29 protein-coding genes, 5 tRNA genes and 1 pseudogene (1 of these 35 running past the window's edge) are annotated in these 41,481 nt (G+C 60.9%); 22 read left to right on the top strand and 13 right to left on the bottom strand.

Features of this window, described 5'->3' with window-relative positions:
• Positions 1-292: 292 nt before the first annotated feature.
• The 5 genes from VNV36_RS17820 to pvdM form a co-directional block, all read right to left on the bottom strand.
• Positions 293-2,776, bottom strand: coding sequence for a TonB-dependent siderophore receptor (locus VNV36_RS17820; RefSeq protein WP_325718952.1), 2,484 nt, complete (start codon positions 2,774-2,776; stop codon positions 293-295).
• Between the two features lie 115 nt (positions 2,777-2,891).
• Positions 2,892-4,541, bottom strand: a complete 1,650-nt coding sequence (locus VNV36_RS17815; protein WP_325718949.1) for a cyclic peptide export ABC transporter — start codon at positions 4,539-4,541, stop codon at positions 2,892-2,894.
• 108 nt (positions 4,542-4,649) lie between these two features.
• Positions 4,650-5,537, bottom strand: coding sequence for a dihydropyoverdine dehydrogenase (pvdO, locus tag VNV36_RS17810; RefSeq protein ID WP_325718947.1), 888 nt, complete (start codon positions 5,535-5,537; stop codon positions 4,650-4,652).
• Between the two features lie 36 nt (positions 5,538-5,573).
• Positions 5,574-6,860 (bottom strand): pyoverdine-tailoring periplasmic protein PvdN, encoded by a 1,287-nt coding sequence (gene pvdN, locus VNV36_RS17805; protein WP_325718945.1) that lies wholly within the window; start codon positions 6,858-6,860, stop codon positions 5,574-5,576.
• On the bottom strand, positions 6,857-8,221 hold the full coding sequence (gene pvdM / locus VNV36_RS17800) for a pyoverdine-tailoring dipeptidase-like protein PvdM (protein WP_325718943.1): 1,365 nt from the start codon (positions 8,219-8,221) through the stop codon (positions 6,857-6,859). The genes pvdN and pvdM overlap by 4 nt, the downstream gene beginning before the upstream one ends.
• 205 nt (positions 8,222-8,426) lie before the next feature.
• Between pvdM and pvdP the strand changes: the two genes are divergently transcribed.
• A complete protein-coding gene (gene pvdP, locus VNV36_RS17795; protein WP_325718941.1) occupies positions 8,427-10,052 on the top strand; it encodes a pyoverdine maturation tyrosinase PvdP in 1,626 nt (541 codons plus the stop codon).
• A gap of 274 nt (positions 10,053-10,326) precedes the next feature.
• Here pvdP and VNV36_RS17790 read toward each other — a convergent pair whose 3' ends face one another.
• From VNV36_RS17790 to VNV36_RS17780, 3 genes are read right to left on the bottom strand one after another with little or no spacing between them, the layout of a single operon-like run.
• Entirely contained in the window at positions 10,327-11,724 is a 1,398-nt protein-coding gene (locus VNV36_RS17790) for an efflux transporter outer membrane subunit (protein WP_325718940.1), read from the bottom strand.
• A gap of 7 nt (positions 11,725-11,731) precedes the next feature.
• Positions 11,732-13,705, bottom strand: a complete 1,974-nt coding sequence (locus VNV36_RS17785; RefSeq protein WP_325718939.1) for a MacB family efflux pump subunit — start codon at positions 13,703-13,705, stop codon at positions 11,732-11,734.
• Entirely contained in the window at positions 13,706-14,869 is a 1,164-nt protein-coding gene (locus VNV36_RS17780) for an efflux RND transporter periplasmic adaptor subunit (protein ID WP_325718937.1), read from the bottom strand.
• Between the two features lie 278 nt (positions 14,870-15,147).
• On the opposite strand from VNV36_RS17780, the gene VNV36_RS17775 reads away from it, so the two are divergent.
• The 6 genes from VNV36_RS17775 to VNV36_RS17750 all read left to right on the top strand — a co-directional run bounded on the left by VNV36_RS17775 (position 15,148) and on the right by VNV36_RS17750 (position 25,022).
• The gene (locus VNV36_RS17775) at positions 15,148-15,630 is read left to right on the top strand and encodes a sigma-70 family RNA polymerase sigma factor (protein WP_325718935.1); all 483 of its coding nucleotides are present in this window, start codon (positions 15,148-15,150) and stop codon (positions 15,628-15,630) included.
• Positions 15,631-15,761: 131 nt separating this feature from the next.
• Positions 15,762-17,099, top strand: a complete 1,338-nt coding sequence (locus VNV36_RS17770; protein ID WP_325718933.1) for a lysine N(6)-hydroxylase/L-ornithine N(5)-oxygenase family protein — start codon at positions 15,762-15,764, stop codon at positions 17,097-17,099.
• A gap of 561 nt (positions 17,100-17,660) precedes the next feature.
• Entirely contained in the window at positions 17,661-20,360 is a 2,700-nt protein-coding gene (gene mgtA / locus VNV36_RS17765) for a magnesium-translocating P-type ATPase (protein WP_325718931.1), read from the top strand.
• Positions 20,361-20,595: 235 nt separating this feature from the next.
• Positions 20,596-21,039, top strand: coding sequence for a chemotaxis protein CheY (locus tag VNV36_RS17760; protein ID WP_325718929.1), 444 nt, complete (start codon positions 20,596-20,598; stop codon positions 21,037-21,039).
• Positions 21,040-21,167: 128 nt separating this feature from the next.
• Entirely contained in the window at positions 21,168-21,800 is a 633-nt protein-coding gene (locus tag VNV36_RS17755; protein ID WP_325718927.1) for a response regulator, read from the top strand.
• Between the two features lie 9 nt (positions 21,801-21,809).
• Complete coding sequence (locus tag VNV36_RS17750) at positions 21,810-25,022, top strand: transporter substrate-binding domain-containing protein (RefSeq protein WP_325718925.1); 3,213 nt, start codon at positions 21,810-21,812, stop codon at positions 25,020-25,022.
• A 6-nt stretch (positions 25,023-25,028) separates the two neighbouring features.
• On the opposite strand, the gene dkgB is transcribed toward VNV36_RS17750, so the two are convergent.
• Positions 25,029-25,832 carry a 2,5-didehydrogluconate reductase DkgB gene (dkgB, locus tag VNV36_RS17745; RefSeq protein WP_325718923.1) on the bottom strand — a complete coding sequence of 268 codons (804 nt, stop codon included), beginning with the start codon at positions 25,830-25,832 and terminating at the stop codon, positions 25,029-25,031.
• A gap of 249 nt (positions 25,833-26,081) precedes the next feature.
• Here dkgB and VNV36_RS17740 point away from each other — a divergent pair, with 249 nt between their 5' ends.
• The 4 genes from VNV36_RS17740 to VNV36_RS17725 all read left to right on the top strand — a co-directional run bounded on the left by VNV36_RS17740 (position 26,082) and on the right by VNV36_RS17725 (position 30,405).
• Complete coding sequence (locus tag VNV36_RS17740; RefSeq protein ID WP_325718921.1) at positions 26,082-26,948, top strand: pirin family protein; 867 nt, start codon at positions 26,082-26,084, stop codon at positions 26,946-26,948.
• Positions 26,949-27,149: 201 nt separating this feature from the next.
• Positions 27,150-28,592, top strand: a complete 1,443-nt coding sequence (locus tag VNV36_RS17735; RefSeq protein WP_325718919.1) for a mechanosensitive ion channel domain-containing protein — start codon at positions 27,150-27,152, stop codon at positions 28,590-28,592.
• 83 nt (positions 28,593-28,675) lie between these two features.
• Entirely contained in the window at positions 28,676-29,470 is a 795-nt protein-coding gene (gene xth / locus VNV36_RS17730) for an exodeoxyribonuclease III (RefSeq protein ID WP_325718918.1), read from the top strand.
• 101 nt (positions 29,471-29,571) lie between these two features.
• A complete protein-coding gene (locus tag VNV36_RS17725; RefSeq protein WP_325718916.1) occupies positions 29,572-30,405 on the top strand; it encodes an arylamine N-acetyltransferase family protein in 834 nt (277 codons plus the stop codon).
• Here the strand turns inward: VNV36_RS17725 and VNV36_RS25930 are convergent.
• Positions 30,402-30,515, bottom strand: a pseudogene (locus tag VNV36_RS25930) (BrnA antitoxin family protein); the annotation flags it as partial. The gene VNV36_RS17725 and the pseudogene VNV36_RS25930 overlap by 4 nt on opposite strands.
• Before the next feature lie 240 nt (positions 30,516-30,755).
• Between VNV36_RS25930 and VNV36_RS17720 the strand changes: the two are divergent.
• Positions 30,756-32,279, top strand: coding sequence for a nucleobase:cation symporter-2 family protein (locus VNV36_RS17720; protein WP_325718914.1), 1,524 nt, complete (start codon positions 30,756-30,758; stop codon positions 32,277-32,279).
• Positions 32,280-32,478: 199 nt separating this feature from the next.
• Here the strand turns inward: VNV36_RS17720 and VNV36_RS17715 are convergent.
• Positions 32,479-32,554 (bottom strand) — tRNA-Asn (locus tag VNV36_RS17715).
• Between the two features lie 219 nt (positions 32,555-32,773).
• Here VNV36_RS17715 and VNV36_RS17710 point away from each other — a divergent pair.
• Entirely contained in the window at positions 32,774-33,004 is a 231-nt protein-coding gene (locus VNV36_RS17710) for a hypothetical protein (protein WP_325718912.1), read from the top strand.
• Here the strand turns inward: VNV36_RS17710 and VNV36_RS17705 are convergent.
• Both VNV36_RS17705 and VNV36_RS17700 read right to left on the bottom strand, forming a co-directional pair.
• The gene (locus tag VNV36_RS17705; protein ID WP_325718910.1) at positions 33,001-33,201 is read right to left on the bottom strand and encodes a hypothetical protein; all 201 of its coding nucleotides are present in this window, start codon (positions 33,199-33,201) and stop codon (positions 33,001-33,003) included. The two genes, VNV36_RS17710 and VNV36_RS17705, sit on opposite strands and share 4 nt — an antisense overlap.
• Positions 33,202-33,441: 240 nt before the next feature.
• Entirely contained in the window at positions 33,442-34,638 is a 1,197-nt protein-coding gene (locus tag VNV36_RS17700) for an amino acid aminotransferase (protein ID WP_325718908.1), read from the bottom strand.
• A 337-nt stretch (positions 34,639-34,975) separates the two neighbouring features.
• Here VNV36_RS17700 and uvrB point away from each other — a divergent pair, with 337 nt between their 5' ends.
• The 9 genes from uvrB to VNV36_RS17655 form a co-directional block, all read left to right on the top strand.
• Positions 34,976-36,991, top strand: a complete 2,016-nt coding sequence (gene uvrB, locus VNV36_RS17695; RefSeq protein WP_325718906.1) for an excinuclease ABC subunit UvrB — start codon at positions 34,976-34,978, stop codon at positions 36,989-36,991.
• A gap of 222 nt (positions 36,992-37,213) precedes the next feature.
• Complete coding sequence (gene gltX / locus VNV36_RS17690) at positions 37,214-38,695, top strand: glutamate--tRNA ligase (protein ID WP_325718904.1); 1,482 nt, start codon at positions 37,214-37,216, stop codon at positions 38,693-38,695.
• Positions 38,696-38,940: 245 nt separating this feature from the next.
• Positions 38,941-39,016 (top strand) — tRNA-Ala (locus VNV36_RS17685).
• Positions 39,017-39,095: 79 nt separating this feature from the next.
• Positions 39,096-39,171, top strand: a tRNA-Glu gene (locus VNV36_RS17680).
• A gap of 53 nt (positions 39,172-39,224) precedes the next feature.
• Positions 39,225-39,300 (top strand) — tRNA-Ala (locus VNV36_RS17675).
• Positions 39,301-39,379: 79 nt separating this feature from the next.
• Positions 39,380-39,455: transfer RNA gene (locus VNV36_RS17670), tRNA-Glu, on the top strand.
• Positions 39,456-39,636: 181 nt separating this feature from the next.
• The gene (locus tag VNV36_RS17665; protein ID WP_016773921.1) at positions 39,637-40,176 is read left to right on the top strand and encodes a TetR/AcrR family transcriptional regulator; all 540 of its coding nucleotides are present in this window, start codon (positions 39,637-39,639) and stop codon (positions 40,174-40,176) included.
• Between the two features lie 30 nt (positions 40,177-40,206).
• The gene (locus VNV36_RS17660; protein WP_325718900.1) at positions 40,207-41,040 is read left to right on the top strand and encodes an alpha/beta fold hydrolase; all 834 of its coding nucleotides are present in this window, start codon (positions 40,207-40,209) and stop codon (positions 41,038-41,040) included.
• Positions 41,041-41,086: 46 nt separating this feature from the next.
• On the top strand, positions 41,087-41,481 hold the 5' portion of the coding sequence (locus VNV36_RS17655; RefSeq protein ID WP_122610307.1) for an acyl-CoA thioesterase. 43 nt of this gene lie beyond the right edge of the window; the window shows 395 of its 438 coding nt (coding positions 1-395); its start codon is at positions 41,087-41,089; its stop codon lies off the right edge, out of view.

Here is a 41,481-nt window from a genome sequence, read left to right as displayed (position 1 = left end):
AGCGACCGTACGACGCAGTCGTACACAGCGAGTGTAGGTGCAGCGAAGCCAACCGGAGCCGCTGCGCCCGGATCGGTCCCGTAACGAAGGTACCCCGAGCCCCAGCGAGCGGGCCGTACGCCGGGGCAAAGCCTTTTTGGTTACTTTTTTGGCGTTTGGAAAAAGTGACCCGCCGTAAGGGCGGAACCCTAAGTAGCCTTCACCGCAGCAACGGATATGCCCCCCCAATCCCAAAAACCAAAAAGCCCCGCATCTCACAATGCGGGGCTCTCTCACAGCTCAAATAAAAAAATCAGAAATCAGCCTTCACCGACATCACAAAATTACGCGGCTCACCGTAGAAGTTACCGAACCCCTCGGTTCCGATGGTCGCGTAATAACGCTTGTCAAACAGGTTATTTCCGTTGAGCGCCACCGACCAGGTGTCATCAATCCGATAACCAATGCGACCATTCCAGACCGCATAACCCGCGCCATCGACATTGTCCCCGCCCAGAGGCGAAACCCGGTAGGTGCCCGTCTGCGCATTGACACCCGCACCAATGGTCACACGATCCAGCGGCCCGCTCAGGCTGTAGTCGCCCCACACGCGCAACAGGTGACGCGGCACGTAAGAGTTGTAGACCGCGCCATCCTGAGTGGCGTCGGCATCTTCCAGCACCTTGGTCTGGGTGTAGGTATAACCGGCCAGCAATTGCAGACGATCAATCACTTCACCACTGACTTCAGCTTCGAAGCCCTGAGCGCGGACCTTGCCCGAGTTGATCTGGCAGGAACTGTCTTCGCAACGCAGGTCATCCTGCGCCGCATCCTTCTGAATGGTGCGGAACAGGTTGAAGGTGCTGTTCAGGCGACCGTCGAACCACTCACCCTTGATCCCCAATTCGTAGCTCTGGCCGATCAGCGGCTTGAGCGTGCTGCCGTCGATGGTTTTATACGAGCCCTGCGGGGTGAAGATGTCGGTGTAGCTGGCGTAGGCGGTCAGGTTGTCGTTGAGGTCGAACAGCAGGCCGGCGAACGGCGTGACCTGGCCGGTTTCGGTGGACTTGGTGTTGACCTCGCTGCCTTCGCCGCGAAAGTACTGCACCGAATCGGTGTCGGATTTGTACCAGCTCACCCGGCTGCCGAGCACCAGGGTCAGCGGGTCGGCCAGTTTCAGGCGGGCGATCGAATAAGCGCCGTATTGCTTGATGTGCATGTCCACCGGGCCGCCACGGGAGGCGTTGGCCAGGTAGTAGCTTTCGTCCGGCTGCGCAATGTGGTGGTTCGGATCGAACACGTTCTGGCGCTGGGGCAGTGCCGCCACCGCGTAGAAGTCGTCCTTGTGCGAACGACTGGCGTTGGCGCCGACGATCAGCTCGTGCTGCTGGCCGAAGGCATCGAATTTGCCATCGACGTAGGCGTCGAAACCGTAGTCGCGCTGGTCGTAGTCATAGGTACTGCCGAGCATCAGCGTATTGGTGGCAGTGGCGCCTAAGGGCACTGTGCCGCTCGGGAAGGAGTATTCCATGTCCTGAGTGTTGCGCGAGTAGACACCGGCGACCTTCAGCGACCAGTCGTCGTTGAACTGGTGTTTGACGTCGGCGAAGTAGGTGGCGCGTTTGCTGCGCTGGTTGTTCCATGCAGTGTTCAGGCAGGTCGAGCGTTTGAGGTGCAGGTCGGAGCCGTCGGCGTAGCGCGGCAGGCCGCCCCAGCATGGTGTGGCGTCGACGTCTTCATAGGCCATGCCCAGGCCCAGAGTGGTGTCGGGGCTGAGGTCGAAGTCGAGCGCGCCGTAGTAGATCTGATCGCGGCGTTCACCCACGTCGTAGAAATACTGCCGGGTCTGCTGGGTGACCACGGCGCGACCACGTACGGTGCCGGCGTCGTTCAGCGGGCCGCCGGTGTCGACCTGGCCACGGTAGTTGTCCCAGGTACCGGCCGACAGCGACAGCTGCGTGTGCGGGGTGTCCTGGCCACGCTTGCGCACGAAGTTGACGCCGCCGGCGGTGCCGCCCGCACCCTTCATCATGCCGGCGGCGCCACGGAGGATTTCCACGCGGTCGTAGATGGCCATGTCGCTGTTGAAGCTGTCGGCCTGGACGTAGCTGCTGCCGATGTCCAGCGGCACGCCGTCGTACTGGTACTGGCCGGTCATGCGGAAACCGCGCGAGTAGAAATATTTGCCGCCCATGGGCGAGTCGTAGACGGTGATGCCCGGGGTCTTCTCCATCACCTGCTCGATGGTGTTGAGGTTCTGGTCATCGAGCATCTTGCGGGTCATCACCGTGACCGACTGCGGCGTTTCCTTCAGCGAGTGCACGCCCTTGCCGATGGTCACGCCGCCGGTGGTGTAGGAGTTGCTGCCTTCGGTGGTGGCGCCGAGGCGGTTGGCGTTGACGTTGGTCGGGGCCAGTTCCATCGCACTGCCGCCGGTGGCCGGGCCGAGCACGGTGACGGTGTTGCCGTCACGCTGATAGCGGATACCGGTGCCGCTCAGCATCGCCTTGAGCGACTCGTCGTCCTGATAGCGCCCGTTGAGTGCGCTGGAGCGCAGGCCTTGCAGGCTTTCCGGGCTGTAGACGATCTGCAGGCTGGTCTGCTGACCGAGGGTCTGCAGGGCCTGGGCCAGTGGTTGGGCAGGAATGTTCAGCGTCCATTCCTGAGCCTGGACATAAGGCGCTGCCGCGAGGGTCAGTGCCAGCCCCAGGCCGCTACCGGCCAGGCGAGTGCGGGTCGCGCCGTGCATCAGCAAGGCTCGAGTCAATGGGCGAAGCATGAAACGGGATGCGGACATGAGGGTAAGACCTTGGCAGGTATAGTTGTTAATGGTTCTTATTCATCTCATTAAGACGAGGAAGCCGCGGCAAACCGGAAAAGTTTTTTCTCCGGCCCGGTCGCGGCTTCTTCGATCAAGCGGTTTGCAGTTCGCTTTTGACCTTGCCGGCCTCCATGCGCACGAGTTGATCGGCAACGTCGAAGTAACGGTCGTCGTGGGAGATCACGATGATGGTCTTGCCCAGGCGCTTGAGGTCGGGCAATAGCTCGGTGTAGAAAATCCGCCGGAACGTCGGATCCTGATCCGCTGCCCACTCGTCGAACACCAGCACCGGCCGTTCTTCGAGCCAGGCGTTGACCAGCGCCAGGCGTTTGCGCTGGCCGGTGGACAGGTCGGTGGTGCTGAAAGCGCCGTCGCGCACGCTGACCTTGTGCGCGATCTCCAGACGTTCGAGGTAGCGGGTGGCGTCCTGCGGGACCTGGCGATCGCCCTGAATCAAGTCATCGAACAGGTAGTAGTCGGCGAAGATGGTGGTGAAGTTCTGCCGGTAATCGTCACGGTTGACGGCGCTGATCGGCTTGTCGTTGACGCGGATTTCGCCCTCGGTCGGCGCGTACAGGCCCAGCAGCAATTTGATCAGGGTGGTTTTGCCGCAGCCGTTCTCACCAACGATGAACACGATGTCGCCCTGTTCGATGCGCAGGTTCACCGGTCCGAGGCGGAACGGTTCGCTGCCTTCCACGGCCGGGAAAGCGTAGCGCACGTTGCGCAGTTCCAGGCTTTCGACGGCGGCGGGCTTGTTGCCCTGATCCTCCAGCAACAGGTGCGGTTCCGGCGAGGAGAACTGTTCGCTCAGTTCGGCAATACGGCGGAAGGCAATCTGCGCGCGGCTGATGATCGGCAGGGTGCTGATCAAATGTTCCAGCGGCCCCTTCATGTACAGCAGCACCAGTACGAAACCGCTCATCACCGCTTTGTCGGCACTCGGCCACAGCGATTGCAGGGCCAGGGCCATGCCGATGACCACGAAGAACAGCATCGAGCCAAACGACTTGGCGATGACGAAGGTGTTGATCGATTTGATCTGGGTGTCGCAGATTTTCTCGGCGGTTTGCTGAATGCCGGCAACGAACATGCGCTGGCGGCGCGGGCGGTGGATGCGCAGTTCCTTGGCGCCTTCGGCGATCGCGTTGTAGTGCTTTTGCAGTTCGTCCTCGCAGTCGCGGGCGGCATAGAAACCGCGCATGCCCTTGGCCCGGGCGATGGCCTGGATGGTGGTGCCGATGGCGATGGCCACCAGCATCATCAGGAACATCGGCCACGACAGCATGGCCAGATAGCCGAGGCAGCCGAGGGTCACGGTCATCGAAATTGCGAGCGGCGCGAAGGCGAAGGCGAAGTCGCTGATGGTGTCGACGTCGTGGGTCAGTACGGGAATCAGTCGATGGCTGCGATAGCGTTCGATCTGGTCGATCGGCGCCGACAGGACTTTCTCCCCCAGCTCTTTGCGCAGCCTGGCGATGATGTGCTGGCCGACGTAGTTGGTGCCGATGTCCGACAGAATCGTGGTCAGCAACGCCAGGGCACACAGGCCGGCGAAGATCATCACCACCGTGCCAGTCAGACCGTCATCGGAATGCAGGGCGTTGTTGATGGTCGCCAGCAGCACGGTGACACTCAGGCCGCCGAGCATGCCGAGCACGATAGAGGCCGAAACGATCAGGCGGAAGGGCTTGAGCAGGGCGAACAATTCGTTGATCGCCCCACGCGTAGGCTTGGTCATGGAGGATTCCTGCTTCGATGCGGTGGGAGTGCCGGTACTTAAGGAAAACGAATGGTCGCGGAGTTTCTTTAAACGAGCGCAGTCGGGCTGCGCTCGTGCGGAGCAGGATCAGAGGTCGCGTACTACGCGAAAGCCCAGCCAGTCACCTTTGCTGGTCGGCCAGCTGCTGTTGCGGTTGCCGGAGCGCGAGAAGATCGGTGCCTCGCCCCAGTCGTTGCCACGCATGACCTGGCGTTCGCAGTTTTCCTGAGTCCATGGGCGCCCGTCGGCAGGTACGCCAGAGTAGTCCGGGTGATAGCAGTCGGCGGTCCACTCGTAGACGTTGCCGTGGGCGTCGAACACACCAAATGCGTTGGCCGGGAAGGTGCCGGCCGGCGAGGTGAAGTTGTAGCCGTCGGCCGCGCCGTAGGTGTTGGCGTGTCTGGAAATCTGGTAATCCTTGCCCTCATCGAAGGGGAACGGGAAAGGCCCGGTGCTGCCGCCCCGGGCAGCGTATTCGCGAATCGATTCGCTTTGCAGGCGATAGGCATGGCCGGTCTTTTTCGACAGCCAGTCGATGTAGCCCTGGGCTTCGGCGACGTTCATGCACACGGCCGGGTCGCGTGGCGTCTGTTTGAATTCGGGCTTGCCGGCGGTGCAGCGCCGGCCGGGGCGGTCATCGAAGTCGTAGGGCTTATTGCCGGTCTCGCGCACATACGCATCCCACTCGCGCACCAGCACCTGAAAGCGGCTGATGGCAAACGGTTTGCTGAAGGTCACCGTGTGCAGCGGGCCTTCATCGGGCTGGCGGCCGACTTCATCGTCCGGCGTGCCCATGGTGAAACTGCCGGTCGGCAGCACCACCATTTCCGGGCAATCCTTGCAGTCCTTGAACCCCTTGCCCGCAGCGGGCGCCGTGGCTGCCAGTGCGTTGCCGGGCAACAGCGCGGCGCACAGGGCGGTCAGCGCCAGCGCGGGCAGGGCTTTGAAGGTGAGTGACGCGTGAGGCATTTTCATGGGTCGTCTCTTTGAAAGGAAAACGGCAGTCGAGGATCAGGCGCGCAGCTTTTTGCCGAGGATGGCCATGAAGCGATCCACTTCGGCTTCGCTGTTGAGCAAGCCCGGCGCGGTACGAATCACCGGCCCGACATCGCGGCTGACCGCATCGCAGATCACCCGGTTTTGCATCAGCCAGGCAGCTACCGCATCGCTGTCCTGGCCCTTGATCCGGAAGAAGGTGAAACCGGCGGAAAACTGCGGATCGAGCGGGGTGACCAGTTCGATATTGCGGTGCTCCTGCAAGCGTTGCTTGAGGTAGCTGTTGAGCTGATGAATGCGCGTCTGCACCTCGGCCTTGCCCAGTTGCAGGTGCAACTTGAAGGCTTCGTCCAGCGCCCAGCGATGTTCGAAGGCGTGGTAGCCGCCCGGGGTCATGATGGTGGAGAAAGCGCTGGCCTCGGAGAACGTCGGCACGCTAGGGCTGACGTATTTCAGTTCTTCAGTGCGGCTGCAGACGATGCCGGTGCCGCGCGGGCCGAACATCCACTTGTGCGTGCCGGCGATGAAGAAGTCGCAGTTCATCTGCGCGAAACTCAGGTCGTCGACGCCGAAACCGTGCACGCCATCGACCACGTAGATCAGCCGATCCTCGTCGCTGCGCTGGCGATTGTGCGCCTCGATCAGTCGCGAAATTTCACTGATCGGCAGCTTCACGCCGCTGCCCGAATGCACCCAGGTCATGCCCAGTACGCGAGTCTCGGGGCGGATATTGCGATTGATAGTGTCGAGCACCTCATCCAGAGAAATGCTCTGCGGGTTTTCGAACAGTGTGAGTTTGCGCACTCGCGTTCCATCGCGACGGCTGCGGAAGTCGAGAATGTTGCGTGTCGAATAGTGCTCGTGAACCGTGGTGAGGATTTCCTGATCCGCGCGCACCTGCACGCTGCCGTAGATCATCGCCAGGCCTTCGGTGGTGCTGCCGGTCAGGGCGATCTGCGTCGGTTTGGCTTGCAGGTACTGGCCGGCCCAGTGGCGCACGTTTTCTTCGCGCTTCTCGGTGACGCCAAGATCCCAATCCATCGCCAGACCCGGATTCAGATCCAGCGCCGCGCGATGGCGCTCGATGGCTTCGCGCACCGGTCTGGGATGCGAGGTGACCAGAAAATTGGCGAAGTGAATCGCCTGGGGATCCTGATCGAACAACTGACGCAACTGCGCCCATTTGTCCCGCGACGCAGTGGGCGGGGCGGCGGTTGCCGCCGGCGCATTCAGGCTGGCGCCCAGGGGCAGGGCGGCGGCGAGCAGGCCGGCCTGTTTCAGAAAGGTGCGACGATCGGTCATGGCCGGGCCAGCTCCTGGCGCGACGCCAGCGCCGGTTTGGCGGCTTTCTGCACCTGATCCCAGACGCGCATGAAGTTGCCACCCCAGAGCTTGGCGATGTCCGCTTCGGAGTAGCCGCGCTGCAGCAGTTCGGCGGTGACGTTGCGGGTCTCGCCGACGTTTTCCCAGCCTTCGATACCGCCGCCATCGTTGAAGTCCGAGGCAATGCCGACGTGGTCGATACCGATTTTGCGCACCGTGTAATCGATGGCATCGCCGAAGTCCTTGAGGGTGGCTTTCGGTTCTTCTTCGAGGATCGTGTAGAGGCCGCTGGCGTACTGGCCGAGCTTCTGTTCCGACCAGGCAGTGATGATCGGGTCGCCCGGCATCAGCGCCATGGCCAGGTTGGGCAGCGGCGGCAGATCGAAGCGCGCACGCAGCGCATTGAGTTTGTCCTGTGTGCCTTGGCTCAACGGTTTCAGGTACTGCGAGAAGGCGACTACCTGAACCACGCCGCCACTGTTCTTGATCAGTTGCAGCTCTTTGTCGCTGAGGTTGCGCGGAATATCCACCGCCGCCCTCGGTGCCGAGTGTGAGGCCACCAGCGGTGTGCGGCTCAGTTCGGCAACCTGCTCGAGGGCCTTGGTCGACATCTGCGAAACGTCGATGATCACCCCCAGATCATTCAAGCGCTGCACCGCTTGTTTGCCGATATCCGAGAGGCCGTCGAGGGCGTCGGGCGAGTCATTGAAAAACGGCAGCGGCCGCGATGAGTCGGCCCAGCTGTTGTTGCCGATATAACTGAAACCGAACATGCGCATGCCGCGCCCGGCCCACAGGTCGAGCTTGCTCAGGTCGTTGCCCAGTGGGTAGGCGTTGAGCATGCTGATGAAAATCGCGAACTTGCCTTCGCCGTGCAGACGGCGCAAATCATCCGGCGTGTAGGCGATACCGGCCTGATTGGGGAAGTCGCGGACGATCCCGGAAATGATCTTGTAGCGCACTTCCTGCTGGTTGCGCGCCTCTTCGACAAAGCCCTCGGTCGGGCGGTGCGGGGCGTTCGGGCCGTTCCACATTTCCGGCCAGCCGAACACTGTCAGCGCCGCGCCGGACAGACGTCCGCGATTGGCCTTGACCAGGTCGAACTGGCCCGAGCCATCCTTGTCGGCTTCGTGGTCGTGGCTGCCGAAACTCAGCGGCACGGTGATATGGCTGTCGAACGACAGCAGGCGATCCTGCAACTCGCTCGCCTGTTTCATCACCTTCACCGGATACCCGGGGTTGTTCCAGTAATCCCAGGCCAGAAATCCTGCGCCGGCGCTGATCGCCAAGGCCAGCGGCAGGCCGATGAATAGAGCCTTTTTCCAACGCGGTTTTGTCATTGTCATCTCATTCTGTTCGCCGTCGAGGTGCAGGCGCAGGGCCTTTGCTATCTGGGAAGAACGAGCGGCAGAACGGGGAATTTAGGCGTGCGTTACAAATGCTCGGCAACGGCGCCGCGATCTTTTGCCGGCGGCGTAAATTTCCCCACCGAGCAAACGTTCTAGCTTGGATAAAGCCTGCTTCATGGCTGACACAGGTAGGGCAATGACGATTTCTCGACGCTGGTTCATGGCGGGCATGGCACTCACGGGCGCCGCGCTGCCTGCCGCTTTTTATGCACATCGTGAGCTGACCCGCGAGGAGTTTCCGATCACCCCGGGCGAGGCCACGGTCGATCTGGCGGATACTGCCGGGCAGCAGTTGGCGGACAACCTGCGCGGCGTCTGGGAGATTCGCTTTACCGGTGCGGCGGCCGGGCTCGATGGCCTGCCGGCGCAAGGCCTGGAGCTGTTTCTCGATATCGCCCACCGTGGTCGTGGCCTGCGCGGTTATCTCGACACCGGGGCGAATTTGCGCGCCGAGGGGCCTGCGCGTTACCAGGTGGTCGGCGATCTGGCGCCGGGCAACGGCGCTGAGATGTATTGGCGTCTGCTGCGCACCGACGCGCCGGCTGAACCGCCGGTTTATGAGTTCAAAGTCAAACTGGATGAAGTCTGGGCGGCGTTCGGCAATGCCGGCAGCGCCACGTTCACCGGGCAGGTCTTGCGTCTGGATCGGCCGTTGGCGTTGCCCGAGCTGGACAATCAGTTCATCGCGATCAAACGGCGTTTTCCGGAAGCCCGCGAACGCACTGGTTTGAATTCGCAACTGTTGGCCTGGCTGGTGGCGCCCGAGCATCGATTGTTCCATCAGCTCTGGCACGCCACCCGCGACAAGTGGCACAAGCTCTCGGAGAAAAAACGCGAGGCGCTGCGCGCAATCGGCTGGCAGCCCGGGCCGCGTGACAAGGAGCGCGATGCCCGTGGGCCAAGCAAGGATCGCAACGGCTCGGGCGTGGATTTTTTCTTTATGCACCGACACATGCTCGGCATCGCCCGCTCGATGCAGGATTTGCCTTCGTGGCCGGCGTTCCCGCAGCCGCAGCCTGAGCTGGAACGTGACCGCCAGGGCTTCGCCCGCTACTTCGACAATCACGACGGCAATTCACTGCCGCCGACCTGGCTGGCCGAGGGCGATGACGAGTACACCAAATGGGTCAGCGACATCAAAGCGGCGGAGACCTTTCAGAGCAATTTTCTGGTCTGGGAATCGCAGTATCGCGATCCGCGCTATTTGTCGAAGCTGACCCTTGGCCAGTTCGGTTCAGAGGTCGAGCTGGGTCTGCACGACTGGCTGCACATGCGCTGGGCCTCGGTGGCGCGCGATCCGTCCAACGACATTCCAGTGCCGATGGCGCGGGATCAGGCGGACTTCGCTGCACGTTGGTATGCGCCGGAAAACGACTTTCTCGGCGACCCGTTTTCCTCCCATGTGAATCCGGTATTCTGGCGTTTCCACGGCTGGATCGACGATCGCCTGGAAGACTGGTTCCGCGCCCACGAGCGCTTTCATCCGGGCGAAGTCAGTCGTCTGCAGGTCAACGGCGTGCCATGGTTTGCACCGGGGCGCTGGGTGGAAGTCGACGATCCATGGCTCGGCCCGGACACCCACGGCTGCAGCACCGTACCCGGCCTGCAAGTCGGGCGCTCGGTGGAGATGGATCCGGAAACCATGAAACTGGCGCTACGCATCACCTTCGGCGCCGAAGACAACATGGCCGACCTGTTCCGCAAGGTGCCGCAGCGCCCATGGTATGCGCGGCATCTGAAGGTCAAAGGGCGACAGCTTTAGGCACACAACGCAATATCCCTGTAGGAGCTGCCGAAGGCTGCGATCTTCTGATCTTGATTCGAAAGCAAGATCAAAAGATCGCAGCCTCGTTGCACTCGTCAGCTCCTACCAGCCACCCCAGCGCTTTGTACAGCGCGAGCGCCGTATTCAATTTGCCCTGGGTTTGCACAGGGTGGACACGATATCCGTGTAGGAGCTGCCGAAGGCTGCGATCTTCTGATCTCGATTCGAAAGCAAGATCAAAAGATCGCAGCCTCGTTGCACTCGTCAGCTCCTACAAGATCACCTGCCAACCACCCCCCAACGCTTTGTACAAGGCAATGCTCGCCTGCAGCCGCGACAGGCGCAGTTGCACGTTCAGGTCCTGCGCGGCGTAGAGGGTGCGCTGGGTTTGCAGTACGGTGAGCAAGTCTTCGGCGCCGGCCTGATAGCGGCTCTGGGCGATGTCGAAGGCGGTTTGTGCCTGGTGCAATTCTTCGCTTTGCCACTGCCGTTGTTCGTCGAGACCGCGAATGCTGTTCAGGGCTTTTTCGACGTCGGCGAACCCGTTGATGATCGCCCCGCGATAGGCCTCCAGCAATTCGTCCTGACGGGCCTTGGCCTTGTCACGTTCGGCGCTGAGGCGGCCGTTGTTGAAGATCGGCGCAGTTAGGCCTGAAGACAGGTTGTAGAACGTGGTGCGCAGCAGGTCGGCGGCCAGATCGGCGCCACTGCCCAGACTGGCCGTCAGGGTGATTTTCGGCAGCATCGCGGCGCGGGCGACGGTGACATCAGCCTGGGCCGCCGCCAGTCTGGCCTCGGCGCTGGCAATGTCCGGACGGCGGCTGAGCAATTCACTGGGCACGCCGCTGGCGATGTCCGGCCAGTGCAATTGGGCGAAGGATTGTTTGGGCAGTGGCAATGCTTGCACCGGTTGGCCGAGCAGGGCGGCGAGGCTGATCAGCGCTTCGCGGGCCTGTTGTTGCACCAGTGGCAGGCGGCGCTGCTGTTCGGCCACCAGGCTTTTTTGCTGAGCCAGTTCCAGCGCGGTGGCGCTGCCGGCATCAAAACGGGTCTGCACCAGATGCAGCACGTTCTGCGCATTGGCCAGATTGAGTTCAGCAATGCGCGCCTGTTCTCGCAGCGCCAAAGCCTGGGTGTAACTGTTGGCGACGCCACTGAGCAATGTCAGTTCGACGGTGGCGCGATCAAACTCGCTGGCCTGTACGCCAAACACGGCACTGTCACGTGCGGCACGATTGCCACCCCAGAAATCGATCTCGTAGCTGGCGCTGAGCTCGGCATCGTAATAGTCCAGCGAGCGATTTTCAGGGCTGACATCCAGTTGGCTGTAACCCTTGCCGTGGATGAGTTTTTGCCGGTTGGCGTTGAGCCCGGTCTTGAGCTCCGGCAGCAGCGGGGCGCCAGCAATTGTCGCACTGGCCTGGGCCTGTCTGACCCGCGCGACTGCCGCAGCGAGGTCGTAGCTGCCCAGCCTGGCCTGTTCCACCAGCTGATCCAGTTCAGGACTGCCGAACTGCGTCCACCATTGTCGATTGCTTTGCAGCGCACCGGGGTGGTCGGCTGATTGCCACGCGCTCGGAGGCTGCACGCCGCTGTCCAGACGCGGCGCCGGGCTACTGCAGGCCGTCAGCAACAGGCTGGCGGCGAGGAACGTCAGTCGCACTTTCATAGGTCGGTCATTCACTGGTAAGGGCCGTGACCGGGTCAAGCCGGGCAGCTTTGCGGGCCGGCATAAAGCCGAAAATGACACCGGTGACCAGCGCACAGGCAAACGCGCCAATCACCGCCAGCGCTTGAAAGGCAATCGCCACGCCGCTGAGCAACAGCACGCCGCCCACCAGCAGCGCCAGGCCGATCCCGGCAATACCGCCGACCACCGAGAGCATCAGCGCTTCGGTGAGAAACTGGCGCAGAATGTCGCGCTGGCGCGCACCGGTGGCCATGCGAATACCGATCTCGCGGGTACGCTCGCGCACGGTCATCAACATGATGTTCATCACGCCGATGCCGCCGACCAGCAGCGAGATCGCCGCAATCGCCCCCAGCATCAACGACAGCGTGCCTTGTGTGCGCGCTTCGGCCTGAATCATTGCGGCGTTGTTGGTCAACTCGAAATCCTTCTTGCCGTGGTGGCGACGCAGCATCGCCTGCTCGATGGCTTGCTCGGCGTCCTTGACCTTGCGCGCATCCTTGGCGGCGATCACCACGTATTGCGGGTTGCGACTGCCGAACAGGCGCATGCTCGCCGCCGAATAAGGCACGGCGATGCGGTTGTCGCTATCGGAGTCGCCAGAGCTGGCGCCTTTTTCGGCGAGCACGCCGAGGATCTGGAACGGCACGTTTTCGATGAGGATGTATTGGCCGATCGGGTCGGCGACATCCTTGAGCAACCTGTCACGAACCTTGGTGCCGATCACCGCGACAGCGGCTGCGCTGTCCTCGTCGGCTTGGGTGAAATAGCTGCCCTGGATCACCGGCCAATTGAAAATCACCGGGAAATTGGTGTCATTGCCGCCGACGTAACTGCTGTGATCGGCATTGCCAAAGCGCACGCCGGCGGTCGAGCCGTTGACCGGCATGATCCGCTCCACCTGAGGCAGGGCGGACAGCTCGGCGACGTCGTCGAGGGTGATGATGCCCTCCGGCGTGCGCGGGTTGGGCGCCGCGCCGCTAAGGTAAATGATGTTGGAGCCGAACGCGCCCATCTGCGCCATGACCTGACGCTTGCTGCCTTCGCCAACGGCAAGCATCACCACCACCGAAGCCACGCCAATGACGATGCCAAGCAACGTCAGCGCGGTGCGAAAGCGGTTGATCCACATCACCCGCCACGCGGCTTGCACGGCGTCGACCAGTTCACCTTTCCAGGCGCCGGTCTTGCTGCTGCCGCTGCTCAGCCGCTGGCGCAGGTCGACCGCTTGCAAGGTGCCGGGATTGGCCGTACGCGGCGATGGGGGCGCGTGCCCGGCGCTGTCACTGATGATCAGGCCGTCGCGGATTTCGATGATGCGCCTGGCTCGTTGCGCCACTTCGCGGTCGTGGGTGATCAGGATCACCACATGGCCTTGATCGGCCAGTTCGTCGAGCAGGGTCATGACCTCGGCACCGCTGTGGCTGTCGAGGGCGCCGGTCGGCTCGTCGGCGAGGATGATGTGGCCGCCGTTCATCAGCGCACGGGCAATCGACACCCGCTGTTGCTGACCGCCGGAGAGTTGATGCGGGCGGTTGCCGGTGCGGCTGCCCAGGCCGAGGCGTTGCAGCAGTGCGAGGGCGCGGGCATGGCGCTCAGCGGCCGGGGTGCCGGCATAGATGGCCGGCATCTCGACGTTTTCCTGCGCCGAGCCGGACGGGATCAGGTGATAGCCCTGAAAGACAAAACCGAATGCTTCGCGGCGCAGCCAGGCCAGTTCATCGCTGTTCAATTGCGCGACGTCTTCGCCGGCGAAGCGGTATTCGCCGCTGGTCGGGCGGTCGAGACAGCCGAGGATGTTCATCAGCGTCGATTTGCCTGAGCCGGAGGCGCCGACGATGGCCACGAACTCACCAGCGTGAATCGACAGATCGATCCCGCGCAGCACTTCCACCAGCGGGCTGTCATCGCCGCCGTAGGCTTTGCGGATCTGCCGCAGGTCGATCAGGGGCGTGTGCATTCAGCCTCCGTGACCGCTGGCCGGCGCGCTGAGAATATGTTCGCCCTCGGCCAGACCTTCCAGCACCTGGGTGCGCAGGCGATCGCTGATGCCGGTGCGTACTTCCCGCGCCTGAATGTCGCCGTTGGCGGCGACGATCTGCGCCCATTGCCACTGCGGGCGCGAACCCGGCTGCAGGGCGGCGCTGGGCACCGTCAGGGTGTCCTGGGCCTGTTGCGCGACGAAGAACACTTGGGCGGTCATGTCGGTCATCAGGCTGTGATCGGCGTTGTCGACATCCAGCAGCACGGTGTACAGCACCACTCGCTCGCTGCCGCTGCGACCGCTGGTGGGGCTGCCGCCCTGATTCTGTTCCAGTGGACGCGGCGGTACCGGGAGGATTTGCCGTACGGTGCTGCTCCAGCGTCGGCTGCCGCCGCTGAGGGTGGTGAAGTAGGCACTCATGCCGGGTTTGACATGGCCGATGTCGGCTTCCGATACCTCGGCCCACACGGTCATCGGCGATAGCCGCGCGATGCGCAGGATCAGTGGGGTTTGTTGTTGCGCGTTGAGCGTCTGGCCTTCTCGCGCACCGACGGCGACCACGGTTCCGCTCATGGGGGCGTAGATGCGCGTGTAACCGAGTTCCGCCTCGTCGCTGCGCAGGCTGGCCTGGGCCTGACGGATCTGCGCCAGGAACATGTCGATGCGCGCCTGCGTCGCGCGGACTTCGGCGCGGGCGGTCTGCACGTCTTCTTCGCGGGTGGCGCCACCGGCGGCAAGTTTCTGCTGGCGCTGGTATTTCTGCTGTGCCAAGTCGTGCTGGGCGCGTTGTTCCTGCAGTTGCGCCTTGAGGTTTTCGATGGAAAAGCGCCCGGCATCGAGCCTGGCTTTTTGCGTCGACGGGTCAATCTCCACCAGTAACTGGCCTTCCTTGACCGTGTCACCAGCCTCGACGTGGATCTTCTGAATCTGCCCGGAGGCTTGCGCGCCGACATCCACGTACCGGCGCGGTTGCAAGGTGCCGAGCGCCGTCACGCTGTTTTCGATATTGCCGCGGCTGACCTGCACGGTTGCTAATGCGTCGCGGCCGGGTGGCAGGACCTGCCAGGCGGCAACGGCGATCACGGGAATCAGGCAGAGGGCGGCGAACAGGGCGCGTCGAGCAGGGCGGGGACGTTTCATGCAGGGTTCCGGCCAGTGGTTGCGGCCCGTCGCAAGGCACGACAGACACGGGGGCTGTCCTGTAGACGAGGCATGTGCCGGGTAATTTAGCCGCAGACACATCGAGTGACCGGTCACTGACGCAGGACTATTTGTCCAGATATGGAATCAGTTCTTTAAATCTATATGAGAATTACTATAAATTACGCTCTTCAAGCTGCCACTATCTTGCTACCGCCTATTGCGCAGCCGGATCAGTGTGCGCAAGGACAGAAACAGCATCGATGTGGTCGGGAGTCATGTTGGAAAACTACTATCGTGAGCTGGTGTGTTTCCTCAACGCCAGATTGGGCAACCGTCAGGTCGCCGAAGATGTGGTGCATGACGCCTATGTACGGGTGCTGGAGCGTTCCAGCGAAGTACCGATCGAACAACCCCGGGCCTTCCTCTATCGCACCGCATTGAACCTGGTCATCGACGATCACCGTCGCAACGCGCTGCGCCAGGTCGAATCGCTGGATGTGCTGGATAACGAAGAGCGCTTCTTCACTCCGTCGCCCCACGGTACTCTCGATCACGGCCAACGCCTGGAGATGCTGCAGCGCGCACTGGCGGAACTGCCGCCGCTGTGCCGTGACAGTTTTCTGCTGCGCAAGATCGAAGGCCTGTCCCATCCGGAAATCGCCCAGACCCTCGGCATTTCCCGGGCGCTGGTGGAAAAACACATCGTCAACGCCATGAAACATTGCCGCTTGCGCATGCAGCAATGGGATGGCCAATGATCCGCGCCGGTTAAATTTCCGTTCATCGTCCTCGTTCCTACTCAACAGACGACCTGCTGACCTGATTCAGGCCGGTCAGGCCACCGAGGCTTTTTCCCCGCGTTGAGGGGTTCATCCAGAGGACACTGGAAATGACACAGGCAATTGCATCGCCCATCGTTCACGACCTGATCGGCGTCGGTTTCGGCCCTTCGAACCTGGCACTGGCGATCGCCCTGCAGGAACGCGGGCAGACCCAGGGCGAACTGGATGTGCTGTTCCTCGACAAGCAGGCCACCTACAGCTGGCACGGCAACACCCTGTCGACCCAAAGCGAATTGCAGATTTCATTTCTCAAGGATCTGGTGACCCTGCGCAACCCGACCAGTGCGTACTCGTTCGTCAATTACCTCAAGCACCATGGGCGGCTGGTCGACTTCATCAACCTCGGCACCTTTTATCCATGCCGCATGGAATACAACGACTACCTGCGCTGGGTCGCCGGGCAGTTCACCGCGCAGAGCCGCTACGGCGAAGAGGTGCAGTTCATCGAACCGGTGCTGCACAACCAGCAGGTTGAAGCGCTGCGGGTGATCTCTCGCGGCAGCGACGGTCAGCAATTTGTGCGCACCACCCGCTCAGTGGTGGTCAGCGCCGGTGGCACGCCGCGTATTCCCGAGGCGTTCAAGACACTGAAGGGCGATCACCGGGTGTTTCACCATTCGCAGTACCTCTCGCAGATGGCCAAACAGCCGTGTGTGAACAATCAACCGATGAGCATCGCGATCATCGGTGGCGGGCAGAGTGCGGCGGAAGCCTTCATCGACCTCAACGATTCGTTCCCTTCGGTGCAGGTCGACATGATCCTGCGCGGCTCGGCCTTGAAACCTGCGGACGATAGCCCGTTCGTCAACGAAGTGTTCTCGCCGGAGTTCACCGACCTGGTGTTCCAGCAGAACAGCGTCGAGCGCGAGCGCCTGGTCAACGAGTACCACAACACCAACTATTCGGTGGTCGACATTGACCTGATCGAACGCATCTACGGCATCTTCTATCGCCAGAAGGTGTCCGGGATTGCCCGTCATGCTTTCCGCACCCTGACCACCGTCGAGAGCGCCACTGCCACGGCAAACGGCATCGAACTGGCAGTGCGCAACAACGCCACCGGCGAGGTCACTGTGCGAATCTATGACGCCGTGGTGCTGGCCACCGGTTACGAGCGGCAAATGCACCGTAAGTTGCTGGCGCCCCTGGAGGAATACCTCGGTGAGTTCGAGGTCGATCGCCACTACAAACTGATCACCGACGAGCGCTGCAAGGCCGGCATTTACATGCAGGGCTTCTGCCAGGCCAGTCATGGTCTGAGCGATACGTTGCTGTCGGTGCTGCCGATTCGCGCTGACGAAATTGCCGGCTCGCTGTATGAGCATGGCAAACAGCGCGGGCACAGCCGCTCGGTGGCGGAGCTGTTGTTGGCCACTGCCAGCTGAATTCTGTTGCGCCGGCCACACCGCCTTCGCGAGCAGGCTCGCTCCCACAATGGTTCTGTGTACGCAGGGCAAAATGTGGGAGCGAGCCTGCTCGCGAAGGCGCCCTTGCCAACACTGAAATGCTGAATTCTGAACCCTTCCTGAACACCCGCCACATTCCCCGCAAACTGCTCTTCCAGCCGTTTTGCTCCCGGCGTAAGCTTCGCGCGTTTTCATCAATTGCGGAGACCCACAGTGGGTACTTGTTCGAGTGACAGTTGTCGGCCGGTCTCGGTAACCGGCAGATTCTCGGCAAGATAACGCGCAGCTTTTCTCTGCCGTTGTCTCGCCGTAACAGCGAGCAGCGGCATCCCGTGCACGGCCATTTCCGGATCGTGTCTCGACGTCCTTCTCATCGACGCTGACCCAGCGTGATTGCGACCTCACCGTCGTCATCGCAGCCTGTCTACACGCCTGTCATTCGTGACCGGCGCGCCACGCCTTGCCGTGCCGGTTGTCCGGGTGTCGAGGCGCGGCGGTACCTGCTTGACGGTTTCCCGGCTGACCACAGGGGACACAGCCATGAAACTCACGCTCAAGGAATTTTTCGCAGGCTTTCTGCGCAGTCGCCACATCGCCCGGCACTTCCGTCGCCTGGCGCTGCTGGATTCGATCAACGACACCACGGTCAGCCGTGAAGTCCCGCCGGCTCTGGCCAACACGCTGGTCACGGCTGCGCATGACGACAGCGCGGCGTTGCTGGCTTCACTGGGCACGCATGGCGAGGGTCTGAATGACGCCGAAGCCGATGCACTGCGCGCCCGGCACGGACTCAATGAAGTCGAGCACGAGCAACCGCTGTCGTGGTCGACCCATCTCTGGCACTGCTACAAAAACCCGTTCAACCTGCTGCTGACATTGCTCGCGGTCATCTCCTGGCTGACCGAAGACCTCAAGGCTGCCACGGTGATTTTCGCCATGGTGGTGCTGTCGACGCTGCTGCGCTTCTGGCAGGAAAGCAAATCCAACCAGGCTGCCGACGCGCTCAAGGCCATGGTCAGCAATACCGCTACGGTGCTGCGCCGGGATGCGCCGCGCCGGGAGATGCCGATCAAGCAACTGGTGCCCGGCGATCTGATCGTGCTCTCGGCCGGTGACATGATTCCCGCCGATTGCCGCGTGCTCAGCGCCAAGGATCTGTTCGTCAGTCAAGCGGCGATGACCGGCGAATCGATGCCGGTAGAGAAGTTTGCCCAGCAGGCCGATCGCGACGCCCGTAGCCCGCTGGAGCTGGACAACATCCTGTTCATGGGCACCAACGTGGTGTCCGGCACCGCGATTGCGCTGATTCTCACCACCGGCAACAGCACCTTGTTCGGTGCGCTGGCGCAACGGGTCGGCGCGACGGATCGGGCGGTGACGTCATTCCAGCAGGGCGTCAACAAGGTCAGTTGGCTGCTGATCCGCTTCATGTTCGTCATGGCCCCGCTGGTGCTGTTCATCAATGGTTTCACCAAGGGCGACTGGACCGAAGCGCTGCTGTTCGCGCTGTCGATTGCCGTCGGCCTGACCCCGGAAATGCTGCCGATGATTGTCACCTCGACGCTGGCCAAAGGTGCGGTGTTTCTGTCGCGCAAGAAGGTCATCGTCAAACGTCTCGATGCGATCCAGAACTTCGGCGCCATGGACGTGCTGTGCACCGACAAGACCGGCACCCTGACCCAGGACAGGATTTTTCTCGCGCGCAATGTCGATGTCTGGGGCGAAGACTGCGATGACGTGCTGGAACTGGCCTACCTGAACAGCTACTACCAGACCGGCCTGAAAAACCTGCTGGATGTCGCGGTGCTCGAACACGTGGAAATTCATCGCGAACTGAAAGTCGGCAGCGCCTATCGCAAGGTCGATGAGATCCCGTTTGACTTCACTCGCCGGCGTATGTCGGTGGTGGTCGAGGGGCGTGGCCAGGCGCATCAACTGATCTGCAAAGGTGCGGTAGAGGAGGTGCTGGCGGTGTGCAGCCGTGTGCGTCACGGCGATGTCGATGAGGCGCTGAGCGACGGACTGCTGGCGCGGATTCGTCAGGTCACCGCCGCTTTCAACGCCGAGGGTTTGCGGGTAGTCGCAGTCGCCGCACGTTCGATGCCAGAGGGTCGTGAAATCTACAGCTTGGCGGATGAGCAAGAGCTGACGCTGATCGGTTACGTGGCATTCCTCGATCCACCGAAGGAAAGCACGGCGCCGGCACTCAGGGCCTTGGCCGAGCACGGTGTGGCGGTGAAAGTACTGACCGGTGACAACGAGCGGGTGACAGCGAAGATCTGCCGCGAAGTGGGCCTCGCCCAACAGGGCTCACTGCTGGGCCATGACATTGAACGCATAAGCGATGCCGAACTGGCCGTTGCCGTGGAAAACAACAATGTTTTCGCCAGACTGACGCCCTCGCACAAGGAGCGCATCGTGCGTCTGCTCAAGGGCAACGGCCATGTGGTCGGCTTCATGGGTGACGGCATCAACGACGCGCCGGCGCTGCGCACGGCTGACATCGGTATTTCCGTGGACAGCGCGGTGGACATCGCCAAGGAGGCGGCGGACATCATTCTTCTGGAAAAAAGCCTGATGGTGCTGGAGGAGGGTGTACTCGAAGGTCGGCGCACGTTTGCCAACATGCTCAAGTACATCAAGATGACCGCCAGTTCCAACTTCGGCAACGTGTTCTCGGTGCTGGTCGCCAGTGCGTTCATTCCATTTCTGCCGATGCTGCCGATGCACCTGCTGGTGCAGAATCTGCTCTACGACATTTCGCAGATCGCCATCCCGTTCGATAACGTCGATGAGCAGCTGCTGAAACAACCGCAACGCTGGCAACCGAGCGATGTCGGACGCTTCATGCTGTTCTTCGGCCCGATCAGTTCGATTTTCGACATCACCACCTTTGCCCTGATGTGGTACGTGTTCGACGCCTGCACCCCGGATCACCAGACACTGTTTCAGTCCGGCTGGTTCGTGGTGGGGCTGCTCACCCAGACGCTGATCGTGCATATGATCCGCACGCCGAAAATCCCGTTCCTGCAAAGCCGTGCAGCCCTGCCGCTGCTGCTGATGACCGGGATCATCATGGCGGTGGGCATCTTCCTGCCGATGGGGCCGCTGGCGCACTACTTCAAATTGCAGGCATTGCCATCGCTGTACTTCGTGTTCCTGCCGCTGATTCTTTTGGCGTACATGGCGCTGACTCAAGCGGTGAAAGGGTTCTACATTCGCCGATTTGGCTGGCAATAACGGCCCTGGAAGGCTTTCCCCGGTGGGAGCGAGCCTGCTCGCGAAAGCATCGTGTCAGTCAATACAACCTTTGACTGGAGCACCGCCCTCGCGAGCAGGCTCGCTCCCACAGGGGATATTGATGCGTAGCGCAGCCGGATGAATAACCGGTTTTTTAGGAAAAGTCCTACAGAGTCATCCCTGGCGCATGCGTAGTCTTGCGCCACCCAGACACCTCACTACCGGGAGCCAGACCATGATCAACAAAACATTGCGCATCCTGATCGCCGACCCGCAACATTTTCATCGAATGAAAATCGAGCGGCTGTTCAATGCTCTCGACTACTACCGGGTGGCTCCGGTGCAGGATCTCGGCGAACTGTTGACGCTGGTGGATTACGGCTGCGAACCGTTCGATGTGCTGACGATCAACGCTGACCTGGCGGCGGAGTCGCTGGACCTGCAGGCTTTTTTGCTCGACAACCCGCAGGTTCGCCACACCCTGATCTACAACGAACCTTCGGCGCCGCTCCAGGCAATCGCCTGGTATGCCCAGGAAAACGTGCTGATCAGCCATGCGCCGTTGCCCAGTTGCCAAGCCGTCCGGCAGTTGATGGCGCAGGTTGATGCCACCGGCAACGGCCTGGCAGCACCTGACTGGCAACCTGCTCAGGCATTGTTGCGCCGCTTCCATGCATAAAAAATCTCATAGCGCAACTGTCAGACTTGACAGGTGATTCCCATGGCCGTTCGTGTAACAGTGCCTGCGCAGCCACCGAGTCTGAACCAGACTGTTGCGGTGTCTTTCACGATTGTGCAGGAGTGCAAATGAAGTCAGCGCTGATCGTCGATGATCATCCGGTGGTGCGCGCGGCCATTCGAATCGTCCTGCAAGCTCAAGGTTTCAGCGAAATTCATGAGGCGTCCAATGGCAACGAGGTCGTGCCGTTGATTTGCGCACATGACCCGCACCTCGTGGTGCTCGATCTCGGGCTGGGCTCCATGGACGGGCTGGAGGTGTTGACGCGGATCCAGATCAAGGCTCCGACGGCGCGGTGTCGGGTTCTGGTGTTCAGCATGCATGAGCCGACACATTATCAAGAGCGTTGCCTGCGTGCGGGCGCCAGAGGCTACGTAACCAAGAGCAACCAGCTGACGCTGCTGCACGAGGCCATCAAAGCACTGATGTCCGGGCACACTTATTTTTCTGCGTTGCCGAACAACAATGCTCTGTTCAACGCCGCGCAACGGACTGAAAAGGAAATGATCGATCAGCTTTCCGATCGTGAGTTGTGTATTTTCGTGCAATTGGCGCTGGGCAAGTCGAACAAGGCGATTGCCCAAGAGATGCACCTGAGTCACAAGACCGTCAGCACCTACAAGACCCGAATGATGGCAAAACTTTGTCTGGGCTCATTGGTGCTCGTGCGCGAATTTGCCATACGCCATAACCTGATCTGAGTGCCTGACATGACGCAGGGACTGCGGATTCTATGGCTGTGGCTGGGACTTGCAGCGTCGGTCTGCGCCGGTACCCAGCCGCAAACCCTGGAGGTGCTGGCCCGCCTCGAACCGGGCAATGTCCAGGTTCGCCTCGATGACCGGGAGCGCCAATGGCTGCGTGAACATCCGGTGTTGCGCATGGGCATCTCCGGGCCGGATTACCCGCCATTCGAGATCACCCGCAACCAGCACGAGCTGGAAGGTCTGACGGCCGATTATGCCGATCTGCTGGCGCAACTGCTGGGCATCAGAATCGAAGTGCGCCGGTTCGCCGACCGTCCTGCGCTAATGGCCGCACTCAAGCGTGGCGATGTCGATCTGCTGGGCACGTCCAACAGTTTTGAAGCGGCTGACCCGGCTTTTATCCTGTCGCGGCCGTACGCTGAAGATCAGCCGATGCTGGTAACCCGTCATGACGAAAGACTGCCCGCTGAGCTGACCGGCAAACGCATCTCGATGGTCGAGGACTACCTGCCGCTGGCCCAGGTTCAGGCGTTTTACCCCGATGCCCATGTGCAGCGATATGCCTCGGCGATGGATGCACTCGGCGCGGTCGCATTCGGTGCCGACGATGTCTACCTGGGCGATTTCATCAGCGCCAACTATCTGATCAACACCAATTATCGCAACGACCTGCAGCTGGCCGGGCCGTCGGGTCTTGACGCCAATCCGTTCGCGTTTGCGCTGTTGCGCAGTGAGCTGCGCCTCAAAAGCATTATCGACAAGACGCTGGCGGCGGTGCCCATGGCGCGTCGACATCTGATCGAGCAACGCTGGAGTGCCGGCCTGGCCGAGATGGCCGAACAGTCAAGGGTGCAATTAAGTGCCGCCGAGCAGCAATGGCTGGATCAACACCCGCTGGTGCGGGTAGGCGCTGTCGAAGACTTCGCGCCGCTGGCGTTTTTCGATGCCGAGGGGCGTTTCAACGGGTTGGCGGCGCAGTTGTTGAGCCTGATTGCGCAACGCAGCGGCCTGAATTTCCAGATCGTGCGCGGGACGTCCCTCAACGATCAGTTCGAACAGCTGCAGGCCGGCAAACTCGATCTCTTGCCGGTGGTGACGCCGAGCACCGAGCGCGAAGCGCAGTTGCAATTCACCCGGGCCTATCTGAACAACCCGTTCGTGCTGGTCAGCGCGGCGAACGGCCAGAGTCCACTGCCGCTCGACGATCTGGCGGGCAAACGCCTGGCGATTTATCGCGGCCACCCGTTGCACGATTATTTGCTGCAGCGGGTGCCGGGCCTGCGCCTTGTCGAAGTGAAAAGCCCCGCCGAAGGTATGGCGCTGATTGCCAGAGGTCAGGCTGATGTGACGGTGAGTTCATTGCTGGTGGCGCGTTTTCTGATTGCCCGGCAGTACCGTGAGCGCCTGCGCATCACCGGCACAGTGGGCGACCAACCCGCGCGCATTGCCTTGGCCACAGCGCCGCAATCGGCCCTGCTGCATTCGATCCTGAACAAGGCGTTGCTGAGCATCGCGCCGCAGCAAATGGACGAACTGGTCAAGCGCTGGAGCCACGACGTGGTGGTGGAGGAAAGCTATTGGTTGCGCCACCGCCATGAAATTCTGCTCGGTTTCGCCGCTGCGGCGGGCTTGCTGCTGCTGGCGTTGCTCTGGATCGGCTGGCAGCGCCGGCAGATCCGCCAGCGTCAGCAATGGTTGTTGCAACTGCAGCAGGCCAAGGACGCGGCGGACGAGGCCAATCGGGCCAAGAGCACCTTTCTGGCGACCATGAGCCATGAGATCCGCACGCCGATGAACGCCTTGATCGGCATGCTCGAACTGGCCCTCAAGCGAGCAGAGGAGGGTGTGACCGATCGTCTGGCGATTCAAGTGGCGTCGAATGCCGGCCAGCAATTACTGGCACTGATCGGCGATATTCTCGACATTGCCCGCATCGAGTCGGGGCATTTGTCCCTGGCGCCCGAACGGGTCAACCTGCGTGAAACGGTGTTCTCGGTGTGCAGGGTGTTCGAAGGGCTGGCGCGGCAAAAGCACCTGTTGTGGCGCATCGAGCTCGACGCATGCAGCGACATCGATGTTCTGCTCGACCCCACGCGCTTCAAGCAGGTGCTGTCGAATCTGTTGAGCAACGCGATCAAATTCACCGAAGCGGGCGAGGTGAGCCTGCGCCTGCAGACCATCGAGATATCGGGCGAGCAAGTGAATGCGCGAGTGCTGATCGAAGACAGCGGCATCGGCATCAGTGTCGAGGATCGCCAGCGTCTGTTCAGCCCGTTCGTGCAAGCGAGCCATAATCCGCAAGCGGCGCGCAGCGGTTCCGGTCTGGGGCTGGTGATCAGTCGCAACCTTTGCGAAATGATGGGCGGCACGCTGCAACTGGACAGTGAGCCCGGGCAAGGCACACGGGTAGAAATAAACCTGCCGTTGCCGCTGCTGAGCGCTGCGCTTGAAACGCCGCCGATCCCCGCCATGGAGCACGCCCCCCGTGTATTGAACGTGCTGGTGGTGGACGATCACCCGGTCAATCGTCTGCTGATGTGCTGGCAACTGAGCGAGCTGGGGCATCGCACCGTCGATGTCGGCGACGGGGATCAGGGGCTCGAACGCTGGCGAACGCAGGCCTTCGACGTGGTGATTACCGACTGCAACATGCCGCGACGTAACGGTTATGACCTCGCGCGAGGGATTCGCGGCGAAGAAGCCGCCAGCGCCAGAAAGCCTTGTCTGATCCTCGGTTTTACTGCCAACGCGCAGGTCGAGGAGCGCCTGCGCTGTCTTGATGCCGGCATGGACGGCTGCCTGTTCAAGCCGATCCGTCTGCACGATCTGGCTGAGGCACTGAACGCGGCAGATTCTCGCGAGCCGCACGAAGATCAGCAGCCAGCCGCCGCGCCGGTCGAGATTGACTTGAGTGCTCTGCAACAGATGGCCGGCGCCGATCGGTCATTGATCGAGCGATTGCGCAAGGAGGTCGGCAACAGTCTGCGGGATGACCTGCAATCGCTGGATAACTTGCACTCTGACGACCTTCACGCCTTGCGCGCTTTGGCCCATCACATCAAGGGCGGCGCGCAGATGGTCGGAGCTGCGCGCGTGATTGCGGCGTGTAGCGATCTTGACAAGGCTTGTTGCGAAGACCAGCTCGAGGCTGTTGAAAGCGCAATCGACGCGTTGCGCGAAGCCATGCTCGGCCTCGCGCAACGGCTGGAGGCCTGACCGCTTTCAGTCCCACTCGGGCGCAAGGCCCTTCGGGCTGGTCAGACGATGGCCACGATCGAGTCCGGCGATTTGCGCCATGTCGTCGTCACTCAGATTCAGCGCGCTGGCGCCCAGGTTGCTCTGCAGGTTGGCGCGTTTGGTCGAAGACGGAATGACTGCGTACCCTGACTGCATCGCCCACGCCAGCGTCACCTGTGCCGGGGTGGCTCGCAGGCGTTCAGCGATTTGCTCGATCAACGGATCCTTCAACACCTCGCCATACGCCAGAGTCATGTACGAGGTGATGTGAATACCCTGGCTGCGGGCAAACTCGACGACCTTGCGATTTTGCAGATACGGATGCAGTTCGATCTGGTTGGTGGCGATGTTGTCTGCGCCCACCGTGGCAATCGCTTGTTTCATCAGGTCGACAGTGAAATTGGACACACCGATCTGCCGGGTCAGGCCCATGCGTTTGGCCTCCAGCAGCGCACTCATGAACTCTTCCACCGGCACTTGGTTTTCAGGTGATGGCCAGTGAATCAGTGTGAGATCCAGGTAGTCGGTCTGCAGTTTTTCCAGGCTTTGCTTCAGACTTTCAATCAAGCGATCGCCAGCGAAGTTGGCCACCCAGATCTTGCTGGTGATGAACAGCTCCTCTCGTGGAAGGCCGCTGGCGGCGATGGCCTGGCCGACCTCGGCTTCGTTTTCGTAGATTTGCGCGGTATCGATGGCCCGATAGCCAAGCTCGAGTGCGGTGCTGACCGAGTCGATGACAACCTGGCCCTGCAGGCGAAAGGTACCGAGACCGAAGGCGGGAACAGACATGGATGACTCCTGGGTTGCAATGGGTATGGTCAGGAGTATCAGGGTTGGGAGGTTTGGGAAAAACCGTCGACGGGACAAAGCACTGTTGAGTAGAAGTCATGAATCACGTGTGGGTGGGTGCTGTGCGCAGGTCGGTTCGAGCTTATTGAATTGTTCCGCGTGTAGAACACTGAAGCCGGTTTTCAGCGGCTAGTCGGATATTCGCGATGCCTTTAGGATTAATTCCATGCAAATCCTCTTGGAGACCCCATGAAAAACATCATCGGCATCTACACCAGCCCGCGCGGCCATTGGGTCGGCGATGGGTTCCCGGTACGCACGCTGTTTTCCTATGACAACCTGGGCGAGCACATCAGTCCTTTCCTGTTGCTCGATCACGCCGGGCCTGCCGAATTCACCCCCACCACTGAACAGCGTGGCGTCGGCCAGCACCCGCACCGAGGGTTCGAAACCGTCACCATCGTCTACGACGGCGAAGTGCAGCACCGTGACTCCACCGGCAGTGGCGGCACCATCGGCCCGGGTGATGTGCAATGGATGACGGCGGCGTCCGGCATCCTGCACGAGGAGTTTCATTCGGAGAACTTCGCCAGGACCGGCGGCAAACTGGAAATGGTGCAACTGTGGGTCAATCTGCCGGCCAAGGACAAAATGGCCGCGCCGGGTTACCAGACCATTCTCGATCGTGACATTCCGAACCTTGCGCTCAAGAACGACGCCGGCAGCCTGCGTCTGATCGCCGGTGAATTCGACGGGCACACCGGCCCTTCGCGGACTTTCACGCCCATCGACGTCTGGGATCTGCGCCTCAACGCTGGCAAGTTGCTGACCCTTGATCTGCATGAAGGCCGCAACACTGCACTGGTGGTGTTGAAGGGGGCGGTGCAGGTCAACGGCGCGGCATCGGTGGGGGTAGGGCAGTTGGCGTTGTTCGAGCGCGATGGTGATCAACTCACCCTCCGTGCCGGCGAAGACGCGGTGGTCTTGCTGCTCAGCGGCGAGCCGATCGACGAGCCGATTGTCGGCCACGGCCCGTTCGTGATGAACACCGAGCGGGAAATCCACCAGGCGTTTGCCGACTTCCAGTCCGGACGCTTTGGCCGGATGCACGGGTAGCACACAAATCCCCCTGTAGGAGCTGCCGAAGGCTGCGATCTTTTGATCTTGTTGTTCACAATCAGAAGATCGCAGCCTTCGGCAGCTCCTATAGGGTTTTTCAACGTTTTCAAGCGGCGGTTCATCCGCTGAAATCAATTGCTCCTACACTGTGCCAATCTGTGCGATCTTCTCGCGATTGGCCTTTGTCGGAGTTGTTTGATGCTGTCTCTGCTGACCGAACACCCGTTGTTTTGCGCATTGATCCTGATTCTGCTCGATCTTGGCCTGTGGCGGCTGATCAGCGCTCGCGGCAGCGAATGGAAGCTGCTGGTGCGGGTGCTGATTTTCGCCCTGTTCAGCATTGTTCTGTTCAACGAAGGCTTGAACCCGATGGAGCCGGCGCCGTGGGCCGACAACGTGCCGCTGCATCTGGCGGCGACCGGGTTACAGATCGGTTGGTGGCTGTTCGGCGCACGCACCCTGACGGTGTTGATCGGCGCGGTGATGATGCAGCGAGTCGGCCACACAGGGCGGTTGTTGCAGGACTTGCTCGGGGCGGTGATTTTTCTCATCGCGATCATCGCGGCACTGGCCTATGTGCTGGATCTGCCGGTCAAAGGCGTGCTGGCGACCTCCGGAGCGCTGGCGATCATCGTCGGTCTGGCCTTGCAGAGCACGTTGAGCGACGTGTTCTCCGGGATCGTCCTCAACACCACCAAGCCCTATCAACTCGATGACTGGATCTCCATTGATGGCACCGAGGGTCGGGTCACCGATATCGACTGGCGCGCCACGCGTTTGCAGACCAGTCAGGGCAGCATGGCGGTGATTCCCAACTCGCTGGCCGCCAAGGCGAAAATCATCAATTTCAGTCGACCGAGCAATATGTTCGGTGTTTCGGTCAGTGTGCCTGTCAGCCCCCATGCCCGGCCCAGCTCGGTGATCGAGGCGCTGGAGCGGGCGATGCAGGGCTGCCGGCAACTGCTCGACACGCCGGCGCCCAGCGTAGCGCTGAAAAACTCCGCCAGCGGCGGCGCGGAATACGAGATCAGCGGGTTTGTCGCTTCGATGGGCGAGAAACGAGTGGTGCGCAATCAGTTGTTCGACCTGGCCTACCGACATCTGCAGGCCTCCGGGGTCAATCTGCTGTCGAGCAACGAAACCAGCGTCACGCCGCAATTGTCGCGGCCACGGGCATTGCTGGAAAGCTCGCCAATTTTTTCGACCCTGCGCGCGGAAGAAAAAGACACCTTCAGCCAGAACATGACCCTGCAAACCTTTCGCGCCGGTGAGACCATTCTGGCGGGCGGGGAGGTCAGCGATCATTTGTTCATCATCGAGTCTGGTGTGGTTTCGGTGACCTTGAAGCGTCATGGCGTGCCATTGGAGTCCGGGCGCATGGGGCCGGGCGAGGTGATCGGCGAGGCCGGGATTCTGTCCGACACGGCCTTGCCGGCAGACTTTTCGGCGAAAACCTTCTGCGCGCTGTATCGCATCGAGAAGTCGTACCTGAAACCGTGCCTGGACGCGCGCCATGACATTCATGATGCGATGCAGGCTTTGCTCGACTTCCGTTTGCACAAGGCGCACTCGCTGACCGAGGAAACCCCGGTGGTTGCGCCGAAAAGAGGCTTCCTGCAATGGCTGCGTAATCGCGTCTGAACTGGCCGGCCTTTATCGGATGCAACCTGTGCGGCGCTCCCGGGGTCACAACTTGCAATCCCACCGGGCAGGAGTTGCGGACGATGAAAAACCTGCGAATCGCCACTTATAACGTCAACGGTCTGCGCGCGCGGCTGCCGAATCTGCTGGAATGGCTCAGGCGCGAGCAGCCGGACATCGCTTGTCTGCAAGAACTGAAATCGGTGGACAGCGCATTCCCCGCCGCTGAACTGGAAGCGGCCGGCTACGGCGCTATCTGGCAGGGCCAGGCGTCGTGGAACGGCGTGGCGATTCTGGCGCGTGACGCGCAACCGCTGGAGAGTCGGCGCGGGTTGCCCGGCGATCCCGATGATACCCACAGTCGCTATATCGAAGCGGCGGTGCACGGTGTGCTGGTCGGTTGTCTGTATCTGCCCAACGGCAACCCGCAGCCGGGGCCGAAATTCGATTACAAACTCGCCTGGTTCGAACGCCTGATCAGCTACGCCAAAGACCTGCAGAGCAGCGATCACCCGGTGGTGCTGGCCGGTGATTACAACGTCATACCCACCGATATGGACATCTACAACACCCGCTCATGGCTCAAGGACGCGTTGCTGCAACCCGAGAGTCGCGAGTGCTACCAACGGTTGCTGGATCAGGGCTGGACCGACTCCCTGCGTCATGTCTATCCCGAAGAACGCATCTACACTTTCTGGGATTATTTCCGCCAGCACTGGCAAACCAACTCTGGTCTGCGCATCGATCATCTGTTGCTCAACCCGGCATTGAGCCCATATCTGCACGATGCCGGCGTAGACGCCTGGGTTCGCAATGAGCCGCATGCCAGTGATCACGCGCCGACGTGGATTCGTATCGGTTCGCGGAAAAAACGCTGACCGGGCGATTGGCGAAATCAATTGTCGTAAGCGACAGCCGATCCCGTATACAGGGCAACATCTACGCAGTGTTCTGTAGCCACATGCATAAGGATCGAGCAATGAGTGCGCCACGCCTGACCGATACCCGGCTTTACCTGCAACGCTTGGGATTTGACGCACCGCCGCCACCGACGCTGGACACCCTGCGTCAGTTGCAGCGGCGCCATACCGCTGAGTTTGTTTTCGAGAACCTCGCAACGATCAGTGGCGCCCCCGTGTTGATCGACCTGGCATCCATTGAAGAGAAAGTCTTGCATCAGGGCCGTGGCGGCTACTGCTACGAGCTCAACCATCTGTTTTATGCCTTGCTGCTTGAACTGGGTTTTCAAGTGCGCGGCATCAGCGGTCGGGTGGTGATGAATCAACCGGAGGGCAGTTGGACGGCGCGTACCCATCGCTTGAGTCTGGTTACCCTCGACGGCGTGCGCTACATCACTGACGTCGGCTTCGGCGGCATGGTGCCGACCGCACCGTTGCTCCTCGACAGCGAGGATGAGCAACCAACCCCGCACGAACCCTACCGCATCGAACAGCAAGCCGATGGCTATCTGCTGCGCGCCAGGGTCGCGGGCGAGTGGCGGCCGATGTACCTGTTCGATCTGCAACGTCAGGAGGATATCGATTACAGCGTCGGCAACTGGTATGTCTCCACTCATCCCGAATCACCTTTTGCGCAACGCCTGATGGTCGCACGCACCGGTGATGGCTGGCGCAAGACCCTGAATAACGGCAGTTTTGCCATTCATCACATAGGCGCTGACAGTCAGCGGCGCGAGGTGACGGATATCGATGAGCTGACTGGCCTGCTCAAGCGTGAGTTCGACCTTCAGTGGCCTGACTCACTCCATGTGCGGCAAGCACTGACGCGGCTTATCACACTGGTCTCTGCCTAGGGTTTGACGTCCGGTTCGAGCACGCGACGGATTTCCCCGATGGCGGCCGACAGCTTTCGCTCGAGACTCTTGAGGTCGGTGGCCGTAATGCCTTTCTTGAACTGCCCCGACAGGCCCGAATCATCGGCGCGCCTGCACCGTCGGTCGCCGTGAACACTTCAGCCTGATGGGCACAGGCGCAGACGCAGCGGGGTTGTGTTGCCGGATTTGTGGGGGCGAAAGCCGCAGGCTAGAAGGCTGGATGGCTATCCAACCATTATGTGACTGATAAGTTGTATACAACTCTATGGACATTTGTCCTGCGTATTGAATACAGTGTGCGCATAACAAAAACCAGGGAACCCCCCACCATGAAAACGCCCCATGTTTCACACCAACGGCCCGAGGACGAAAACCTCGGGGTCGGCGCGAATATGGCTTACGGCCTGCAGCATGTTCTGACCATGTACGGCGGTATCGTTGCGGTGCCACTGATCATTGGCCAGGCGGCCGGTCTGTCGCCGGCGGACATCGGTCTGTTGATTGCTGCTTCATTATTTGCGGGGGGGCTGGCGACACTGCTGCAAACCCTGGGTCTGCCGTTTTTTGGCTGTCAGCTGCCGCTGGTTCAGGGCGTATCGTTCTCCGGCGTGGCGACCATGGTCGCGATCGTCGGCAGCGGCGGGGAGGGCGGTTTCCAGTCGGTGTTGGGTGCGGTGATTGCCGCCTCGTTGATCGGCTTGCTGATCACGCCCGTGTTCTCGCGCATCACCAAGTTTTTTCCGCCGCTGGTCACCGGTATCGTGATCACCACCATCGGCCTGACGCTGATGCCAGTCGCCGCACGCTGGGCGATGGGCGGCAACAGTCATGCGCCGGACTTCGGCAGCATGCAGAACATCGGTCTGGCGGCAGTCACCCTGGTGCTGGTGTTGTTGCTGAGCAAGGTCGGCAGCGCGACCATCTCACGGCTGTCGATTCTGCTGGCAATGGTCATCGGCACAGTGCTGGCGGTGTTCCTCGGCATGGCGGATTTCTCGGCTGTCACCACAGGTCCCATGTTTGGCTTCCCGACGCCGTTCCATTTCGGCATGCCGAGCTTCCACTTCGCCGCGATTCTGTCGATGTGCATCGTGGTCATGGTGACCCTGGTGGAAACCTCGGCGGACATCCTTGCGGTGGGCGAGATCATCGGCACCAAGGTGGATTCCAAACGCTTGGGTAACGGCCTGCGCGCCGACATGCTATCGAGCATGTTTGCGCCGATCTTCGGTTCGTTTACCCAGAGCGCCTTCGCGCAGAACGTCGGGCTGGTGGCGGTGACCGGGATCAAGAGCCGTTTTGTGGTCGCCACCGGCGGTGTGTTCCTGGTGGTCCTCGGGTTGCTGCCATTCATGGGCCGGGTGATTGCCGCTGTGCCGACGTCGGTGCTTGGCGGCGCGGGAATCGTGCTGTTCGGTACGGTGGCCGCGAGCGGCATCCGCACGCTGTCGAAAGTCGATTACCGCAACAACGTCAACCTGATCATCGTTGCCACTTCGATCGGTTTCGGCATGATCCCGATCGCCGCGCCAAATTTCTACGATCATTTCCCGAGCTGGTTTGCGACGATTTTCCATTCGGGCATCAGTTCGTCGGCAATCATGGCGATCCTGCTCAACCTGGCCTTCAACCATTTCACAGCCGGCAATTCGGATCAGCAGTCGGTGTTCGCCGCAGCGGAAGAGCGCACCTTGCGTTATCGCGATCTGGCCGCGCTGCGCGAAGGTGACTATTTCAGCGACGGCAAGCTGCATGATTGCGATGGCAAGGAGGTGCCGGTGATCGAGCCGGATGAGCACGACCATGGGCATGGCGCGCCGAAGGTGCAGTTGAAAAGCAGCGAACATGTCTGACTGCTGCTGAAGACAGAAGGGCCGATCTGGTTGTACAGATCGGCCTTTTCGTTTGCAGATTAAAAGATCGCAGCCTTCGGCAGCTCCTACATCGGGATCAGCGTTTCCCTGTAGGAGCCGCCGAAGGCTGCGATCTTTTGATCTTTTCAGGCGCCCACAAAAAAGCCCCTGAACCTTGCGATTCAGGGGCTTTGCTATTTGGCTCCACAACCTGGACTCGAACCAGGGACCCAGTGATTAACAGTCACTTGCTCTACCAACTGAGCTATTGCGGAATTGGTGCGTATGTTACTGATTCAAAAAGAGAAGTCAAGCATCGGCTGGCAACTTTTGCGATTCGAGGGGACGAGCGGCATTTTGTCAGCGATTGGCGGTTACCGAAAAGGTCTCAGCGGTCTACCATGGCAGCCCGGAAGTGGTCACACGCGCTGCCGGCCATTCGCCGCAAAGGTACGCGCCATGAATCGAATCATTCGCAACATCGAGGTGTTCGCATGAGCACTGCACAGATCAGCCTGCCCAAGGGAATCGGCGCACACGCCGAGAAACTCTTTGATGCAATCACCCAGGCCGGCACCGCCGAAGAATTGAACCGCGCCGGCGGGAAGGCCGAAGGTTTTGTCCTGGGACTGGAAAGCAGCAAGGCCATCAAGAGCCAGATCGCCGAATCGCTGTATGTGATTTACGACGATGCCGCCACCCAGCGCTCAGCCGAACTGGCTTAACTGCCAAAGGTGATCGTGCCGAGCATCAGCTTGGCATAGGCCGCCGTTGCCGCAAGCTGCACCAGCCACAGGGCCAGGCCGCCGAGGAAAACTCCGGTGGCGACTTGCAGCACCAGGCTTTTTTCGCGCTTGGCCGGGGCGCGTGGGATGAAGTCATCCAGATCGTCACGGTCGGCGCGCAGTTTGTCGTTTTTCATTTGGGGTCTCTTCAAAAGTCTCGGATGTACACAAAATCTGTAGGCGCTGCGGAACGCTGCGATCTTTTGATCTTGATCTTAAAAACAAGATCAAAAGATCGCAGCCTCGTTTTACTCGTCAGCTCCTACCAGCTCCTATGGTTCTGATTTGTGTGCAGTCTAGAGGTTGCAAGGCGTTTCCAGAGACAAATAAAAAACGGGAAGCTCTCAAGGCTTCCCGTTTTTCATCACACGCCGAATTCAGATGACCTGAACGATCGCGTCCGTCACAGCCTTGATGTTGCTCTGGTTCAGCGCGGCCACGCAGATGCGGCCGGTGTCCAGGGCGTAGATGCCGAACTCGTTGCGCAGGCGATGTACTTGTTCGGTGGTCAGGCCGGAGTAGGAGAACATGCCGCGCTGACGACCGACGAAGCTGAAGTCGCGCCCCGGTGCTTTCTCTGCCAGCAGGGCAACCATCTGCTCACGCATGCCGCGAATGCGCAGACGCATCTCGGCCAGCTCGGCTTCCCACTGCGCACGCAGTTCCGGGCTGTTCAGTACAGCCGCAACGATGCTGGCACCGTGGGTCGGCGGGTTGGAGTAGTTGGTGCGGATCACGCGTTTGACCTGCGACAGCACGCGCGCGCTTTCTTCTTTCGATTCGCTGATGATCGACAGCGCGCCTACGCGCTCGCCGTACAGCGAAAACGACTTGGAGAACGAGCTGGAAACGAAGAAGGTCAGGCCGGATTCGGCAAACAGGCGCACGGCAGCGGCGTCTTCATCGATACCGTCGCCAAAGCCCTGGTAAGCCATGTCGAGGTACGGTACGTGTCCCTTGGTCTTGACCACTTCCAGCACGTTTTTCCAGTCCGTTGGGGTCAGGTCGACGCCGGTCGGGTTGTGGCAGCAAGCGTGCAGGACAACGATCGAACCGTTCGGCAGGGCGTTGAGATCGTCGAGCATGCCGGCACGATTTACGTCGTGGGTGGCTGCATCGTAATAACGGTAGTTCTGCACCGGGAAACCGGCAGTTTCGAACAGAGCGCGGTGGTTTTCCCAGCTCGGGTCGCTGATCGCCACGACGGCGTTCGGCAGCAGTTGCTTGAGGAAGTCGGCACCGATTTTCAGGGCGCCGGTTCCGCCGACGGCCTGAGTGGTGATGACGCGACCGGCGCTGATCAGCGGCGAATCGTTGCCGAACAGCAGCTTTTGCACGGCCTGGTCGTAGGCAGCGATGCCATCGATCGGCAGGTAACCGCGGGAAGCATGTTGAGCGACGCGAATCGTCTCGGCTTCGATCACCGCGCGCAGCAGTGGAATTCGCCCCTCTTCGTTGCAGTACACGCCCACGCCCAGATTGACCTTGGTGGTCCGGGTATCGGCGTTGAATGCTTCGTTGAGGCCCAGGATTGGATCGCGGGGTGCCATTTCGACAGCGGAGAACAGGCTCATTATTACGGCGGCTCTGAATGGGGAGTGGAGGGACGTGTCGCGCTCCAGCCGAATGCACTAGAGCGGTGCACAAACGGGGAGCTAGTATAGAGGCCATCACCGCGCAATGGCGACAGGCGAATCGGCATTTACGGTAAGTTTTTCCGATTATTTCTTGACCGTTAGTCGATTGACTTTGTCAGAGTCTTTACCGGTTGTAGGACATTTGCCTTGAAAGCTCGGGCAATCGCCACAACATTAAGCACAATCCAGGTTTTTTCTTGCGCGACATCGGTCGTTTGCGGTCGTCCTCGTGGTGCTCCGTCTGATGCGGATCGCCGCGATTCCAGAGGTGTGTATGTCGGAATTCCAGCTAGTCACCCGCTTCGAGCCCGCTGGCGATCAGCCGGCAGCCATTCGCCAGTTGGTTGAGGGCATTGACGCCGGGCTGGCGCACCAGACACTGCTCGGTGTGACCGGTTCGGGCAAGACCTTCAGCATCGCCAACGTTATTGCCCAAGTGCAGCGGCCGACCCTGGTGCTGGCGCCGAACAAGACCCTGGCGGCGCAGTTGTACGGTGAGTTCAAGGCCTTCTTCCCGAACAACGCGGTGGAATACTTCGTTTCGTATTACGACTACTACCAGCCAGAAGCTTATGTGCCGTCGTCCGACACCTTCATCGAGAAGGATGCGTCGATCAACGACCACATCGAGCAGATGCGTCTGTCCGCCACCAAAGCCTTGCTGGAGCGCAAGGACGCGATCATTGTCACCACGGTGTCGTGCATCTATGGTCTTGGCAGTCCCGAAACCTATCTGAAAATGGTGCTGCACGTCGATCGCGGCGACAAGCTCGATCAGCGTGCGCTGCTGCGGCGCCTGGCCGACCTGCAATACACCCGCAACGACATGGATTTTGCCCGGGCGACGTTCCGCGTGCGTGGCGACGTGATCGATATCTTCCCGGCGGAATCGGATCTTGAGGCGATCCGCATCGAGCTGTTCGATGACGAGGTCGAGAGCATTTCGGCGTTCGATCCGCTGACCGGCGAAGTCATTCGCAAGATGCCGCGCTTCACCTTCTATCCCAAGAGTCACTACGTGACGCCTCGGGAAACCCTGCTCGACGCCATCGAAGGCATCAAGGTCGAGTTGCAGGAGCGCCTCGAATACCTGCGCAGCAACAACAAGCTGGTGGAAGCCCAGCGTCTGGAGCAGCGCACCCGTTTCGATCTGGAGATGATCCTTGAGCTGGGCTACTGCAACGGCATCGAAAACTACTCGCGCTACTTGTCCGGGCGTCCGGCCGGAGCGGCGCCGCCAACGCTTTACGATTACTTGCCAGCTGATGCGCTACTGGTGATCGACGAATCCCATGTCAGCGTGCCGCAGGTCGGCGCGATGTATAAGGGCGACCGTTCTCGTAAGGAAACCCTGGTTGAGTACGGCTTCCGCCTGCCCTCGGCGCTGGACAACCGGCCTATGCGTTTTGACGAGTGGGAAGGGGTCAGCCCGCAGACCATTTTCGTCTCGGCGACGCCGGGCAACTACGAAGCCGAACACGCCGGGCGGGTGGTTGAGCAAGTAGTGCGGCCGACCGGCCTGGTCGACCCGCAGGTCGAAGTGCGGCCGGCGCTGACTCAGGTTGATGACTTGCTCTCGGAAATCACCAAGCGCGTGGCGATCGAAGAGCGAGTGCTGGTCACTACGTTGACCAAGCGCATGGCCGAAGACTTGACCGATTACCTCGCCGACCACGGTGTGCGCGTGCGTTACCTGCACTCGGACATCGACACGGTCGAGCGCGTCGAGATCATCCGCGATTTGCGTCTTGGCGTGTTCGATGTACTGGTCGGGATCAACCTGCTGCGTGAAGGTCTGGACATGCCCGAGGTGTCGCTGGTGGCGATCCTCGACGCCGACAAGGAAGGCTTCCTGCGTTCCGAGCGCTCGCTGATCCAGACCATCGGCCGCGCGGCCCGTAACCTCAATGGCCGGGCCATTCTGTATGCCGATCGGATGACCGGCTCGATGGAGCGGGCGATTGGCGAGACCGAGCGGCGTCGCGAGAAGCAGATCGCTTTCAACCTCGAGCACGGCATCACCCCGAAAGGCGTGATCAAAGACGTCGCCGACATCATGGAAGGCGCCACCGTACCAGGTTCGCGCAGCAAGAAGCGCAAAGGCATGGCCAAGGCCGCCGAAGAAAACGCCAAATACGAAGCCGAACTGCGCTCGCCGAGCGAAATCACCAAACGCATCCGCGCGCTGGAAGAAAAGATGTATCAACTGGCGCGGGATCTGGAGTTCGAAGCCGCGGCGCAGATGCGCGACGAGATTGCCAAACTGCGCGAACGACTTTTGACTGTTTGATCTTCGTCGTCTGGCCGGGCCTCTTCGCGAGCAGGCTCGCTCCCACATAGCGATTGTGTATCCCTGTGGGAGCGAGCCTGCTCGCGAATGGTCTTCACACAATCGCAAGGCCTCGCGACACACAATCCGGCTTAAATCCCCTGCCCGCTGGAGCGGGGCGGGTGTCGCCTGTTACCATTCGCCGCTTGATTGTTCTGCTTTTCATTCTTTTCGAGACATGCCATGACCACCGTTCGCACTCGCATCGCGCCATCGCCTACCGGGGATCCCCACGTAGGTACCGCTTACATCGCATTGTTCAACTACTGCTTTGCCAAGCAGCACGGCGGTGAGTTCATCCTGCGCATCGAAGACACCGATCAGTTGCGTTCGACCCGCGAGTCCGAACAGCAGATCTTCGACGCCTTGCGCTGGCTCGGCATCGACTGGAGCGAGGGCCCGGACGTCGGCGGCCCGCACGGCCCGTACCGGCAGAGCGAGCGCGGCGACATCTATCAGAAATACTGCCAGCAACTGGTCGACATGGGGCACGCGTTCCCATGCTTCTGCACCGCGGAAGAACTGGATCAGATGCGCGCCGAGCAAATGGCCCGCGGCGAAACCCCGCGCTACGACGGCCGTGCGCTGCTGCTGTCGAAGGAAGAAGTCGCCGCCCGTCTGGCCGCTGGCGAACCGCACGTGATCCGCATGAAAGTGCCGAGCGAAGGCGTCTGCGTGGTGCCGGACATGCTGCGTGGCGATGTCGAGATCCCTTGGGATCGCATGGACATGCAAGTGTTGATGAAGACCGACGGCTTGCCGACGTATTTCCTCGCCAATGTCGTCGACGACCACCTGATGGGCATCACCCATGTCCTGCGTGGTGAAGAATGGCTGCCATCGGCGCCGAAACTGATCCTGCTCTACGAATACTTCGGCTGGGAACAACCGCAGCTGTGCTACATGCCGCTGCTGCGTAACCCGGACAAAAGCAAGCTGTCCAAACGCAAGAACCCGACCTCGGTAACGTTCTACGAGCGCATGGGGTTCATGCCGGAAGCGATGCTCAACTACCTCGGGCGCATGGGCTGGTCGATGCCGGACGAGCGCGAGAAGTTCTCGTTGCAGGAAATGGTCGACAACTTCGACCTCAAGCGTGTGTCCCTCGGCGGGCCGATCTTCGATATCGAGAAGCTGTCGTGGCTCAACGGCCAGTGGCTGCGCGATCTGCCGGTGGAAGAGTTTGCCGCGCGCGTGCAGAAGTGGGCGTTCAATGCCGATTACATGATGAAGATCGCTCCGCACGTGCAGGGTCGCGTCGAGACGTTCAGCCAGGTCGCACCGCTGGCGGGTTTCTTCTTTGCCGGTGGCGTCAATCCGGACGCAAAGCTGTTTGAGTCGAAAAAGCTGTCCGGCGACCAGGTTCGCCAGTTGATGCAGCTGATCCTGTGGAAGCTGGAAAGTCTGCGTCAGTGGGAGAAGGACAGCATCACCGCGACGATCCAGGCGGTGGTCGAATCCCTGCAGCTGAAACTGCGTGACGCGATGCCGCTGATGTTTGCGGCGATCACCGGGCAGGCCAGTTCGGTGTCGGTGCTCGATGCGATGGAAATCCTCGGCCCGGACCTGACCCGTTTCCGCTTGCGTCAAGCGATTGACCTGCTGGGCGGGGTGTCGAAGAAAGAAAACAAGGAGTGGGAAAAGCTCCTGGGCGCCATCGCCTGAATGCTATTGCTTCTTTGTAGGAGCTGCCGGAGGCTGCGATCTTTTGATCTTGTTTTCAAAAGGTAAAGTCAAAAGATCGCAGGCTGCGCCAGCTCCTACAGGTCTGCCCGCGTTGCAAATCTCCCGAATTTACGGGGGAGGGCGGTAAGTGATTGTTATCCCGACAAAAAATTTTGAAATTTTTCAAAAATAAGTTTGACAGGCTTTCGATACGCCCTTAAGATTCGCCCCGTCCTCAGCGATGAGGGGCTATAGCTCAGCTGGGAGAGCGCTTGCATGGCATGCAAGAGGTCGACGGTTCGATCCCGTCTAGCTCCACCAATTTACACTTCAAGGTCTGGCCACACCGGCCTTGGAGCGATCAACACTCAGCGTTGATCAGTTGTATGGAAGGGTTTGCGTCCCCTTCGTCTAGTGGCCTAGGACACCGCCCTTTCACGGCGGTAACAGGGGTTCGAGTCCCCTAGGGGACGCCAGTTTCACAGAAGTGATGTTGCAAGAGATCACTCCGCCGAGAGGCGAAAAATCCGGGGCTATAGCTCAGCTGGGAGAGCGCCTGCATGGCATGCAGGAGGTCAGCGGTTCGATCCCGCTTAGCTCCACCAATTTACAGTTCAAGGTCTGGCCACACCGGCCTTGAATCGATCAGCTCTCAGCACTGATCAGTTGTATAGAAGGGTTTGTGTCCCCTTCGTCTAGTGGCCTAGGACACCGCCCTTTCACGGCGGTAACAGGGGTTCGAGTCCCCTAGGGGACGCCACGATTACCCGCTCTGCGGGATTTATAAGGGTCATTCAATTATTGAATGGCCCTTTTGTTTGTCTGGCGTTTGGCCAACTCTCCTTTTTCCTTTGACTGTGCTTCAGACCAGCGGTCATATTCATGACTTGCGGAATATTATTATGTGAATAATATTCTAGTCGTAATATTCGGAGTCGACGATGAACGATAAAAAAGCTCAAACCCGCGAACGCATCCTCAAGGCTGCCAGCGCTGCACTGATCCAGCGTGGCCCGGCCGACCCGAGCGTGGGCGAAGTGATGGGCGCGGCCGGCCTGACCGTCGGCGGCTTCTACGCACACTTTGAAAGCAAGGACGCGATGATGCTCGAAGCGTTCAAGCAACTGCTGGGGCGCCGGCGTGACCTGATAGCCGACATGGATGCCGATCTGACCGGTGAAGAACGCCGCGCTCTGGTGGCTGCGTTCTACCTGTCACGCAAGCATCGTGATTCCAGCGAAGCGGCGTGCCCGATCCCGGCCTCGATCGGCGAGCTGGGGCGTTTGCCGGAGTCGTTCCGCATTGCGCTGAACGAGCATCTGGAATTGATGGTCGCGCAACTGGCGGCCAGCCCCGAAGACACCGACAAGGCCTTGGCCGATGTCGCGCTGATGGTGGGCGGCCTGGCGCTGGCAAGAGCGCTGGGGCCGGGAGAGTTATCCGATCGATTGCTGCGCGCCGCCAAGTCGGCGGTGCGTTGACCTGAAGGCGACACGCCTGAGGAGAGAGCGATGAACACGTTGAAGTGGGTTCGTGGCGTGAACGGTACCTTGGGCTGGTTTGCACCGAAGCTGGTGGCGAGCAAAATGCGTCTGGCGTTCATGACGCCGCGCGCGCTGCCGCTGCGGGACTGGGAGCTGCCGCTGCTGGCCAGTTCCGAGCGCATCACCTTGCGTTTCGGCCTGTCGGCGCTGCGTTGGGGCCAGGGTCCCACGGTGCTGCTGATGCACGGTTGGGAAGGGCGGCCGACTCAATTTGCTTCGCTGATCAACGCGCTGGTCGATGCCGGCTATACCGTTGTCGCGCTCGACGGCCCAGCCCATGGCCGTTCGCCCGGGCGAGAAGCCAATGTGGTGCTGTTCGCCCGCGCCATGCTCGAAGCCGCTGCCGAGCTGCCGCCGCTGCAAGCGGTCATCGGCCACTCCATGGGCGGCGCCAGCGCGATGCTCGCCGTGCAATTGGGCCTGCGCACGGAGACCCTTGTCAGCATCGCCGCACCGTCGCGAATTCTCGGCGTGCTGCGCGGGTTTGCCCGATACGTCGGCCTGCCTGCCAGAGCGCGTTCGGCCTTTATCCGTCAGGTCGAGCAGGATGTCGGCATGCGCGCGGCGACGCTGGACGTTGCGCACTATCAACTGGATATGCCCGGCCTGATCGTGCACGCCGAGGACGACAATTTTGTCTCGGTCAAAGAATCGCAATTGATTCACGAAGCGTGGTTCGACAGCCGCTTGCTGCGTCTGGAAAGTGGTGGCCATCAACGCGTGCTGGCTGACCCTCGGGTGATTGATGGCGTGTTATCACTGCTCGCCGGTCGCAGCCTTCAGGCGCGCCAATCGGCCTGAGCTTCGTTACACTGCCCCGGTTGAAAACTTTGACCGGGAGTGGGGCATGGGCTGGGATCGGGCAACGCCGTTTACCATTGATCTGCAAGTAGGCGCCGAGGACATCGACGGGCTCGGGCACGCCAATAACGCGGTGTACGTGACATGGCTCGAACGCTGCGCCTGGCGCCACTCGCAGCGTCTTGGCCTGGATCTGGTCGAATACCGCCGCCTCGATCGCGCGATGGCGGTGGTGCGTCATGAAATCGATTACCTGGCCGCTGCCTACGAAGGCGATGAGCTGCAACTGGCGACCTGGATCGTCGATTGGGATCAGCGCCTGAAAATGACCCGGCATTTTCAGCTCAAACGCCCCAGCGATAACGCCACTCTGTTGCGCGCGCAGACGACGTTCGTCTGTATCGAACTTTCGACCGGCAAACCCAAGCGCATGCCTGCCGA

The organism is Pseudomonas sp. (assembly GCF_035554175.1).
GTDB lineage: Bacteria > Pseudomonadota > Gammaproteobacteria > Pseudomonadales > Pseudomonadaceae > Aquipseudomonas.
Note: the sequence above shows the minus strand (reverse complement) of the source record. Positions and strands in the feature narration are given on the sequence as shown.

Excerpts from the sequence above, each read along its gene's own strand:
- VNV36_RS17820 (WP_325718952.1), bottom strand. The coding sequence starts at position 2,776 with ATGTCCGCATCCCGTTTCATGCTTCGCCCATTGACTCGAGCCTTGCTG.
- VNV36_RS17815 (WP_325718949.1), bottom strand. The coding sequence starts at position 4,541 with ATGACCAAGCCTACGCGTGGGGCGATCAACGAATTGTTCGCCCTGCTC.
- pvdO (WP_325718947.1), bottom strand. The coding sequence starts at position 5,537 with ATGAAAATGCCTCACGCGTCACTCACCTTCAAAGCCCTGCCCGCGCTG.
- pvdN (WP_325718945.1), bottom strand. The coding sequence starts at position 6,860 with ATGACCGATCGTCGCACCTTTCTGAAACAGGCCGGCCTGCTCGCCGCC.
- pvdM (WP_325718943.1), bottom strand. The coding sequence starts at position 8,221 with ATGACAAAACCGCGTTGGAAAAAGGCTCTATTCATCGGCCTGCCGCTG.
- pvdP (WP_325718941.1), top strand. The coding sequence starts at position 8,427 with ATGACGATTTCTCGACGCTGGTTCATGGCGGGCATGGCACTCACGGGC.
- VNV36_RS17790 (WP_325718940.1), bottom strand. The coding sequence starts at position 11,724 with ATGAAAGTGCGACTGACGTTCCTCGCCGCCAGCCTGTTGCTGACGGCC.
- VNV36_RS17785 (WP_325718939.1), bottom strand. The coding sequence starts at position 13,705 with ATGCACACGCCCCTGATCGACCTGCGGCAGATCCGCAAAGCCTACGGC.
- VNV36_RS17780 (WP_325718937.1), bottom strand. The coding sequence starts at position 14,869 with ATGAAACGTCCCCGCCCTGCTCGACGCGCCCTGTTCGCCGCCCTCTGC.
- VNV36_RS17775 (WP_325718935.1), top strand. The coding sequence starts at position 15,148 with ATGTTGGAAAACTACTATCGTGAGCTGGTGTGTTTCCTCAACGCCAGA.
- VNV36_RS17770 (WP_325718933.1), top strand. The coding sequence starts at position 15,762 with ATGACACAGGCAATTGCATCGCCCATCGTTCACGACCTGATCGGCGTC.
- mgtA (WP_325718931.1), top strand. The coding sequence starts at position 17,661 with ATGAAACTCACGCTCAAGGAATTTTTCGCAGGCTTTCTGCGCAGTCGC.
- VNV36_RS17760 (WP_325718929.1), top strand. The coding sequence starts at position 20,596 with ATGATCAACAAAACATTGCGCATCCTGATCGCCGACCCGCAACATTTT.
- VNV36_RS17755 (WP_325718927.1), top strand. The coding sequence starts at position 21,168 with ATGAAGTCAGCGCTGATCGTCGATGATCATCCGGTGGTGCGCGCGGCC.
- VNV36_RS17750 (WP_325718925.1), top strand. The coding sequence starts at position 21,810 with ATGACGCAGGGACTGCGGATTCTATGGCTGTGGCTGGGACTTGCAGCG.
- dkgB (WP_325718923.1), bottom strand. The coding sequence starts at position 25,832 with ATGTCTGTTCCCGCCTTCGGTCTCGGTACCTTTCGCCTGCAGGGCCAG.
- VNV36_RS17740 (WP_325718921.1), top strand. The coding sequence starts at position 26,082 with ATGAAAAACATCATCGGCATCTACACCAGCCCGCGCGGCCATTGGGTC.
- VNV36_RS17735 (WP_325718919.1), top strand. The coding sequence starts at position 27,150 with ATGCTGTCTCTGCTGACCGAACACCCGTTGTTTTGCGCATTGATCCTG.
- xth (WP_325718918.1), top strand. The coding sequence starts at position 28,676 with ATGAAAAACCTGCGAATCGCCACTTATAACGTCAACGGTCTGCGCGCG.
- VNV36_RS17725 (WP_325718916.1), top strand. The coding sequence starts at position 29,572 with ATGAGTGCGCCACGCCTGACCGATACCCGGCTTTACCTGCAACGCTTG.
- VNV36_RS17720 (WP_325718914.1), top strand. The coding sequence starts at position 30,756 with ATGAAAACGCCCCATGTTTCACACCAACGGCCCGAGGACGAAAACCTC.
- VNV36_RS17710 (WP_325718912.1), top strand. The coding sequence starts at position 32,774 with ATGAGCACTGCACAGATCAGCCTGCCCAAGGGAATCGGCGCACACGCC.
- VNV36_RS17705 (WP_325718910.1), bottom strand. The coding sequence starts at position 33,201 with ATGAAAAACGACAAACTGCGCGCCGACCGTGACGATCTGGATGACTTC.
- VNV36_RS17700 (WP_325718908.1), bottom strand. The coding sequence starts at position 34,638 with ATGAGCCTGTTCTCCGCTGTCGAAATGGCACCCCGCGATCCAATCCTG.
- uvrB (WP_325718906.1), top strand. The coding sequence starts at position 34,976 with ATGTCGGAATTCCAGCTAGTCACCCGCTTCGAGCCCGCTGGCGATCAG.
- gltX (WP_325718904.1), top strand. The coding sequence starts at position 37,214 with ATGACCACCGTTCGCACTCGCATCGCGCCATCGCCTACCGGGGATCCC.
- VNV36_RS17665 (WP_016773921.1), top strand. The coding sequence starts at position 39,637 with ATGAACGATAAAAAAGCTCAAACCCGCGAACGCATCCTCAAGGCTGCC.
- VNV36_RS17660 (WP_325718900.1), top strand. The coding sequence starts at position 40,207 with ATGAACACGTTGAAGTGGGTTCGTGGCGTGAACGGTACCTTGGGCTGG.